We start from the raw sequence: 57671 nt of genomic DNA on the forward strand, positions 1-57671 counted from the left end.
CGTCAGCCCGAACGGCTGCAGATCCTTTTCGAGCTGGTACGTCAACAGCCTGTTGACCTCCAGGTGGGTGCGCCAGGCGCACTGCTCCGCATCGGTCAGCCAGCGCGTGGCCGTCTCGGTCTCCATGAATGAAGTCTACCTAAGAAGTTGAATGACGAACTACTTCGGGTGGTGTGACTGTGCGCACGCGTTCGATGTCACACTCCGCAGACTACCGCTCACAGCCCGAAGCGACGCTGGAGGTCCCCCAGCTGTCCGGGAAGGCGCGGTACCCCCGGGGACTGCGAAGCATGCCCGGTCGGGGCCGTTCCGCCGCCTCCCGGTACCCCCGGCTCGGCCGGGACCGCTCCCGTGGCCTGCTCGGCCATGAGGGTCTCGCTCGACTGCAGCAGGACCGTCCCGGCGCCCACGAACTCGAACTGGTGCTCCTCCCCGGAGGCGCCGCCCAGGCCCGTCATCGCACGTAGACCGCCCATCACGCCTGTCAGGTACCCGTGGTCGTAGTGATGACACGGCGACGGGCAGTCGGCCCATCCGACCAGGGCCTGGGGATCGACCCGGATCGGCGGTTCCATGAACACCACCGGCCCGTTGGATGCGGCCACGAACTTCCCGGTTCCGATCAGTGTCAGAAAGCCCGGCACGATCGACTGTTTGAGCGCGAGACTTGGCTGAAAAGCGAGGAGATTGCCCGAGCGAATGGTCAGGTTCCCGTCGTCCAGGTCGTACGAGTTCACGTCGAAGGCCCGGTCGGCGAGCAGCATCTTGCCCGAGCCCTCCGCCACGACCCAGTCGCTCGCGTGCAGTGGCGAATGGAACGACGTGCGGACAAGCCGGTCAAGTCGACCGTGCCCGACGCCGTTGAACTCGATCGCCCCGTAGTAGGCGATCATCTTCCCCTTCTGCAGGAACCACTGCCCGCCCTTGAGCTCGACGCAGAACGTGTACGAGTTCACGTTGTCGTCGACGGGCAGGGTCATCGGGTCGTGCACCACGGGGCCGCCGGGGGTTCCGTACGCGCTCACAGCTTCTCCTCCGACGCCTGGACGTACACCGTGCCGCTGCCGCTCAGCTCCAGCTGGAACGCCTCACCGGAGCCCCGGCCCACCATGTCGCGCCAGCCGAGCGCGGTGGACAGCTTGTTGCGGACGTCGCCGTGGTGGGCGACGTAGGCCTGCGGGTCGACGTGGACCGGGCGCTGCGGGGTGATCGGCAGCTCGAAGACGCCGCCGTGCGCCATCACGGCCACCGAGCCCTGGCCCTGGAGCGTGGTGGTGAACAGCCCCTGCCCGGTGGCCTGGCCCCGCACCAGGCCCATCACCCCGCCCTGCGAGCCCAGGAACATCGTGCCCTGGCGCAGGGTGCCCTCGAAGGCGAGCAGGCGGTCGGCCTCGACGTACAGGGTGTCGCCGGTGAGGGTGATGACGTGCACGTGGTGGCCGCCGTGCCCGAAGAAGACGGTGCCGCTGCCCTCGACGGACATCAGCGGGGTCGCCTCGCCCGCCACCCGGCGCCCGATCATGGACATCAGGCCGCCCTGGCCGCCCTGGAGGCTGGGGGTGAAGGACACGTCCCCCTTGTAGGCGAGCATCGCCCCGCGCTGGCTGAACAGCCGCTGCCCGGGCAGCACGGTGGCCTCGACCATCTTGGAGTTGATCTCCCGCAAGCTCATCTCACAGATCCCCCGCGATCGTGTTCCGCTCGCTGGGCTGCACGTACACCAGCCCGTCGCCCTCGAAGCGGATCTGGAAGGCCTCGCCGCCACCCTCCCCGAAGAGGGTGCGGAAGGTCACACCGGACTGGAAGGACTGCCGTACGTTCCCCTGGTGGGCGATGTAGGCGCCCGGGTCGACGGTCAGCGGGTACTGCGGGCTGACCCGGAGCACCACCGCCGGCCCGTCGGAGAGCAGCGCCGCCTGGCCGTGCCCCTCGACGGTCGTGGTGAACAGCCCGTTGCCCTGCGAGGCGCCGCGCAGCCCGGTGAACGTCGTGCCCGTTCTCAGGCCCGCGTCGGTCACGAGGAGGTTGCTCGACTCGACGTAGAGCTTGTCGCCCTGGAGTCCGACCAGGTTGATCTCGGACGCCCGGTCGGCGAACCAGCAGGTGCCATGCCCTCTCACCTCCATCACCGTCATCTGCTCGCCGGTGAGCCGCCGGGTCACCATCCCGCGCAGCCCCTCGCCACCGCCGCTCAGCTTCTTGAAGGTCATCTGCCCGTCGTACGCGACCATCGAGCCGTTCTTCGCCTTCACGGCGTCCCCGGTCATGTCGACGGCGAGCACCTTGCTGCCTTGGAGTCGGAACATCGCCACGCTGTGAAAGTAGCCGCCCGGCGGGTGGACGGAACAGGGCCCACGGGTGGAGAGCGACCCTGAGCGCACCCCTAGGGGGATGGTTTGCCACAATGGTCGACGCTTGTGCTTCCGTTCACAAAGCGGATCATGCAGCGCTCAGCGACTCTCCCACCGAAGGTGACCCGTGGACCTCAAGACAGCCTCCGCCATCCGCCGCCTGCGCCTGGTCTCCGTACCGGAGGGCATCTCCTGGATCATCCTGCTGGTCTGCACGATCATCAAGTACGGGGTCGACAAGGGATTCGACGCCGCCCCGGTGATGGGCCCGGTCCACGGCACGCTCTTCATCCTCTACGTGCTCTTCTGGCTCGACGCCTGGAACCGCACCAAGTGGAGCAAGGGGACGGCCGCCCTCTACTTCGCGTACTCGGTCATTCCCGGCGGCGGCTTCATCCTCGAGCGCCGGCTGAACCGTGAGGCCGAGGACGCGGTCATCGCCGCCCGCGCCCGCGAGGAAGGAACCGTGAACGCATGATCGTCGCCTTCTCCGTGACGCCCCTGGGTGTCGGCGAGGACGTGGGGGAGTACGTCGCCGACGCCGTCCGCGTGGTCCGCGAGTCGGGGCTGCCGAACCGCACCGACGCCATGTTCACCTCCGTCGAGGGCGAGTGGGACGAGGTCATGGACGTCGTCAAGCGCGCCGTGGCCGCCGTCGAGGCGCGGGCCCCGCGCGTGTCCCTCGTCCTGAAGGCCGACATCCGGCCGGCCGTGACCGACGGCCTCACCTCCAAGGTCGAGACCGTCGAACGGCACCTCGCGCGGTAGCGGGCCCCAACTGGCTTACACCCCGGTCCCTTTGGGGCCGGGGTTTTTCCGTCCCCACCCTTTGAGCGATCGCTCAAATGGGTGTACGTTCCCTCTCGGATGTCTTGAGCGGTTGCTCAAACATGACTCTGACGTGGGGGAACACGATGGGTCTCTACATAGAGACGCGTATCCGCGCCGACCTGGACGATCTCTGGGCGCGCACCCAGGACCCCGCCCAGCACCAGCGCTGGGACCTGCGGTTCACCGAGATCGACTACCTCCCGCGCGCGGAGGGCGAACCACAGCGCTTCCGCTACGCCACACGGGTACTGCCGTTCCTCACCCTGTCCGGCACCGGAGTCGCCGCGGGCGAGAAGGAGCGCCCCGACGGCACCCGCACCTCCGCCCTGCGCTTCGCCTCCCCGCACCCGCTCTCCCTGCTCGCCGAGGGCAGCGGCTACTGGCGCTACGTGCCCGACGCGCACGGCATCCAGTTCCTCACCGGCTACGACTACCGCCCCCGCTGGGGCACCTTCGGCGCCGTCACCGACCACCTGGTGGTGCGGCCGCTCATGGGCTGGGCGACCGCCTGGTCCTTCGACCGGCTGCGACTGTGGCTGGAGCGGGGCATCACTCCCGAGCGCGCCCTGGCCAACTGGCTGGCCGAGCTCGTGGTCCGGGCGCTGGTGCTCACCGTGTGCGTGACCGGACTGGGGTTGGGGCCCTTCCTCCGCGCGTTCGGGCCGTTCGAGGTCTTCGTGATCTACCTCTGCCCACTGCTGCTGGTGGTCGCCGCCTCGCTCGCTCTCCTCAAGTCGCCGCTCGCCTGCACGCCGGCCGCCCGCCGCTGCCTGCGCGCCCCCGTCGTCCAGGCCGGCACACCCCGCGTCCTGCGCACCCTGGAGAAGCACGGATGACCGCGCCGGCCTCGATGTTCCGCACGGTCATGGGCGACGCCTTCGACCGCCTCCACCCCCAGCTCCAGCGCCGCTTCTCGGTGGGCCTGGCGAGCGGAGAGGCCTGCACCGGCCGGGGCGTGATGCACCGCGTCTGGCACGGCCAGGCGTTCGTGAAGCCGTTCCTCGCCCTCGGCGCCACCCGCAACATCCTGGTGCCGCGGGCGGGCCGGAACATCCCCTTCGTCATCGAGAACGTTCCGTACACCGACACCTTCGGCCGTGAGACCGTGAGCTTCGTGCGCACCTTCGACCTGCCCGGCCGCCCCCGCCGCTTCGACGCCCAGATGGTGCTCAGCCCCAAGGGCGACCGCATCCTCGACTACCTGGGCACCCACCAGCACCTCGCCAGCGAACTGCACTTCGCCGCCGAGCCCGACGGCTCCCTCCTCGTCCGGTCCGGCGAGCACCGCTTCCGCGAGGGTCCGGTGGACGTCCGCGTCCCCGAACTCGTCGGCGCCGCGGCCGAGGTGCGCGAGTCCTACGACGACACGACCGGCCGCTTCCGCATCCAGGTCCGGGTCACCAACCGCTGGTTCGGCCCGCTCTTCGGCTACGAGGGATCCTTCACGGCGTCGTACACCCCAGGCGCCCGCCCGGTGCGTCCCGGGCTGCGACCCGTGCGGGAGGAGGTGCGCGCGTGACCGCTGAGCGCGGGAGGCCCGGCGCGGCGAAGGGCGAGCCGGTGCGGGCCGAGACCGCCAAGTCCCAGGAGACCAAGACCAAGCTGCTGGAGGGCGCCCTGCGCGTCCTGACCGAGCAGGGCATCGCCAAGACCTCCGCCCGTACGGTCGCCGCGGCCGCCGGCGTCAACCAGGCGCTCGTCTTCTACCACTTCGGCTCGGTGGACGAGCTTCTCGCCGCCGCCTGCCGGTACGGCGCCGAACAGGCCGTGGCCCGCCATCGCGCCCGGCTCGCCACCGTCGGCTCCCTGTCCGAACTCCTCGCCGCCGGGCGCGAGATCCACGAGCAGGAGCGTGCCGACGGCCATGTCGCCCTGCTCGGCCAGCTGCTCGCCGGCGCCTCCACCCACCCCGGCCTCGGCCCGGCCACGACGGCCGGCCTCGACCTGTGGATCGCCGAGATCGAGCGGGTGCTCCGCCGGGTGCTCGCGGGGACCCCGTTCGGCGAGTTCACCGACCCGTCCGGTCTCGCCCGCGCGGTCGCCGCGTCCTTCGTCGGCATCGAGCTGTACGAGGGCGTCGACCACGCGGGTGCCCACGCGGCCCTGGACGCCCTCGAACAGCTCGGCACCCTGGCCGCGGCCCTGGAGGAGCTGGGTCCAGTCGCCCAACGCGCGATCCGCCACCACCTCAAGCGCCGGCAGGACGGCCAGGGCCCCCGGTCCGGGCGTGAGCGGGGCGCCCCGCGGGAGGGCTGACCCCGGTCCACTCCCGGTCCCGTCCCGGCCGCTGCCCGGAGTCCGAGACGGGGCTGCCCGGCATATGACCGGCCGGTAGGGTCTGGAGACGTGCCCAAGCCTCTCGGACTTCCCTTCGACCCCATCGCCCGTGCCGACGAGCTCTGGAAGCGGCGCTGGGGAGGCGTGCCCTCGATGGCCGCCATCACCTCGATCATGCGCGCGCAGCAGATCCTGCTGGGCGAGGTGGACGCGGTGGTCAAGCCGTACGGACTGACGTTCGCGCGCTACGAGGCGCTGGTGCTGCTCACCTTCTCCAAGACCGGCGCGCTGCCGATGTCCAAGATCGGTGAACGGCTGATGGTGCACCCCACGTCGGTGACGAACACCGTGGACCGGCTGGTCAGGTCCGGTCTGGTGGCCAAGCAGCCCAACCCCAGGGACGGCCGCGGCACCCTCGCCGTGATCACCGACAAGGGGCGCGAGGTGGTCGACGCCGCCACCCGCGACCTGATGGCGATGGACTTCGGGCTCGGGGTGTACGACGCGGAGGAGTGCGCGGAGATCTTCGCGATGCTGAGACCGCTGCGGGTCGCGGCACACGACTTCGACGAGAAGTGACCCGGGGCAAGATCTCCCGGAACGGGTGGTTACGCTCGACGCCATGAAAAAGAGCGTGCTGACCCGCTACCGAGCCCTCGCCTACATCACCGGCGTGCTGCTGGTACTCCTGTGCCTGGGCATGATCGCGAAGTACGGGCTCCACCTGGACGGCGCCGACAGCTTCACGCGCGCCATCGCCATCGCGCACGGCTGGCTGTACGTCGTCTACCTGGTCTTCGCCTTCGACCTGGGCTCCAAGGCGAAGTGGAAGGTCAAGCGACAGCTCTGGGTGCTGCTGGCCGGGACCATCCCGACGGCCGCCTTCTTCGTGGAGCGCAAGATCACGCGCGAGCTGGAGGCCAAGGTCGCGGCCGGCCAGGCTCCCGCCGTCGCCAAGGTCTGAGGCGCGGGAAACCGCGGAATCCACCGCCGTACGGGTGCTGTGAAAGCACCGTACGGCGGTCAGCCATCGACATTTACTAGGACGTCCAAGTAAATTTGATGCCATGGACGCTCACGCCATCGAGGAAGGCCGCCGACGCTGGCAGGCCCGCTACGACACCGCGCGCAAGCGCGACGCCGACTTCACCACGCTCTCCGGCGACCCGGTGGAGCCGGTGTACGGGCCCCGGCCGGGTGACACGTACGAGGGATTCGAGCGGATCGGCTGGCCCGGGGAGTACCCCTTCACGCGGGGGCTCCACCCGACCGGCTACCGCGGCCGCACCTGGACGATCCGGCAGTTCGCCGGGTTCGGCAACGCCGAGCAGACCAACGAGCGGTACAAGATGATCCTCGCCGCCGGCGGCGGAGGCCTGTCCGTGGCCTTCGACATGCCGACGCTCATGGGGCGCGACTCCGACGACCCCCGCTCGCTCGGCGAGGTCGGCCACTGCGGTGTGGCCATCGACTCGGCCGCCGACATGGAGGTCCTGTTCAAGGACATCCCGCTGGGCGACGTCACCACCTCCATGACGATCAGCGGGCCCGCCGTCCCCGTCTTCTGCATGTACCTGGTCGCCGCCGAGCGCCAGGGCGTGGACCCGGCGGTCCTGAACGGCACGCTCCAGACGGACATCTTCAAGGAGTACATCGCCCAGAAGGAGTGGCTCTTCCAGCCCGAGCCGCACCTGCGCCTGATCGGCGACCTCATGGAGTACTGCGCGGCCGGCATCCCCGCCTACAAGCCGCTGTCGGTCTCCGGCTACCACATCCGCGAGGCGGGCTCGACGGCCGCGCAGGAGCTGGCGTACACGCTCGCGGACGGCTTCGGGTACGTCGAGCTGGGGCTCTCGCGCGGGCTCGACGTGGACGTCTTCGCGCCCGGACTCAGCTTCTTCTTCGACGCCCACCTCGACTTCTTCGAGGAGATCGCCAAGTTCCGCGCGGCCCGGCGCATCTGGGCCCGCTGGATGCGGGACGTGTACGGGGCGCAGAGCGACAAGGCGCAGTGGCTGCGCTTCCACACCCAGACCGCCGGTGTCTCGCTGACCGCGCAGCAGCCGTACAACAACGTGGTGCGTACGGCCGTGGAGGCGCTGGCCGCGGTGCTCGGCGGGACGAACTCGCTGCACACCAACGCGCTGGACGAGACGCTGGCCCTGCCCAGCGAGCAGGCCGCCGAGATCGCGCTGCGCACGCAGCAGGTGCTGATGGAGGAGACCGGGGTCGCCAACGTGGCCGACCCGCTGGGCGGCTCCTGGTTCGTCGAGCAGCTGACGGACCGGATCGAGGCGGACGCGGAGAAGATCTTCGAGCAGATCAGGGAGCGGGGCCTCAGGGCCCACCCGGACGGGCGTCATCCGATCGGGCCGATCACGTCCGGGATCCTGCGCGGGATCGAGGACGGCTGGTTCACCGGCGAGATCGCGGAGTCGGCCTTCCGCTACCAGCAGTCGCTGGAGAAGGGCGAGAAGCGGGTCGTGGGCGTCAACGTCCACACCGGGTCGGTCACCGGGGACCTGGAGATCCTGCGGGTCAGTCACGAGGTGGAGCGGGAGCAGGTCCGGGAGCTGGCCGGGCGGAAGGCGGCCCGGGACGAGGCCGCGGTGCGGGCGGGGCTGGACGCGATGCTGGCCGCCGCCCGGTCGGGGGCGAACATGATCGAGCCGATGCTGGACGCCGTACGCGCCGAGGCGACCCTCGGCGAGATCTGCGGGGTGCTGCGGGACGAGTGGGGCGTCTACACCGAGCCCGCCGGCTTCTGACCGCCGTAGGACCCGGCTGAACGGCCACAGGGGGCCGCCGGAACGGACATCCGTTCCGGCGGGCCCCTGCGTCACTCGGCGGTGACGGTGCCCGTCTGCGGCGGTGCCGCTGTCCGGCCCGGCCTCAGAACTGCGAGACCCAGTACGGCTCGACGGTCATCCAGCCGTTGCCGCGGGCGCCGTAGTAGGTGCCGTTGTTGTTCTGCGCCAGGGTGTACCAGGAGTCGACGTAGTCGGGGTCGTCGGTCCACCACGAGGTCGGGATGGCGTTGAGGACCGCGTCCACCAGCGGGATGTAGGCGCCCTGGTCGGTGATGGTGAGCAGGGCGTCGGCGATGGCCACGGCGAGGTCGTGGTAGTTGGTGCTGCCGTCCTCCTCCATCATCACGGCGTCGGCCAGGTTGTACTTGTAGTTCGACCAGTTCACGAGGATCTGGTTGGGCCGGTAGACCGTGCCGTCGTTGTCCAGGTACGGCATCTCGACGGGGTCGACGCGGACGGCGCCGTCCTGGCCGAAGCCGGTGACGAGGGTGTAGATCTCCGCGTCGCCCTTCACCCAGGGCTCCTCGTCGTCGGAGAGCTCGACCGCGTCGACCTTCGTGGTCCAGAAGCCTCCGCTCGCCGCCGCGGTCCGCTTGGCGGCCGTGGTGTTCACGGCGCCGGGCGTCGCGGAGCGAACGCCGTCCTTCACCAGTTCCTTGCGCAGGACGTCAAGACCGGCGGTGAGCGCCTTGGAGCTGTCGATGTCGACGACGTACACCGGGCGGCCGGGCGCCTTGCGGGAGTCCAGGGCGTGGGCGCGACCCTGGCTGTCGTACGCGGTGACCGTGTGGGTGGCGTCGTCCGAGGTGGCCGCGGCGACCCAGGGGGCGCTGCCGGCGCTCAGGGCGGCGCGCATGGAGCGGTCGCCGAGCCGCAGCCGGAGCAGCGGGCCGACCTTGCCGTCCAGGCCCTTGGCGGCGGCGATCGCGTGGTCGGCGGCGGCGAGCCCGGAGGCCAGGCCGGGGTTCGCCCGGGCGGCGAGCGGGGTGACGGCCACGTCGTCCGACTTCAGGGCGGCCGTGCGCAGCCGCGTGCGCCAGGCGTTGTCGCCGAGCGAGCGCGCTATCGCCCGCGCGGCCCGGTCCTGGGCGCCGGTGACCGCCGAGGCGGTGGCGGAGGGGGAGTGCGCTGAGCGGGCGGGGGCGGCGGGGGCGGCGCCGGCCGTGGGGGCGGCGGCCAGGGTCTGGGCCGCGGACAGGGCCAGCAGGGTGGCTGCGGTGGCGGTCAGCGTGACACGGCGACGGGGGTGGCGAGGTCTCACGGGGATCTATCCCTCCGAATGCGAGTGGTCATGGGGTCGGTGACGCACTGTCAGGGGAGTGGTGCCGGGTGGGACGGATGAATCCGGAAGCACATCTATGCGAGTAGATTCCGCTGCACATGGTGACCTGGACATGCCACGTGCGCAAGACCTCCGAACCCCCGACGTTCGCCGTGTGATCCCGTCAGCCTTCGGCCGCCGCCAGCCCGTTCAGCAGTACCGCGACGAAACGCCGTACCCAGTCCGCGTCCGCGGGCTCCGCGCTCACCAGCGTGCGGTGCACCACGGCCCCCGCCACGATGTCGAAGATGAGGTCGATGGCGCGGGCCGAGGCCTCCGGGTCGGACTCGGGGGGCAGTTCGCCGCGCTTCTGCGCCCGCCTGCGCCCCGCCACGACCAGACGCTTCTGCCGTTCGACGATGGAGTCGCGGATGCGCTCGCGCAGGGCGTCGTCGCGGGTGGACTCCGCGACCACCGCCATCAGGCCGCTCCTGGCCTCCGGGCGGGCCAGGATGGCCGCGAACTGGAGCACCACGCCCTCGACGTCGGCGCCCAGGCTGCCGCGGTCGGGGAGTTCCAGCTCGTCGAAGAGCTCGGCGACCGCGTCGACCACCAGCTCGTGCTTGCCGGCCCAGCGGCGGTACAGCGTCGTCTTCGCCACCCCGGCCCGCGTCGCCACGTCCCCCAGGGTCAGCCCCGACCACCCCAGCTCCACCAGCGCCTGGCGCGTGGCGGCCAGGATCGCGGCGTCCGCCGCGGCGCTGCGCGGGCGTCCGGTACGGCTGGCTGGGGTGCGGCTCTGCATCCCCCGACCTTAACCGGCGGGTCCGGTGGAGCCGTGAGGGAGATCACCGGAAACCGGTGTCCGCGGAACCCGTACTGCCATTACGCTACGACTCGTAGCGAAAGCTCGTGAGGGACGTACACGGGCGACGACCACCGGCGTGGGGTGGGGACCACACGCCATACGCACCGCCAGAACACATCGCTTTTTCATTCACGCGCGGGTACGGGGGAGGATAGACGTATGCAGCCACGGAACATGTCCATGAGCGGCGTCGTCGACCTCGCCGCGGTGAAGGCGGCCCAGGAGGCCAAGGCCAAGGCCGAGCAGGTGCGCGCCGAAGCCGCCCGACAGGGCGGCACGGGGGCGATCTCCCCGGCCGATCTCGTCATCGACGTCGATGAGGCGGACTTCGAGAAGGACGTCCTCCAGCGCTCCGCCGAAGTCCCCGTCGTCATCGACTTCTGGGCCGAGTGGTGTCAGCCCTGCAAGCAGCTGAGCCCGCTCCTGGAGCGGCTGGCCGTCGAGTACGACGGGCGCTTCCTCCTCGCCAAGATCGACGTCGACGCCAACCAGATGCTGATGCAGCAGTTCGGCGTCCAGGGAATTCCCGCCGTGTTCGCCGTCGTCGCGGGACAGGCCCTGCCCCTCTTCCAGGGCGCGGCCGGCGAACAGGAGATCCGGGAGATGCTGGACCAGCTGGTGCTGGTCGGCGAGGAGCGGTTCGGCCTGACCGGCCTGACCGTCGACCCGGACGCCGCCGCGGGCGGTGCCGCCCGCCGCGAGGTCCAGGAGGGCCCGTACGACGCCCTGCTGGAAGCCGCCGTACAGGCGCTCGACGCGGGTGACCTGGGCGGGGCCGTCCAGGCCTACAAGAACGTGCTGAGCGACGACCCGGCCAACACCGAGGCCAAACTGGGTCTCGCGCAGGCCGAGTTGCTTCAGCGGGTGCAGCACATGGACCCGCAGCGGGTGCGCCGGGACGCCGCCGACAAGCCGGGCGACGTGGACGCGCAGATCGCGGCGGCCGACCTGGACCTGGTGGGCGGTCATGTCGACGACGCCTTCGGGCGGTTGATCGAGACCGTGACGCGCACCGCGGGCGACGACCGGGACACCGTGCGGCGCCGGCTGCTGGAGATGTTCGAAGTCGTGGGTCCCGAGGACCCGCGTGTGGTCGGGGCGCGCCGGGCGCTGGCGCGGGCCCTGTTCTGACCAGTCGGTAAACGCCACGGCTTGTGACGCCGGGGTGAAAGATCTGCCGACAATGAGTCAGGGCGACTGCACTTTGCCAAATCTTGGCAATCGTGCGCGCTGTTACTCGGAGTAAGTCGGAGCCGTTGGTCTGTCTGGTTTCATCCAGGGATCAACGGCTTTGCTCCACCCCTGAGGGGTACCGAGCGTCGCACACCGAGACCGCTGAGTCGTTGTTCGGTTATCCCGCCGTTACTAGCCAGTAATGAACCCCCTTGTGTCTCGGCCGAGAATGCACCACGATCGGCGACGCTCGGTCCATTCCCGTCCCCCGGCATCCGGCCGGGTCGCGGAAACCTGGGTCCCCACCGAGCAGAGCCGGCGGCAGTGGCGCCGGCTCTAGGACAGGGGGGTCTTCGCCTTGCCGGCGAAGCCTGTCCAGAAGGTTGTGCGTGATGCGTGTCAGGCGCGACCAGTGGTTGTCGCTCGGGGGTGATCGCCGGTGATTCGGGCGCGGTTCGCGCCACCGAGCGCGGGCGCTCTCCTTCCCGAGGACGTAGCACTTCTCCCATCCCTGCCCGGCCGGGCCGCCGACTGGGGCCAGTCCGGGCCAGGAGATGTACGTCCGAGAAGGAGGAAATATGGAGTCCCAGGTGCGTGGCGGGACCAGATGGAAGCGCTTCGCTGTGGTCATGGTGCCCAGCGTCGCCGCAACGGCCGCGATAGGTGTCGCCCTCGCGCAGGGCGCTCTCGCCGCTTCGTTCAGTGTTTCGGGCCAGTCGTTCAAGGTGCGTGCCGACAAGCTCGTCGGTGACGGATTCGAACAGTACGGTGCCATCGACAGCGGCTACACCATGGACGGAAAGAAGACCGCTCACCCGGTCGCCGTCTCGGCGTTCAGCCATGCCGAGATCACCAACCTGTGCCAGTCCGTGGTCACCCCGAACGTGCCGGTCTTCGGTTCCGTCAGCCTGATCCTGAGGGCCGGCGGGGCGGGGCACGACGCGGTCGAGGCCGACCGTATCTACATCGACGTCGCCGACCTCCAGGCCGACGCGACCTTCGACAACATCGACATCGGTGTGGCCGCCAAGGACGCGAGCAAGGGGCCGGGCATGAAGGGCGGCGGCGAGCAGGCCAACCCCTTCGGGTTCGCCCAGCAGGCCGACAAGGCCACGCTGGTCAACGTGAAGCAGACGGCGTGGGCGACCACCGCCGGCACGTTCAAGCTGAGCGGGCTGCACATGTCGCTGTCGACCGATGGCGCGGAGTGCTACTAAGCACTCGTTGACGGGCGGGGGAGCCGATGGCGCCCCCGCCCGTCCCCTCTCCGGCCGCGCTTTCACGCGCGGCACACATCACCACCACAGCAACGCCGCACCAGGGAGCTGTTTTCCATGAGCGCCGAGACCCCTGCCGCCGACTCCGGCAAGTTCGACCACCGGAGGCAGCAGTTCCGCGCCTGGCGGGGCGACCGTCCCTTCTGGGCCGGCCTGTACGTCCTGCTCAGCGGCCTTCCGATCATGTACTTCCCGTACTTCCACCTCCAGCTCGGTCATCTGACGCTGGCGATGGCGACCACGGCTGGTGCCGGTTCCCTGATCATCGGTGTGCTGCTCATCGTCCTGGGCATCAGTCTCTGGTTCCAGAAGCACGTACGGACGTTCGCGGGTGTCGCGGCGATCCTGCTGGCGCTGGTGTCCCTCCCCGTGTCCAACTTCGGCGGCTTCATCGTGGGCTTCCTGCTCGCGCTCGTGGGCGGAGCGATGGCCGTGTCCTGGGCGCCGGGCAAGCCGCAGCAGCCGGAGCCGCCCACCGCGGTCGCCCCGGCCGCCGCCGCCCCGGCCGAAGGCGTCGCGCCCGGGGCCGTCGCGCTGTCCAAGCAGGACGGGGCGAGCGAGGGCATCCCCTCCCAGGCCTCCGAGGCGCTGGGGGAGAACGACCTGTCAGGAATGAACCCGGCCAACGGGGCGAACGGGAGGCACAGTGCCGGCTGACGAGGTGACCCACTGGAGCGATGTGGACGCGTCCGGTGGGAGAACCGGGGCCCGCCACGCGGCTCCCAAGAAGCCGCTGTTCACCAGGTTCCACATGCCCGCCGGCAAGGCGATAGCCACGGTGGCGATGCCGACGGCCGTTCTCATGGGCATGGGCTTCACGTCGACGCTCGCGCTCGCCGCGGGCGGCGGCACCGGAACGTCGAACAGCCAGAAGGCCGCGGAGTACAAGGACTGCGTCGACGTGCTGGACGGCGACAACGCCTCGGCCTCGCCGACCGCGGGCGAGTCCACCGCCCCGGCCACGCCGGATCCTTCGGCGTCCGACGACGGCAAGAGCGCCGACCCGGGCCAGACCTCTTCGCCGGATTCAGGTTCCGGCGGCAAGGCCGAGCCCAAGCCGACGCAGACGTCCGGGCCTTCGGGCTCCTCCGGGTCCTCGGACCAGGGCACCGGTTCCGGCACGGCGCCGGACGCCGGTGGCGCGGGTGCGGCCACGCCGGCTCCGTCGACCCCGTCGGCGAGCCAGAAGGACGCCGGCGATCTGATCGACACGATCGGCACCACCCTCGGTGACGTGCTCGGCGGCGGCAAGGACTCGGGCTCGGGCACGTCCGCGAGCCCGGCACCGGCCGCGTCCCAGTCGTCCTCGGGTACGCCGTCCGCGCCGTCCTCGGCGGGTACGTCGTCCCCGGCCGGCTCGACGGGTACGGCCGGCACCGGTGGCGTCGCCGATACCGTCGGCGACGTGGCCAAGAAGGCCGCGGACACCGTCAAGGACACCACCGGCACTATCGACAGGACCGTCAAGGACACCACCGACACGGTGGGGGACACGGCCGCCTCGGCCACGCCCGACCCGTCCGCCAGTGCCACCCCGTCCGCCGACGACTGCCCGGCCGCCACCGACGACGTGAGCGGCGTCGACAACAAGGTGCCGGTGGCGGACGACCCCTGGTACCTGAACGCCAGCTCGCTGCTGCTGAAGGGTGCCGACTACAAGGGCGTCGTCGAGGTGAAGACGGCGAACGGCACCACGAAGAAGGTGCTGAAGTACGTCATCTCCGGCGGCACGGACATCGGTGACCTGCACCAGACGGTGAACGACAAGATCTCGGGCAAGACCTACCACGTGCAGGCCGCCTCGGGTTCGACGTCCACCATCACCGGCGGCGACACCGTGATGTACACCGAGAGCATCTCGGGCAACCTGTTCGGCCTGGTCCCGATCACGTTCAGCCCGGACAGCCCGCCCCCGCTGAACATCCCGCTGATCTACTTCACCGACGCCAAGGTCAAGCAGGCGGCGCAGTTCGGCGGCAACCTGCACGTACCCGGGATGCACGTCTACACCACCGGCTGACCGTCCGCGCAAAGCCGTTCCGGGAGCCGCGAAAGCGCTGTGGCCCGGCCCTCCGTCACGGAGGGCCGGGCCACAGCGCTTTGTCACGCGGGGAGCGCTCCGCTGGGAACCGCCCCTGCGAAGCCGTCAGTCGAGGTCTTCGCCGCCCAGGTGGTGGACCCGGACCATGTTGGTGGTGCCGGGGACGCCGGGGGGCGAGCCGGCGGTGATGACCACGGTGTCGCCGGCGTTGAAGCGGTTCAGCTTGCCCAGCTCCTGGTCGACCATGTCGACCATCTCGTCGGTGCTGTTCACGAACGGCACCACGTGCGACTCCACGCCCCAGCTGAGCGTCAGCTGGTTGCGGGTGCCCTCGTCGGTGGTGAAGGCGAGGATCGGCTGGGCGGCGCGGTAGCGCGACAGACGCCGGGCGGTGTCGCCGGACTTGGTGAAGGCGATCAGACCCTTGGCGCCGAGGAAGTCCGCGATCTCGCAGGCGGCACGGGCGACCGAACCACCCTGCGTGCGCGGCTTCTTGCCGGGGACCAGCGGCTGCAGGCCCTTGGAGAGCAGCTCCTCCTCGGCCGCGGTGACGATCTTCGACATCGTCTTGACCGTCTCGACCGGGTAGGCGCCCACGCTCGACTCGGCGGACAGCATGACCGCGTCGGCGCCGTCCAGGATCGCGTTGGCCACGTCGGAGGCCTCGGCGCGGGTCGGACGGGAGTTGGTGATCATCGACTCCATCATCTGGGTCGCCACGATCACCGGCTTGGCGTTGCGCCGGCACAGCTCGATGAGGCGCTTCTGCACCATCGGGACCTTCTCGAGCGGGTACTCGACGGCCAGGTCGCCACGGGCCACCATGACGGCGTCGAACGCCGCGACGACGTCCGCCATGTTCTCCACCGCCTGCGGCTTCTCCACCTTGGCGATGACCGGGACGCGGCGGCCCTCCTCGTCCATGACCTTGTGGACGTCCTGGACGTCCTTGGCGTCACGGACGAAGGACAGCGCGACCATGTCGCAGCCCATGCGCAGCGCGAACCGCAGGTCCTCGACGTCCTTCTCGCTCAGCGCGGGCACGTTCACGGCCGCGCCGGGCAGGTTGATGCCCTTGTGGTCGGAGACGACACCGCCCTCGATGACGATCGTCTTCACCCGCGGGCCCTCGACGTCCGTGACCTTCAGCTCGACGTTGCCGTCGTTGATCAGGATCTGGTCGCCGCGCGAGACGTCGCCCGGCAGGCCCTTGTACGTCGTACCGCAGATCCGCTTGTCGCCCGGCACGTCCTCGGTCGTGATGACGAACTCGTCACCGCGCTCCAGCTCGACCGGACCCTCGGCGAAGGTCTCCAGGCGGATCTTCGGGCCCTGCAGGTCGGCGAGGACACCGATGGCCTTGCCGGTCTCCTTGGAGGCGGCACGGACGCGGTCGTACCGCGCCTGGTGCTCGGCGTGGGAGCCATGGCTGAAGTTGAAGCGGGCCACGTTCATGCCCGCCTCGATCATGTCGACGAGCTTCTCGTGGGTGTCGACCGCGGGGCCGAGAGTACAAACGATTTTCGAACGGCGCATGAGTGCGATCCTATCGTTTTGTTTCGCTGCGGAATATTCCGGCTGGCGGAAGATACAAATGGGCGGACATGCGCTCAGGCGTGTTACTCCGGTGTATTGCTCAGCGGTTCTTTCCGACCAGCGCGTACGTCTGCGTGGCGATCTCCAGTTCCTCGTCGGTCGGCACCACCGCGACCGCCACCCGCGCGGACTCGGGCGAGATCAGCCGCGGTTCACCGCCGCGTACGGCGTTCAGCTCGCTGTCGACCGCGAGCCCCAGCCCCTCCAGGCCCGCGATCGCCGCCTCGCGCACCGGCGCCGCGTTCTCGCCGACACCGGCCGTGAACGCCACCGCGTCCACCTGGCCGAGCACCGCGTAATAGGCGCCGATGTACTTCTTCAGCCGGTGAATGTAAATGTCGAAGGCCAGCGCGGCCTCTTCGTCGCCCTCGTCGATCCGGCGGCGGATCTCGCGCATGTCATTGTCGCCGCACAGACCGAACAGACCGCTCCTCTTGTTGAGAAGAGTGTCGATCTCGTCCATGGACATTCCGGCAACGCGCGCCAAATGGAAGATGACCGCCGGGTCCAGATCACCGGAGCGCGTCCCCATCACGAGCCCCTCCAGCGGCGTCAGCCCCATGGAGGTGTCCACGCACCGGCCCTTCTCGACCGCCGACGCCGAGGCGCCGTTGCCCAGGTGCAGCACGATCACGTTGACCTCGGACGGGTCCTTGCCCAGCAGCCGCGCGGTCTCACGGGAGACGTACGCGTGCGAGGTGCCGTGGAAGCCGTAGCGGCGGACGCGGTACCGGTCGGCGATCCTCGGGTCGATCGCGTAGCGCGCCGCCGGCTCCGGCATCGTCGTGTGGAACGCCGTGTCGAAGATCGCGACCTGCGGCAGGTCCGGGCGCAGCGCCTGCGCGGTGCGGATGCCGGTCAGGTTGGCCGGGTTGTGCAGTGGCGCGACCGGGATCAGCCGCTCGATCTCCGTGAGCACCGACTCGTCGACGACGGTCGGCTCGGTGAAGAACATACCGCCGTGCACCACCCGGTGCCCGATCGCGGCCAGTTCGGGCGAGTCCAGGCCGAGACCGTCCCGGGTCAGCTCCTCGGCCACCGCCTTCAGAGCCGCGTCGTGGCCGGCGATCGGCCCGGTCTGCTCCCGGGTCTCGCCGGTGACCAGGCAGGTGTGCGTCAGCCGCGAGGTCTGCTCGCCGATGCGCTCGACCAGTCCCACCGCCAGGCGGCTGCTGTCCCGCATGTCCAGCAGCTGGTACTTCACCGACGAGGAGCCGGAGTTGAGGACGAGAACCCGGGTGGGGGTGTCAGGGGTGCCGGAGGTACCGGAGGTACTGGGGGTGCTCACTGCTGGGACGCCTTCCCGCTCGGGTGCTGGGCCTGGATCGCCGTGATGGCGACGGTGGTGACGATGTCCTGGACGAGCGCGCCCCGGGACAGGTCGTTGACCGGCTTGCGCAGACCCTGCAGGACCGGTCCGACGGCGATCGCGCCGGCCGAGCGCTGCACGGCCTTGTAGGTGTTGTTGCCGGTGTTGAGGTCGGGGAAGATCAGCACGCTGGCCTGCCCGGCGACCTCCGAACCGGGCAGCTTGGTCGCGGCCACGGAGGGCTCCACGGCGGCGTCGTACTGGATCGGCCCCTCGGTCTTCAGGTCGGGCCGCCGCTCGCGCACCAGCTTGGTCGCCTCGCGCACCTTGTCGACGTCGGCGCCCGAACCGGACGTGCCGGTGGAGTACGACAGCATCGCGATCCTCGGCTCCACGCCGAACTGCGCGGCCGTGCCCGCCGACTGCACGGCGATGTCCGCCAGTTGCTCGGCGTCGGGGTCGGGGTTGACCGCGCAGTCGCCGTACACGAGCACCTTGTCGGCCAGGCACATGAAGAACACCGACGAGACGATCGACGCCTCGGGCCTGGTCTTGATGATCTCGAAGGCGGGCCGGATGGTGGCGGCCGTGGAGTGCACGGACCCCGACACCATGCCGTCGGCGAGCCCCTCCTGGACCATCAGCGTCCCGAAGTAGTTCACGTCGCTGACGACGTCGTACGCCAGCTCCACCGTCACGCCCTTGTGGGCGCGCAGCGCCGCGTACTTCTCCGCGAACGTGTCGCGCAGCTCGGAGGTGGCCGGGTCGATCAGCTGAGTGTCGCCCAGGTCGATGCCCAGGTCGGCGGCCTTCTTGCGGATCTGGTCGACCGGGCCGAGCAGCGTCAGGTCGCACACGTCCCGGCGCAGCAGCACCTCCGCCGCGTGCAGCACCCGCTCCTCGGTGCCCTCCGGCAGCACGACCCGGCGCTTGTCCGCGCGGGCCCGCTCCAGAAGCTTGTGCTCGAACATCATTGGGGTGACCCGGTCGCTGCTGGGGGCGCTCACGCGCGAGGCCAGCTCGCCGGTGTCGACGTACCGCTCGAACAGGCCGAGCGCGGTCTCCGCCTTGCGTGGAGTGGCCGCCGTCATCTTCCCCTCCAGCGAGAACAGCTGCTCGGCGGTGGGGAAGCTGGTGCCGGCGACCGAGAGCACCGGGGTGCCGGGGGCGAGGCGGGCGGCCAGGGTGAGGATTCCCTCGCTCGGCACCTCGTTCAGGGTCAGCAGCACGCCGGCGATCGGCGGGGTGCCGGCGCTGTGCGCGGCCAGCGAGCCGACGACGAGGTCGGCGCGGTCCCCCGGGGTCACGACCAGGCAGCCCGGGGTCAGGGCGGACAGGAAGTTCGGCAGCATCGCGCCGCCGAAGACGAAGCCCAGCGCGTCCCGGGCGAGCCCGGCGTCGTCGCCGAGCAGCACCTTGGCGTCGAGGTACCGGGCGATCTGCGCGACCGTCGGCGCGGACAGCGCGGGCTCGTCCGGCAGCACGTAAGCGGGCACCGGCAGCCGGTTGGCCAGCCGCTCGGCGATCTCGTCCCGGTCCTCGCGGGCCACCCGGTTGGCCACCACGGCCAGCACGTCGCAGCCCAGCACCTCGTAGGCCCGGTAGGCGTTGCGGGTCTCGGCCAGCACGGACTCGGCCGACTGGTCCAGGCCGCCGACCACCGGCACGACGGAGGCGCCGAACTCGTTGGCCAGACGCGCGTTCAGCGCCAGCTCGTCCGGCAGCTGGGTGTCGGCGAAGTCGGTGCCGAGGACCAGGACGACGTCGTAGTCGCGGGCCACCCGGTGGAAGCGGTCGACCAGTGTGGAGACCAGCTCGTCCGTGCCCTGTTCGGCCTGGATCGCGGCGGCCTCGTGGTAGTCCATGCCGTAGACCGTGTCGGGGGCCTGGGACAGCCGGTAGCGCGCCCGCAGCAGTTCGAACATACGGTCGGGCCGGTCATGGAACAGGGGCCGGAAGACACCGACCCGGTCGACCTGGCGGGTCAGGAGTTCCATGATCCCCAGCTCGACGACCTGGCGGCCGTCGCTGCGGTCGATGCCGGTCACGTACACGCTGCGCGTCACGCGTGCTCTCCGATCCTTGTCGTCGCGGTGTCATCGTCGTCGGCCATCGTCGCCGGTCGTCGCGGTCGCCGGTCCGTCGCTGCATAAAAATCGCCCACCGGGGTGAGCGCAACCTTCTTGACAATACCTCCGGCGACAGATAAGGCGCCCGTCAAGCCCGGGCGCCCCCCCCGGCCCGGGTTCCCGGCGGGCGACCGTTCGTCGCCGCTCGCGGGAGCGTGATTGAATCGAAAGGGCTCACCGGTACCGACAGCGAGCAGGAGACACAGCACGATGCGCATCGGAGTTCTCACCGCAGGCGGCGACTGCCCGGGACTGAACGCCGTGATCCGGTCGGTCGTGCACCGCGCGGTGGCGCAGTACGGCGACGAGGTCATCGGCTTCGAGGACGGCTACCGGGGTCTGCTCGACCGTCACCACCGCACCCTCGACCTGGACGACGTCAGCGGCATCCTGGCCAGCGGCGGCACCATCCTCGGCTCCTCCCGCCTGGAGCGCGACCGGCTGCGCGAGGCCTGCGAGCGGGCCACCGACATGGCCGAGGAGTTCGGCATCGACGCGCTGATCCCGATCGGCGGCGAGGGCACCCTCACGGCGGCCCGCATGCTCTCCGACGCGGGCCTGCCGGTCGTCGGCGTCCCCAAGACCATCGACAACGACATCTCCGGCACCGACCGCACCTTCGGCTTCGACACCGCCGTCGGCGTCGCCACCGAGGCCATGGACCGCCTGAAGACCACGGCCGAGTCCCACCAGCGCGTGATGGTCGTCGAGGTCATGGGCCGGCACGCCGGCTGGATCGCCCTGGAGTCCGGCATGGCCGCCGGCGCCCACGGCATCTGCCTGCCCGAGCGCGCCTTCGACCCCGCCGACCTGGTCAAGATGGTCGAGGAGCGGTTCGCCCGCGGCAAGAAGTTCGCCGTCATCTGCGTCGCCGAGGGCGCCCACCCCGCCGAGGGCACGATGGACTACAGCAAGGGCGCCATCGACCAGTACGGTCACGAGCGCTTCCAGGGCATCGGCACCGCGCTCGCCTACGACCTCGAGCGCCGCCTCGGCAAGGAGGCCAAGCCGGTCATCCTCGGCCACGTCCAACGCGGCGGCGTGCCCACCGCCTACGACCGCGTCCTCGCCACCCGCTTCGGCTGGCACGCCGTCGAGGCCGCGCACCGGGGCGAGTTCGGCAAGATGACCGCGCTGCGCGGCACCGAGATCGAGATGGTGCCGCTCGCGGAGGCGGTCACCGAACTGAAGACGGTCCCGGCGTACCGGATGGAGGAGGCGGAGTCGGTCTTCTGACCGTCCCGCACCCACGCCCGCCCGCCCCGGCCGGGGGTCCCCTGGTGCGGGGCGGCCCCGCACGCCAGGATGATCACATGTATCACGTGGACCGTACGGGCAGACTGGACGAGGACATCCGCGCGCGCCTTCTGGCGCCGAACTTCTGGCACCTGGCCACCGTCGGACCCGACGGCGCGCCACAGATCTCCCCGATGTGGGCCGACATCGAGCGCGTCACCGACCCCGACGACGGCTCGGAGCGCGACTACGTCATGGTCAACACGTCCGTCGGACGCGTCAAGGAGCGGAACCTGCGGCGCGACCCGCATGTCTCCCTCTCCCACCACGACCCCGGCAACCCGTACGACCGCGCGGAGATCCGGGGCCGGGTCGCGGCGTTCGTGGAGGGTGAGCGGGCCGAGCACGCCATGGACCGGCTCACCCGGAAGTACATCGGCGAGGAACGCTACCCGTGGCTGCTCCCGGGGGAGCGGCGGGTGATGCTGCTCATCGAGCCGCTGACGGTGCGGCGGGTGGTGGGCGTGGAGCCGTTCCGCCCGGGAGTGCTCCCCGAGTGATCAGAGAAGGTGGTCGGTCTTCCCGTCCTTGATGTCCCGGATGAGGGTACGGAGGGCTTCGCGGGTGTCGGTGAGGTAGCGATCCTCTTGGCCGGCGAGGGCGATGTAGGCGTTGCCTTGGGGATCGGTGCCTATGCGGAAGCAGCTTGAACCTTCGGCGCAGAAGGGGTCTTCCCAGGTGATCTCGGGCATGGATGCTCCTGAGGGTGTCGGCGGGTTCTGGTCGCGCGGGGGATCACACGAGATGGTCGGCCTTGCCTGCCTTGATGTCCCGGATGAGGGTGCGGAGGGCTTCGCGGGTGTCGGTGAGGTAGAGATCCTCTTGGCCGGCGAGGGCGATGTAGGCGTTGCCTTGGGGATCGGTGCCTATGCGGAAGCAGTTGGCGCCCTCGCCGCAGAAGGGCTCTTCCCAGGCAATTCCGAGCATGGCGGCTCCTCAGGTTCGACGGGCGATGTCGTGGATGAAGTCGCGTGACGCGCCTGGGGGGAGCGATGCGCCCTCCATCCAGGTCAGGTGGCCTCGGTACTTGCTGAGCTGGGCTTCTCCGTGGGTGAACTCCGGGCCGTGGGCCGAGTCCAGTTCCACGGTGTCGAGCTGTGGGACGGGCCCTTCGGCGTAGGTCATCGCCTGCCCGGCGCCGGGGAACGCCCCCGCGCTGAACGGGATCACGCGTACGTCGACGTTGTCGAGCCGGGACACATCGCAGAGGTGGTCCAGTTGCGTGCGCATGACCCTGGCGCCGCCGAATTCCACGCGCAGGGCGGCCTCGTGGACGTAGCCGACATAGGTGATGGGCTGCTCGCGGTGCAGCACCTGCTGGCGCTGCATGCGCAGAGCTACGCGGAGTTCGACCTCCATGGCCGACAGGGGTGGGAGGGCTGCGGCGAACAGGGCACGCGCGTAACCGCCGGTCTGGAGCAGGCCGGGGAGGAGCATCGCGAGGCCCGCGTGGACGCTCTTCGCGTGCCATTCCAGCTCGGCGATATCCAGCAGTCCGGCGGGGAGTTGGCCTCGGTACACCTCCCACCAGCCTCGCCTGCGATCGCCGGCCATGCCGGCCAGGGCGTCGGTGTAGGCGGCGTCCTGGCAGTCATAGTTGCAGGCCAACATGCGTACACGTTCGGGGGAGATCGCGCGGATGCCCATCTCCATGTTGGACACCTTGGTGCGGTCCAGCCCCAGGAGCCCGGCGGCGTAGTCCGTTGTCACGTCTGCCGAGAGGCGCATCTTGCGCAGCTCTGCGCCCAGTCGCTTCTGGCGTTCGGTTGGTGTCGACCTAGGTGGCATGTGTCTCTTCCTCGGACGGCTCTGGCGTAAGTCTGCATGGGAGCTGTCCAGTTGGTCCACCGCATTGGTGGTAATTCCGGTGAGTGGGTGGCAAAAGGCCCCCTGAATCCTCTACGTTCAGTGATGGGTCGCTTACAGCCCGGCGCAGCCGGAAGCGCATCGCGTGAGCCTGCCCGTGTTCTCCTGCCCTGGGAGAGGCGGGTTCGCGGCAGGGAGACAGGCCACCGGGTGTGGTCGGCGCTGTTGTCGACACCATGCAGATTCGCCACGAAGAAACGGGAGTTGCCCCATGTCGCCTGCCGTCACCGTCTCCGCCTGCCCGGTCGCCGACGACCTGCCCCGGGAACCGGCCGACCCCTCGCCCGACACCCTCACCTACAGCCTGACCCTGCCCAGCGACTTCACCAGTCCTGGCGTCGCCCGGGCCGTGACCCGGTCGGTCCTGTACCGCCACGGACTGGCCGAACTGACGGACGCGGCCGTACAGACCGTCGCCGAACTGGTCGGCTGCGCCTGCCGGTTCAGCGGCTCGGCCGACGTGTACGTGTCGCTGCGCCACCGGGAGGGCGCGCTGCGGATCGTCTCCTACGACGGTCACCCCCGGCACAGTCATCCGCGCCTCGCCGAACACTGCGAGGCCCGGCGGCGGGCGGAGCTGCGGGTGCTGGCGTGCGTGGTGCGGGTGTGCGAGGGGGAGTGGGGGTTCGGGGACGCGCGGGAACCGGGGGGAGGGACGCGGATGTGGGCGGTGCTGCCGAGGGCGGGGGCTCGGGGGTACTGAGGGGCACCCGGGGTGCCACTCGCCCCCGGGTCTCCCCGCTCACCCCTTCACCGCCCCGCCCAGCGCGAACCCGCTCCCCAGTTTCCGTGCGACCAGGACGTACAGCAGGATCACCGGCGTCGAGTAGATGACGGAGAACGCGGCGAGCTGGCCGTAGGCCACCATGCCCCGGTTGCCGAAGAAGTCGTTGATGCTGACCGAGGCCGGCATCTGGTCCGGGGAGAGCAGGAGCATGAAGGGGACGAAGAAGTTCCCCCACATCAGCACGAACGAGAAGACGGTGACGACGGCGACCCCCGGCCCCATCAGGGGCAGCACGATCCGGACCAGGGACTGCAGGGCGGAGGCGCCGTCCGTCCAGGCCGCCTCCTCCAGCTCCTTGGGCACGCCGTCCATGAAGTTCTTCATCAGCCAGATGGCGAAGGGCAGTTGCGAGGCGGCGAAGAACAGGATCGTGCCCTGGAAGGTGTCGATCAGGTTCACCCGCACGAACAGCGCGTACACCGGAACCATGATCGCGGTGATCGGCAGGCTGGTCGCGAACAGGATCGTCAGCAGGAAGGGGCGGTTGAGGCGCGAGCGGAACCGGGAGAGCGGATAGGCCGCGAGGGCCGCGCAGACGACGGTCAGGGCGGTGGCCCCGCCGCACAGGATCAGGCTGTTGAGCAGCGGCGTGTAGGTGATGTCCGGGGTCAGGATCGTGTCGAAGTTGCCGAGCGTGAGCCCGTCGGGGATCTTCACCCGCAGATTCGCGTGCGGGTCCACACAGGACAGCAGCACCCAGACCAGGGGCAGCGCGAAGGCCGCGGCGGCGACGAGCAGTCCGGCGTCGGCGGCGAGCCGGCGGGAGGTGCGTTGGCGGGGCATGGCGGTTACTGCACCTCCGTCTTCAGCAGCCGCAGATAGACGGCGGAGAACAGGGAGCCGACGAGCAGCAGGAGCAGGGCGACGGCGGTGCCGTACCCGATCATGCTGTTCTGGAAGGCCTGTTCGTACATGAACAGCGGCAGCGTCTGGCTCCTGTCGCCCGGCCCGCCCCTGGTCATCACCCAGATCAGCCCGAAGACGGACAGCGTCTGGAGGGTGTTGAGCATGAGGTTGGTGGCGATGGAGCGCCGGATCATCGGCAGCGTGACGTGCCACAGCCGCCGCCACCCGCCGGCGCCGTCCACCTCGGCGGCCTCCGTGATCTCGCCCGGTATCTCGTCCAGGGCGGCGGAGTAGACGAGCATCGAGAAGGCGGTGCCCCGCCAGACGTTGGCGAACGACACGGCCAGGATGGGCAGGGTGAACAGCCAGTTCTGGCGCGGGAGATGGAGCCAGTCCAGGATGGCGTTCAACGTGCCCTCGCGCCGGAAGAAGGCGTAGAGCAGGAACCCGGCCACCACTTCGGGCAGCACCCAGGCGGTGACGACTATGCCGCCGGTGAGCGTACGGACCGGCTTGGAGGCACGCCTCATGAGTCCGGCCAGCGCCAGCCCCAGCGTGTTCTGCCCGATCAGCGAGGACACCACGGTGAACACCAGCGTCAGCCATACGGCGTTGACGAACGCCTCGTCGCGAAAGGCCCGGCGGAAGTTGGCGAGACCGACGAAGGAGGAGTGCGCCTGCCCGGTCAGCTGGAGGTCGGTGAAGGCGATGTAGACGCAGTAGGCGATGGGGCCCGCGAGGAAGAGCAGCAGGAGGACGAGGGCCGGGGTGAGGGGGAGGACACGGGTGAGGGGGCGGGTGAGGGCGCGGGGCAGTGCCCGCGCGCCCTGCTGCCGTGACGTCACCGCCGGGTGACCTGGCCGTCGGTGACGTCCTTCAGTGTGTCGTCGTAGCCGCTCGCCGCCTTGTCGACGGACGCGTCACCGGTCGTCACGCCCTCCATGGCCTCCTGGATCGCGGTCGACACCTTCGGGTACGCCGGATAGGCGGGGCGGTAGTGGGTGCTGGCGACCAGGTCGGTGAAGAACTTGATGCCGGGCTGGGCGGTCGCGTACGAGGGGTCGTCCGCGACGTCCTTGCGCACCGAGATGCCGGAGTTGGCGATGTACCACTTCTTGGCGTTCGCCTCGGTCTGCATCTCCTTGATGAAGTCGAAGGCGAGGTCCGGGTTGCCCGCCTTGGCCGGGACGGCCCACGTCCAGCCGCCGGACATGCTCACCTTGCCCGGGGCCTGGCCGTGCTGGGTGGGCATGGCGGCGAGCCCGAGCTTCTGGGACCACTCGGGCCACGCGTGTCCGCTGCCCGGTAGCCACGCCTGCGGGAGCCAGGAGCCGTCGAGGTCGATGCCGAGCTTGCCCTGGGGCAGCAGCTCGCCGTTGACCGCGGTGGCGTAGTTGGGGTCCAGGGCGTCGGCGACGTCGGGTCCGAGCTTCTCCTTGTAGACGGTCTCCACGAAGGAGAGGGCGTCCTTGAAGGGCCGGCCGGCCGTGATCCACTTCTTCGCCGTGCTGTCGTAGAGCAGATCGGAGCTGCCGTCGCCCGTGCCGTAGAGCAGCATCTCGAAGCCCTGCATGGTGGACCGCTCACCGGCCGGCTTGCCGGTGTACACGTTGAGCGGAGTGACCCCCGGCACCTTCTCCTTGATGGTCCGGGCGGCCGCCAGCACGTCGTCCCAGCTCTTCGGCTGCCAGTCCGCGGGAAGCCCGGCCTTCCTGAACACCCCCTTGTCGAACCAGAGTCCGCGTGTGTCCGTGCCGTCCGGGACGCCGTACGTCTTCCCGTCCTGCCCCTTCGCCGCGCTCTTCGCGGTGTCGATGAACTGCCGCCAGTCCGGCCACTTGGCCAGATACGGGTCGAGAGGCTTCAGATATCCGCTCGTGATGTCCGAGTTGATGAGGAACGTGTCCTCGTAGACCAGGTCCGGGGCCGTCCGCGGGGAGCGGAGCATCTGCTGGAGCTTGGTGTAGTACTCCGAGTCCGGGGCCTTGATCGGTACCAGCTCGACCTTCTTGCCGGGGTACCGCTTCTCGAACTGCTTCTTGACGTCGCCGAGATAGGTGTCCATCACCTTGAGGGAGTTGTCCGTCGACTGCTTGTAGGAGACCTTGATCGTGTCCGGACTGCTGCCGGACCCCGATCCGCACGCGGTGAGCGCGGTGGCGGCGAGAGCTGCGGAGAGGAGGGCGGTGAGGGCGGCGGTGGGACGCACGGGCATTACCTCCTGCGGGCGCACATCGGGATGGCGTTGCGTGGAGATGACTGCCGTGCGAACGTAAGAGGAGTGGTCTAGTCAGGTCAATGTGTCTGCCGGGATTGGCAGTTACCGCTTTCCATGCCGACTCGCGCCGACTCGCGCCGACTCGCGCCGACTCGCGCCGACTCGCGCCGACTCGCGCCGACTCGGGCCGCCTTGCGCCGACTCACCGCGCCCGCACCCAGCGGTACTGCAACTCCGGCCGCCCCACCGCCCCGTACTGCGGGCTCCGCGCCGCCCGCCCGGCGCCGACCAGGTGTTCCAGATAACGGCGCGCCGTGATGCGCGAGATGCCGACCGCCTCGGCGACACCGCTCGCCGTGAGACCGTCCGCACTGTCCCGCAGGACCCCGGTGACCCGCTCCAGCGTGGGCGCGCTCAACCCCTTCGGCAGCGCCGCCGGCGCGGGGGCCCGGAGCACGGCCAGCGCCCGGTCCACCTCGTCCTGGCCGCTCGCCTCGCCGGCCGCCGCGTGGAACTCGGCGTACCGGACCAGCCGGTCCCGCAGGGTCGCGAAGGTGAACGGCTTCAGCACGTACTGCACGACCCCCAGCGAGACCCCCTCGCGGACCACGGCCAGGTCCCGGGCGGACGTGACCGCGATGACGTCCGCGTGATGGCCGGCGGCCCGCAGCGACCGCGCGAACTGCAGGCCGTGGACGTCCGGCAGGTGCAGGTCCAGCAGGAGCAGGTCCACCTCCGTACGGTCCAGGATCCGCCGTGCCGCCGCCCCCGTGTGCGCCTTGCCGACCGTGACGAACCCCGGCACGCGCCCGACGTACAGCACATGCGCGTCGGCGGCCACCGGGTCGTCCTCGACCACGAGGACCCGGATGGGGCGGGTGCCGTCCGTCATGCGCCACCTCCCGGCACCGGGGCGGGAACGCCCGTCGTACGCAGCGGCAGCCGCGCCTCGAACACCGCCCCGCCCTCCTCGCCCGCGTCCACCGTCAGGGTCCCGCCGAGCCGGGTCACCGCCTGCCGGACCAGGGCCAGGCCCAGGCCCCGCCCGCCGGGCCGGGCCGGCTTCGTGGAGAACCCCGCCTGGAACACCAGGCCGACATGGGCGGGGTCGACCCCCGGACCGGTGTCCGACACGCGCAGCACCAGTTCCGCGGCCGAGGCGCACGCCGTCACCGTCACCCGGGCCCCGACGCTTCCCTGCGCCGCGTCCACCGCGTTGTCGATCAGGTTGCCGAGGACGGTGACCAGGTCACGGGCGGAGAGTCCGGCCGGGAGCAGACCGTCGTCCAGCCGGCTGTCCGGCGACACGATCAGCTCCACGCCCCGCTCGTTCGCCTGGGCCGTCTTCCCCAGCAGCAGCGCGGCCAGTACCGGTTCGCTCACCGCGGCCACCACCTGGTCGGTCAGCGCCTGCGCCAGCTCCAGTTCGGCCGTCGCGAACTCCACCGCCTCCGGTGCCCGGCCCAGTTCGATCAGGGAGACGACCGTGTGCAGCCGGTTGGCGGCCTCGTGCGCCTGGGAACGCAGGGCCTGGGTGAAACCGCGCTCCGAGTCCAGCTCGCCCATCAGGGACCGCAGTTCCGTCACATCGCGAAGCGTGACCACCGTGCCCCGGCGCTCCCCGCCCGAGACCGGTGAGGTGTTGACGACCAGCACCCGCGACGCCGTCAGGTGCACCTCGTCCACGCGCGGCTCGGACGACAGCAGAGCCCCCGTCAGCGGGGCCGGCAGACCGAGGCCGGCCACCGAACGTCCGACCACGTCGTCCTCGCCGCCCACACCGAGCAATTCCCGGCCGCCGTCGTTGATCAGCGCCACCCGGTACTGGCCGTCCAGCATCAGCAGCCCCTCGCGCACCGCGTGCAGAGCCGCCTGGTGGTAGTCGTACACGCGGCTCAGCTCGGTCGCGTTCATGCCGTGGGTGTGCCGGCGCAGCCGGGCGTTGGTGACGTACGTGCCGACCGCGCCCAGCAGCAGGGTGCCGCCGGCGAACAGCAGCAGGGTCGTGACCTGGTCCTGCACCCGTGCGCTGATCGCCTCCACCCTGATGCCCGCGCTGACCAGGCCGATGACCCGGCCGTTCTCCTTCACGGGCGTCACCGCGCGGACGGACGCGCCGAGGGTGCCGGTGTAGGTCTCGGTGAAGGTGTGCCCCTGCCGGGCGGGTGCGATGCGGCCGAGGAAGGGCCTGCCGATCTGCTCGCGGTCGGGGTGGGTCCAGCGGATGCCCCGCGGATCCATGATCGTGACGAAGTCGACGTCGGCGTCCCGGATGACCTGGAGCGCGTACGGTTCCAGCTCGGCCGTGGGGTCGGGGGTGTGGATCGCCGAGCGCACCGAGGGGGCGTCCGCGATCGAGCGGGCCACCGCCGTCACCTGGCGGACCGCGGCGTCCTCGGCCTGCCGCTCGTCGCTGACGTAGGTGAACAGCGCGTACCCGGCCACGACCACCGCTATGAGCACGGCCTGCATGGCGAACAGCTGGCCCGCGAGGCTGCGGGGTCCGGGGAGGGCGGGGAAACGCATGCCTGCAGTGTGCCTCTCCGTGTAAGCGTGAACTAAATGAACGGAAGGGTGACCGCCCTCACACGGCGGGAGATAGTCACGGCATTCCCCCGCATAACCCGGACGTGAGCCGCACGCCGGTGATGCCGACGAAGACGTCAAGGAGGGCAGCCGTGGCCGCCAGCACACCCGATCCGGCACCTGCCGCACCCGCTGTGAAGCGGGACCGGACCCACTACCTGTACATAGCCGTCATCGCGGCGGTCGCGCTCGGCATCGCCGTCGGGCTCATCTGGCCCGACGCCGGAGTCGAACTCAAGCCGCTGGGCACCGGCTTCGTGAACCTGATCAAGATGATGATCTCGCCGATCATCTTCTGCACGATCGTGCTGGGCATCGGGTCCGTGCGCAAGGCCGCGAAGGTCGGCGCCGTCGGCGGTATGGCGCTCGGCTACTTCACGGTGATGTCGATCGTGGCGCTCGCCATCGGCCTCGTCGTCGGCAACGTGCTGCACCCGGGCGAGGGGCTGCACCTGACCGCCGCGCTCAAGCAGACCGGGCACGCCCAGGTGTCCGCCGACGCGCTGCCGCCCGTCGACTTCGTGCTGTCGATCATCCCGGTCACCTTCGTGTCCGCCTTCACCGAGGGGCAGGTGCTCCAGACCCTGCTGATCGCCCTGCTCACCGGCTTCGCGCTGCAGGCGATGGGCCCGGCCGGACAGCCGGTGCTGCGCGGGGTCGAGCACATCCAGCGGCTCGTCTTCCGCATCCTGTCGATGGTCATGTGGGCGGCGCCGGTCGGTGCCTTCGGTGCCATCGCGGCCGTCGTCGGATCGGCCGGCCTGGACGCGCTCAAGAGCCTCGCCGTACTGATGCTCGGGTTCTACGTGACCTGCTTCCTCTTCGTCTTCGTCGTGCTCGGCACGCTGCTGCGGATCGTCTCCGGGGTGAACGTCTTCGCCCTGTTCAAGTACCTCGCCCGCGAGTTCCTGCTGATCCTGTCGACCTCCTCCTCCGAGTCGGCGCTGCCGCGGCTCATCGCGAAGATGGAGCACCTCGGCGTCAGCAAGGCCGTCGTGGGCATCACCGTGCCGACCGGCTACTCGTTCAACCTCGACGGCACGATGATCTACATGACCATGGCGTCGCTGTACATCGCCGACGCCCTGGGCACCCCGATGTCCGTGGGCGAGCAGATCCCGCTGCTGCTGTTCCTGCTCCTCGCCTCCAAGGGCGCGGCGGGCGTCAGCGGCGCGGGCCTGGCGACGCTGGCGGGCGGCCTGCAGTCGCACAAGCCCGCGCTGGTCGACGGCGTCGGCCTGATCGTCGGCATCGACCGCTTCATGAGCGAGGCGCGCGCCCTGACGAACTTCGCGGGCAACTCCGTCGCCACGGTGCTGATCGGCACGTGGACCAAGGAGATCGACCCCGAGCGCGTGAAGCGGGTGCTCGGCGGGGAATTGCCGTTCGACGAGACGACGTTGCCGGACGAGGAGGGCTCGGAGCCCGAGCCCAAGGAACTCGCCACGGCGTAGCACCCCCACGACTCCGTACGTCCGGACCCGCCTGAACCGGGGCCGGGCGTACGGCTGTTTCCACGTACGGCCGTTTCCGCGTCCTCCGAGTCCTCCGCGTCCTCCGAGTCCGCCGCGTCTCCTGGGCCGTCTACGGCCGTCTACGGCCGCCGCGGCCCTTACGCCCTCTGCGGCCCCTGCGCCCTCCGCGTCCGCTACGGTCGCGCGCTCACCGTCGCCACCAGGTCGCCGGCCGCCCGGACCGGCATGCCCGAGGCGGCCAGGAGGGTGACCGTGGCCGCGCGGCCCGCCTCCTGCGCGGGGATCAGGCCGTCGTTGACCGCCTCCATCACACCGAACAGCATCTGCTCCTGCGCGTACGCGAGGGCCGGCGCGGGCAACGGGGAGCTGAACACGCCCTCGTCCAGGCAGCGCTGAAGCAGCCTGACCTTGTCCGCGCGCAAGGGGGCGAGGCGTTCGCGGATGCCCTGCACGGTGACCGTGCGCTGGGCGAGGGCGACCAGCAGGCGGTAGCGGTCGGCGGCCGCCCACATCGCGAGCACCGACCGGACCAGGGCCTCTGCCGGGTCCGCGACCCCCTCGCGGGCGACCTTGTCCGCCTTCGTCAGCGCCTCCACCGCCTCGTCGGTGAGCGTGCTGATGAGCGCCTCCCGGCTGGGGAAGTGCCCGTACACCGTGCGGCGTACGACACCGGCGGCGCGCGCGATCTGGTCCATGGACGCGTCGGGGTCGCGCAGCAGCTCGGCGAGTGCGACGTCGAGGATGCGGCGCCTGTTGGCGTCGGCGCGGCTGGTGTTACCCGTGGTCATGTCAGCCATTCTGCACGCCCTCGCCCCACCCGTTCATTTGCACAGCGTTGTGCAGCGACGTATATTGCACATCGTTGCGCAATTGCACGCCACTGTGCAAATCGAGCGTCGCGTATCCGAGAAGGGCAACCCCTGCCATGCGACTCGTCATGTCCGAACCGGTAGAGCGGACGGACCGCCCCTACGCCCGGCGCTGGTGGGCACTCCTCGTGCTCTGCCTGAGCCTGCTGATCATCGTGATGGCGAACACCGCCCTCACGGTTGCCGCGCCCGACATGACCCGGGACCTCGGCCTGTCCAGCGCCGACCTCCAGTGGGTGATCGACGGCTACACCGTGCCGTACGCGGCGCTGATGCTGCTGCTCGGCGCGATCGGCGACAAGTACACCCGGCGCGGAGCACTCGTCCTCGGTCTCGTGGTCTTCGGCGGGGGCGCCGTCTTCGGCAGCCTCGCGGACAGCTCCACGACCGTCATCGCCGCCCGCGCGGTGATGGGCGTCGGCGCGGCGCTCATCATGCCCGCCACTCTCTCCCTGCTCGCCGCGACCTTCCCGCGCGCCGAGCGAGCCAAGGCCATCACCCTGTGGACCGCCACCGCCGGGCTCGCCATCGCCGCGGGCCCCGTCGTCGCGGGCGCGCTGCTGCGCGGCCACGACTGGTCCTCCACCTTCCTGATCAACGTGCCCATCGCCGCCGTGGCGATCGTCGGCACCCTCGTGCTCGTACCGCCGTCCAAGGCCGGCCACCAAAACCGGATCGACTACGTCGGCGGCGCGCTGTCGGTGATCTGGACCGGCTCGCTGGTCTACATGATCATCGAGGGTCCGCACTTCGGCTGGGGCGCGAAGGCCGTCACCGCGGCCGTCGTCGCGGGGCTGGGGCTGATCGCCTTCGTCCTGTGGGAGCTGCGCCACCCCCACCCGATCCTGGACGTGCGCCGCTTCGCCGACCGCCGCTTCGCGGGCTCCAACCTCGCCGTCGCCCTGTTCTTCCTCGCCGTCTTCGGCGCCTTCTACTACCTCACCCAGCACCTGCAGTTCGTCCTCGGCTACGACGCCCTGGAGACCGGCGTGCGCATGCTGCCGCTGGCCGGCGCCGTCTTCGTGGGCTCCGCCCTCACCGGCTGGCTCACCCCGCGCGTCGGCATGAAGTGGACGGTCACCGCGGGCATGGTCGGCGGCACCACCGCCCTCGCCCTGCTGACCCGGGTGGACGCGGCCTCGACGTACGCCGACTTCGTCGCGCCCCTCGTCGTCCTCGGCCTCGCCATCGGCCTCGCCCTCTCGCCCTGCACCGACGCGATCATGGGCTCCTTCCCGGAGTCCCAGCTCGGCGTCGGCGGCGCGGTCAACGACACCTCGCTGGAGCTGGGCGGCTCGCTCGGCATCGCGATCCTCGGCTCGCTGCTGTCGACGTCGTACGGCGACCACCTCACCGACGCCACCGCCGGCAGCAAGCTCCCGGCGAACGCCCTGGACACCGCGAAGGACTCGGTCGGCGCCGGGTACGCCGTCGCGCAGGGCATCGGCGACAAGGCGCACCAGCTGGCCGCCCAGGCCGCCCGGGCGAGCGACCCCCAGCAGGCCGCCCAGCTCAAGCAGCAGGCCGCCCAGCTCGGCGCCGGTGCCCGGCAGATGGCGGACGCGGTCGGCGCCTCCTTCTCCGACGCCGTCGCCCACACCAGCCTGATCGGCGCGGTGATCCTGGGCGCCGGAACCGTCCTGGTGGCCGTCCTGTTGCCACGCCGAGAGCCTGTTGAGACCGTCGAGGGCATCGAGCCCGCCGAGGAGGTGGCGGAGGTCGCCGGGGACGCCAAGGAGGTCAAGGCAGCCGACGCCGAGGGCTCCGAGGACGCCAGGGCGGCCGAGGGCACCGAGCCCGCCGAGCCCGCCGAGAAGGTCGCGGAGGCCGAGCCGAAGGAGCCGGCGGACAGCGCCGCCGGCTGACCCCTCGCACTCCCGCCTGCCGACCCGTCTTACCCCCGCCCCACCCGCATCCACTAGCGTGCCGAGCCGGAACACCGGAGCGGCACGTCGGTGCGTGCTCCAGAAAACGGTACGGAGGTACGGGGGATGAAGATCGACTGGGACAGGCGCACGTGCGCGCGCAAGGGGCATGTGACCTACGCGCCCGACGATCCCCGGCTGCGGGTGCGGCTGCACGCCGCGACCGGGCTCGGGGAGGCGTGGCGCTGCCTGCGCTGCGGGGACTTCGCGCTCGGCGAGCCCCACGGCTCGGGACCGGCCTCCGAGGCGCCGCTCGTCCCGCGAGGCAAGGTGCTGCGGGACCTGTTCATCCTGCGTTTCCTGGCCATCGAGCGGGCCGTGCGCGGGGTTTTCATCGTGCTGGTCGCGATCGCTGTGTGGAAATTTAGCAACAGCCAGGACGCGGTACGCCGGCTCTTCAACGAGTACCTGAACATCTTCCGTCCGGTGTTCGTGCACTTCCACTACGACCTCGACCACTCACCGGTCGTCGGCTCCATCCAGAAGGTCTTCGGCTACAAGCACTCCACCCTCCTGATCGTGGCCGGCCTGCTGCTGGCCTACGCCCTGATCGAACTCGTCGAGGCGGGCGGTCTCTGGTACGCCAAGCGCTGGGCGGAGTACCTGACCGTCGTCGCCACCGCCGCGTTCCTCCCCCTGGAGGTCTACGAGCTCACCGAGCACGTCAGCTGGTTCAAGATCGCCACCCTCGTCCTCAACATCCTCGCGGTCCTCTACATCGCCGTCGCCAAACGCCTCTTCGGCCTGCGGGGCGGGCGCAGGGCCTTCGACGAGGAGCGGCGGAGCGCGTCGCTGCTGGAGGTGGAGGAGTCGGCGGGGGTGGCCGCGGGTTGACGTACCCCAGGTCTCGGCCCACTCAACTCCGCCCACCCTGAATCCGACTATGTCACCGGGTCCAGCCGGCCCTCCACAAGGTCCGGGTAGCTGCGGTGCAGAGCCCCGAGTGCCTGAGGTGAGAAGTGCGGCCGTCAGCGTGGCGTTCGGCAGGAAGAGGGGTGGGTGGAGTTTTTCGTGTTCGAATGCGGTGCGCGTGGTGGCTGGGTAGCGTCGCGGTTGTGAAGCTGGTGGTACAGGTGAAGCTGCTGCCGACGCCAGATCAGGCGGCGGCACTCAAGGAGACCTTGCATGCCTGCAATGAGGCGGCGACCTGGGCCAGCAAGGTAGCGTTCGAAAAGAATGTGAAGAAGAACTTCGCGCTGCGCGATCACACCTACAGCGAGATCAAGGCGCGGTGGGGCCTGGGCGCGCAGGCTGCACAGCATGTGATCAAGAAAGCGTGCGACGCGTACGCCACCCTTACGGCGAAGCTGAAGGCCGGAAACCTCGGCAGGCCCGATTCGAAGCGTTACTGCCGGGCTGCCGAGAAGCCGATCGCCTTCCGCCCGGAAGGAGCGCAGCCCTACGACGACCGGATGCTGTCCTGGCAGATCGATCAGCGGCACATCTCAATCTGGACGACTGCCGGGCGACTGAAGGGGGTGACCTTCGCCGTCGGCCCGGAGCAGGTGGCCACCCTGGCTCGTTATCGTAGGGGCGAGTCCGACCTCATGCGTCGGGACGGCATGTGGTTCCTGAATGCCACCTGTGAGGTGCCCGAAGCCGAACTGAACACCGATCCGGTGGACTTCCTCGGCATCGACCTGGGTATCGTCAACATCGCCACCAGCTCGGACGGCGAAATCATGGCCGGACGCGAGCTGAACCGCGTCCGGGCGCGGGAGCGCAAGCTCCGCGCCAAGTTGCAGAAGAAGAACACCCCGTCTGCCAAACGCCGCCTGAAGAGGCGGCGGCGCAAGGAATCGCGGCGGGCGAAGGACATCAACCACAAGATCGCGAAACACGTGGTGGCCGAGGCTGAACGCACCGGTCGCGGGATCGCCTTGGAAGACCTCACAGGCATCCGCGAGCGGGTACGGCTTCGCAAGCCCCAACGGGCCACCCACTCCAGTTGGAGCTTCGCTCAGCTGGGGGCGTTCATCGCGTACAAGGCCCGCAAAGTGGGGGTGCCGGTGGTGTACGTCGATCCGGCGTACACCACCCGCACTTGCGCCGAATGCGGCTACATCGACAGGGCGAACCGGGTGAATCAGGCCTTGTTCGCATGCCGGTCCTGCGGATTCGTTGATCACGCGGACCGGAACGGCTCCCGCAACATCCGCGCTCGCGCGTGTGAGTTGCGGCGACGCGGGGCCCAGTCAACGGCCCCTGCCCCACCACCGCGACAGCGGGGTGGGGCTGGACGCAAACGCGGCATCATCGCCAGTGATGTCTGTTGTGCAAGCCCGTCGTTGTAGCGACGGGTAGTTGACCAACAGCCAGGACGTGGTACGGCGGCTCTTCAATGAGTATCGGGACGCGTTTGGCCGGCCAGCGACATGGAACGCACCTCGCGGCTGATCTTGTTGGCGAAGCCGCGCTGACTCGGGGCCGTCCAGCCTGCGGCAGTACAGGTCAGTGTTCCCTTCCGAGCGTCTCGGTGACCGTCCCCGGCAGCCACTCTCGTACGTCCCCGAAGGCAAAACCGAGCTTCGTGGCACGGGCGTTGTCCATGCCGTAGCGGCGACGGAAGGCGAAGGGGGAGGTTTCGCCGGACTCGGTCACTTCGAACACCGGCTTGCTCTCGGGTAGTTGTGCCACTACCGCGGTACACAGCTCATCCAGTGTGAGCAGGCCGTGGGAGGCGGCGTTCACGGGGCCGGTGAAGTCCTCGCCGGCCGCCCAGAACAGGAAGTCCGCGATCTCCTCGACATGGATGTAGGTCGCCGGCCGCGGGGTCGGCGGTACGGCCAGGGGAGTTCCGGTGCGGATGCACTCGGCGTAGCGGGCGAGACGGCCAGTGAAGTCGTCACTCCCACCCAGGACATGGGCCACTCGCACGGACACGAAGGAAAAACGGGGGGTCGGCCGAGAACACCGCCTCCGCCTGCCGCTTGCCCTCACCGTAGTGCGCCTCCAGGAACTCGGGCTCATGCCAGGGGAGTTCCAGGTCCACGGTGACTCCGGTCGGGTCCACCGCGCTCTCCCGGACCAGCGCCTCGGAGTCCTCGCGCTCGTACACCTCCACCGTCGAGGTCATCACATAGCGGCCCGTGCGCCCGGTGAAGACGCGGCGGGCGGTGGCCGCCTGGCGCGGGGTGTAACAGACCTGGTCGAGGACGACGTCGAAGGTGCGGGAGCCGATGGCCGCGACCAGGGCCTGCTCGTCGTCGCGGTCGGCCGGCAGATGGACGACCCCCGGCGGTGGTGCGGACGATCCCCGGTTCAGGACCGTGACCCGGTCGCCGGCCGCCAGGAGACGGTCGATGAGCCGCTTGCCGAAATAGCGGTTGCCGCCGATGACCAGTACCTCTCGCTGCTTCCCCATGCCCATAATTCTCCGGGCGCCACAGGGGCCTTATGAAGGGGGAGGCGTGGGAGATGCGGCCACCGCACCGAAAGAACCACGGCATCCGAGAGCCGTCGCCGCCGAAACGCTCGTGGCCTGCGACGCGGTGGACCGGCGGATCCTCGAACTGCTCCAGACCGACGGACGGATCAAGCTCAGCGAGCTGGGCCGCCGGGTCAGTCTGAGTCCGGCCGCCGTGGCCGAGCGGGTGCGCCGGCTGGAGGCGGGGGGAGCGGTCGAGGGATACGGTGCCCACGTCGTGCCCGCCCGGCTCGGCTACGGCATCCAGGCCTTCGTCCGGGTCGACCCGCACGGCGGCTACACCCTCAGGCACCCGAGGACCCGGGAGCTGATCGACCGCCCGGAGGTCACCGAGGTGCACCACGTGGTCGGCGAGGACTGCTGGATCCTCAAAGTCGCCGTCACCGACACCGCGCACCTGGAGGAGATCCTGGAGCAGACCTCGGCGCTGGGGCGTACGACGACCTCGATCGTGCTGTCCTCACCGGTGCGCCGCAAGCCTCCGCTGCCGCCCGTCTTGCCTTGACGCCGACGTCAACCTCTACGGTCACGGACATGCGAATCGGCGAGCTGGCCGCACGGGCCGGAACCACCACCCGCACCCTGCGCTACTACGAGGCGCGGGGGCTGCTGCCCGCCCGGCGCGACGACCAGGGCTACCGCACGTACGACGAGGGGGACGTCAGGCTGCTGCGGCAGATCCGGACGCTGCAGGACTTCGGGTTCGACCTGGAGGAGACGCGGCCGTTCGTGGACTGCCTGCGGTCCGGGCATCCGCAGGGCGACTCCTGCCCGGCCTCGCTCGCCGTGTACCGGCGCAAGCTGGACGAGCTGGACGCGCTCGTCGGGCAGCTGACGGCGGTGCGGGAGACGGTCGCGGGGCAGTTGCGGCGGGCCGAGGAGGCCCGGGACGGGCTGGCCGCCGACGCGCTGGTTCCGGGGGGTCCGGAGCCTGTGTGCGAGCTGGGAGGGCCGGCGTGAGCTTGGTGAGCGGACTGGACGAAGTGACGGACGCGGACTTCGAGGCGGAGGTGCTCGGTGCGGGACTGCCGGTGCTGGTGCAGTTCACCGCCGATTGGTGCGGGCCCTGCCGGCAGCTGGCGCCGGTGCTGAAGGACATCGCCTTCGAGGAGGGCGACCGGCTGAAGGTCGTCCAGCTGGACGTGGACCGCAACCCGGGAACGACGGTGGCCTACGGCGTGCTGTCGACGCCGACCCTCATGGTCTTCCGGGACGGTGAGCCGGTGCGCTCGATGGTGGGGGCACGCCCCAAGCGGCGGCTGCTGGAGGAGCTGGCCGACGTACTGCACGAGGCGCCGTAGCAGCGCGACCGCCCACCAGAAAATCCCCCGTGCAATTCCGCTCGGGGGATTTCTGTGCGTATACTCAATGATTCGCGACTTCCGTTTAAGAGGTCGCGGAGAAGTTCAACTGAGCACAGCATATCCGGGCGGGAGCGGAATTGTCAAACACCGAATTTCCGGACGATGAATTGCGGCACGAGCAGGAATTCATCGACGGACTGTACGCGCGAGTGGACGCGCTGCGCGGCGATGCCGAGACCTCGGTCACGGACGCGCTCGCACAGGGCAACACGCCCATGCAGGCCCGGCTGGAGCGGGACATCCTGGTCGCCGAGCGCTCGGGGCTGCTCGCCGCGCTGAACGCCGTCGACGGCTCGCTCTGCTTCGGCCGGATCGACCTGACCGACGGCAGGACCCACCACATCGGCAGGATCGGTCTGCGCGCGGACGACGCCGCGCGCACGCCCGTCCTCATCGACTGGCGGGCCGACGTCGCCCGCCCCTTCTACGTGGCCACCGGCCACACCCCGATGGGCCTGATCCGCCGCCGGCACATCACCACCGAGGACCGCACGGTCACGTCCCTGCACGACGAGATCCTCGACCTCGGCGACGCCACCCGCACCGGCCACGAGGACCCCACCGGGGACGCCGTGCTGCTGGCCGCGCTGAACTCGGCGCGCACCGGCCGCATGGGCGACATCGTGCGGACCATCCAGGCGGAGCAGGACGAGATCATCCGGGCGCCGCACCGCGGGGTGCTGGTCGTCGAGGGCGGCCCAGGCACCGGCAAGACGGCGGTGGCGCTGCACCGGGCGGCCTACCTCCTCTACGAGCACCGCGAGCTGCTGGCCCGCCGCGCCGTGCTCATCGTCGGCCCGAACCCCGCCTTCCTCGGCTACATCGGCGAGGTGCTGCCCTCGCTCGGCGAGACCGGAGTGCTGCTGGCCACGGTCGGCGAGCTGTTCCCCGGCGTGAAGGCCACCGCCACGGACACGCCCGCGGCGGCCGCCGTGAAGGGCCGCGCCCAGATGGCCGACGTGCTCGCCGCCGCCGTACGCGACCGGCAGGCGCTGCCCGACCCGGTCATCGCGGTCGAGCACGACCGCGAGGTCCTGATGCTCGACGAGGGCCTGGTCGGCGTCGCCCGCGAGCGCACCCGCGCCGCCGGACTGCCGCACAACGCCTCCCGCGAGCACTTCGAGGGCCACATCCTCAACGCGCTCACCGAGCTGTACGCCGAACGCGTGGGCACCGACCCCTACGACGGCAGCAGCCTGCTGGACGCCTCCGACGTCACCCAGATCCGTGACGAACTGGCCGAGAACCCCGAGGTCTGGTCCGCCATCGACCAGCTGTGGCCCCTGATCACCCCGCGGCGGCTGGTCGCCGACCTCCTCGCCGAGCCGGACGGCTTCCTGCCGCAGGAGGACGCCGACGCGATCCGCCGCCCGGTGACCCGGGCGTGGACCGTCGCCGACGTGCCCCTGCTGGACGAGGCGGCCGAACTCCTCGGCGAGGACGAGCGGGTGGCGAAGGCCCGCGCCGAACGCGAGCGGGAGACCCAGATCGCCTTCGCGCAGGGCGTGCTGGACGTGTCGTACGCCTCGCGCACCTACGAGTTCGAGGACAAGGAGGAGGACGACCCGGAGGGCTCCGAGGTCCTGTCCGCACACGACATCATCGACGCCGAGCGCTTCGCCGAGCGGCACGAGGAGAGCGACCACCGCAGCGCCGCCGAGCGCGCGGCGGCCGACCGTACCTGGGCGTTCGGGCACATCATCGTCGACGAGGCCCAGGAGCTGTCGCCGATGGCCTGGCGGCTGCTGATGCGGCGCAGCCCGACCCGCTCGATGACCCTGGTCGGCGACCCGGCGCAGACGGCGGAGGCCGCGGGCGTCGGCTCGTGGCAGGGCATCCTGGAGCCGTACGTCGAGGACCGCTGGGAGCACACCCGTCTCGGCGTCAACTACCGCACCCCCGCCGAGATCATGGATGTGGCGGCGGCCGTGGTCCGCGCCGAGGACCCCGGCTTCGAGCCACCGAGTTCGGTCCGCTCGACGGGCGTACGTCCCTGGGCGCGGCACGTGGCCGACGACCTGCCCGGCGCGGTGGCCCGGGCGGCCGCCGAACTTACCCCTGAGGAAGGCCGGTTGGCGGTGATCGCCCCGCGCGAGCTGCACCGCCCGCTGGCGGCGCGGCTCGACGGGGTCCCCGTCGGGGCCGAGCCCGACCTGACCCGGAACGTCGTCCTCCTCGACCCCCGCCAGTCCAAGGGGCTGGAGTTCGACTCGGTCCTGGTCGTCGAGCCGGGAGGCTACGGCACGAGCGACCTCTACGTGGCCCTGACCCGGGCCACCCAGCGGCTCGGCGTGCTGCACACCGAGGAGCTGCCGAAGGCGCTGGCGGAAGCCTTCGCGTAACGCGGGACCACCAGCGTGTGACAGTCCGCGCACCGGCCGGCGCGTGTGTACGGCCGGTGCGCGGCGCCCCCCCCACGGCTGGACTCGTGGGGCCACGGCGACGGGCGTACGGTGGAGAGGAACGAGCGCAGGAGCCGGGCACTTCTCCGAGGACCCGCCGGCGGCCCTGGGTTCGGCGGGCGCTCCCTGCACGTGTCCGTGCCCACCGCACGAACCCTTTGACGCGTCTCACGGAGGTCCGGGGGGACAACTCGCTGATACTCCCGATCGAAGGCATTTCCATGCGGACCACGACCACACGCATACGCTGTCTGTGCGCCGCCGCCTGTGCGACGCCGCTGCTGTTCGCCGGAGTGGCCGGCGCCGGCGCCGCGACGGCCCTCGCGCCCACCGCGTCGCCCTCCGAGATCCTGCAACTGGTCAACGCCGAACGGGCCAAGGCCGGTTGCCCCGCCCTGAACGAGAACGCGCAACTCACCAAGGCCGCACAGGTCTTCGCGGACGACGCGAGCAAGAACCACCTGACGAACCACACCGGCTCCGACGGCTCCAGCATCCAGAAGCGCATGCAGGACGCCGGCTACAACCCGGGCTCCGGCTCCGAGAACATGTCCTGGGGCACCACCGACGCCCAGAAGATCCTCGACGGCTGGAACAAGAGCCCGGCCCACCACGGCGCGATCGTCAACTGCTCGTTCAAGGACACCGGCGTCGCCGTCAGCGGCGACTACGCGATCCAGGTGTTCGCGACCCCCGCGTGAGCGACCGGTCCGACCTCCCGGGCAGCGCCTGGGCAGGAGAGCGGAAGAAGGGGGCCGAGGGGTGTCACCCCCGGCCCCCTTCCCCGCGCCTCAGGCGGGCCGCAGCCACACCGCCGCCAGCGGCGGCAGGGTCAGCCGGACGCTCGCCGCGCGGCCGTGCCACGGCTGGGGTTCCGACTTGGCGCCGTCCGGGTTGGTGACGTCGCCGCCGCCGTAGCCGGCGGCGTCGGTGTTGAGGACCTCCCGCCACGAGGGGACGTCCTCCGGGACGCCGAGCCGGTAGTCGTGGCGGACCACCGGGGAGAGGTTGAACACCGCGAGGAGCGGGTCGCCCTCGGCGTCCAGGCGCAGGAACGCGAGCACGTTGTCGTCGGCCTCGTCACCGGTGACCCACTGGAAACCCGCCGGGTCGGTGTCGCGTTGCCACAGGGCCGGGGTGGTGCGGTACAGGCCGTTCAGGTCGCGCACGAGGTCGCGGACGCCCCGGTGGTCGGCCGCGGCGCCGTAGGCCGGGTCCAGCAGCCACCAGTCCGGGCCGTGCGCCTCGGACCACTCGGCGCCCTGGGCGAACTCCTGCCCCATGAAGAGGAGTTGTTTGCCGGGGTGGGCCCACATGAAGCCCAGGTAGGCGCGGTGGTTCGCGCGCTGCTGCCACCAGTCGCCCGGCATCTTCGACACCAGTGACCGTTTGCCGTGCACGACCTCGTCGTGGGAGATGGGCAGGACGTAGTTCTCGCTGTAGGCGTACACCATCGAGAAGGTCATCTCGTGGTGGTGGTAGGCGCGGTGCACCGGCTCGTGGCTCATGTACTCCAGCGAGTCGTGCATCCAGCCCATGTTCCACTTCAGGCCGAAACCGAGGCCGCCGAAGCCGCTCGGGCCCTTGTGGTGGGTCGGCCGCGTGACGCCGTCCCAGGCGGTGGACTCCTCGGCGACGGTCACCACGCCCGGACAGCGCCGGTAGACGGTCGCGTTCATCTCCTGCAGGAAGGCCACCGCGTCCAGGTTCTCCCGGCCACCGAACCGGTTCGGCGACCACTGACCCGCCTCGCGCGAGTAGTCGAGGTAGAGCATCGAGGCGACCGCGTCCACGCGCAGGCCGTCGATGTGGAACTCCTCGCACCAGTACACGGCGTTCGCCACCAGGAAGTTGCGCACCTCGCGCCGGCCGAAGTCGAACTCCAGCGTGCCCCAGTCGGGATGGGCGGCCCGCAGCGGGTCGTGGTGCTCGTACAGCGGGCGCCCGTCGAACTCGGCCAGCGCCCACTCGTCGCGCGGGAAGTGCGCCGGCACCCAGTCCATCAGCACGCCGATGCCCGCCTGGTGCAGCCGGTCCACCAGGTACTTGAAGTCGTCCGGGGTGCCGAGCCGGGCCGTCGGGGCGTAGAAGCCGGTGACCTGGTAGCCCCAGGAGCCGCCGAAGGGGTGCTCGGCCACCGGCATCAGCTCCACGTGCGTGAAGCCCAGCTCCCTGACATAAGCGGGGAGTTGCTCGGCCAGCTGCCGGTAGGTCAGCCCCGGTCGCCAGGACGCCAGATGCACCTCGTACACCGAGAACGGCGCCTCGTGCACGGGAGTGTCGCCCCGATGGGCCATCCAGTCGGTGTCGCCCCACTCGTGGTGCGAGGCGTCCACGATCGAGGACGTGGCAGGCGGCACCTCCGTACGACGGGCCAGCGGGTCGGCGCGCAGGGTGCGCGTGCCGTCCGGGCGGGTGATCTCGTACTTGTACAGCTCGCCCTCGCCGATGCCGGGCACGAACAGCTCCCACACCCCGGAAGAGCCGAGCGAGCGCATCGGGAACCCGGCGGCGTCCCAGAAGTTGAATCCGCCCGCGACCCGCACGCCCAGCGCGTTCGGCGCCCACACCGAGAAGCGGGTACCGGTCACCCCCTGGTGGGTCAGCACCCGCGCCCCGAGCACCTGCCACAGCTGCTCGTGCCGGCCCTCGCCGATCAGGTGCAGGTCCAGCTCGCCCAGTGCCGGCAGGAACCGGTAGGCGTCCTCGGTCTCGTGCACGGTGGCGTCGTACGTCACGAGCAGCCGGTAGACCGGGACCTCGGCCAGCGGGAGCAGCCCCGAGAAGAAGCCGTCACCGTCGTCGTGCAGTTCGGCCCGCAGGGCGCCGGACACGACGGTGACCGCCCGCGCGTGGGGCCGGTAGGCGCGGAAGGCGACCCCGCCGGACACCGGATGCGCGCCGAGCACGGCGTGCGGGTCGTGGTGGGTGCCGCTCAGCAGCCGTTCACGGTCGTCCGCGTCGATCGCGGGGGAGACGGCGATCTCCGTCCCGGCGGCCTCCTGTCCGACTACCTCCGGCCCGGCGATCTCCGGTCCGGTCACCTCCGGTCCGGCCACCTGCTGTCCGGTGGTCTCCTGTCCGGCCGCCTCCCTTCCGGTGGCGGCCTTCGCCGCCGTCTCCTTCCCGGGCGGCTCCTTCCGCGCGGGCTCCGGGGTGCGGGCGTTCGGAATCGTGGCCGACCTGGTCGCGTCGTCCCGCCTTCCGGTGCCGCTCCCGCTCTCGCTTCCGCTCCTGCTCCTGTTCTTGTTCTTGGTGGACTTGTTCTTCGAGGTGGCTCGCTTCTTGGACGTCACGGACGGGTCTCCCGGGCGGGTCGGGTCAGGTCGGGCCAAGTCGGCTGGGACGCGGCGAGGCGGCGCACCGCGGAGAGGGGGACGGGGAGCCAGTCGGGGCGGTGGCGGGCCTCGTAGACGACCTCGTAGACCGCCTTGTCGGTCTCGTAGGCGCGCAGCAGTACCGGATCGGTGCGCGGATCGCGTCCGGCGACCTCGGCGTACCCGGAGCAGTAGGCGGCCCGGCAGGTGTGCGCCCAGTCCGGCGCGGGCGGCTGCGCGGAATGGGCCGCGTAGTCGAAGGAGCGCAGCATCCCGGCGATGTCCCGTACCGGGGGCTGCGGCATGCGCCGCTCCGCCAGGGGCCGGGCCGGCTCGCCCTCGAAGTCGATCAGCGACCACGTTCCCCCGCCGCCCGGCGCGTCGGCGGTGTCCTCGGACGGGGAGCGCAGGCACTGGCCGAGGTGCAGGTCACCGTGGATGCGCTGGGCGGTCCAGGTCTGCCCCTCGGCGGCGAGTCCGGCCAGCGCGTCGAACGCCGAACGCAGACCGCTCTCGTAGGGCACCAGCGCGGGCACCGCCGTGACCGCCGCCGCGAGCCGCTCGTGCATGCCGTCCACCAGCGGCCCCAGCTGGGCCTGTCCCAGGGTGGCCGTCGGCAGGGCGCGGGCGAGGGCGGTGTGCACCTCGGCGGTGGCCCGGCCGAGCGCCCGCGCCTCGGCGACGAAGTCCTCGCCCTTGGCCAGCTCGCGCAGCGCCAGCTCCCAGCCGTCCGCCGCGCCGCTCACGAACGGCTGGAGGACGGCCAGGACGTACGACTCCTCGCCCAGTTCGGCATGGAGCCACGCCGTCGGCGCGGGCACTCGGGCGCACCCCTCGCGGGCCAGCGCGAGAGGCAGCTCCAGATCGGGGTTGACGCCGGCCACGACCCGGCGCAGCAGCTTCAGGATGAACGTATCTCCATAGACCACCGAGGAGTTGGACTGCTCGGCGGTCATCAGCCGGGCGACGAGGCCGTCCCGGATCTCCTGGCGCGGGTCCCGCTCGAAGCGGAGGGCGCCGACGCGGGCCCGGGTGCGCAGGGCCTCCAGGAGAACCTCGGCCGGCCGGGGGTCGTAGAGGGCGTCGTACACCGTGCGTCCGGCGAGGGGACCGCCCTCCACGTGTCCGATGAGCGCGGGCGCCAGCCGGGGCGGCAGCGCCTCGCGCACGCCTATCAGCAGCTGGTAGCAGTCGCCGGGGGGTGGCGCGGTGCCGGGCACGGGTGGCTGGTGGACGCGCAGGAGCAGGTGGTACAGGCCCAGCCGGCCGATGGGGGCGCCTCCCTGTTCGGGCGGAGCCGAGGGCTTGGGGGAGGGCAGGAGTTCGGTGACGGCCACGGGAGTGAACCCGGTGACCTGACGTCCCTTGCCCGCGAACCAGCGCTGCCTGGGCAGCCATTGGCGCAGCAGGGGGTCGAGTGAGCTGAGGAGGTGCCCGGTCGGGCTGGGGGTGGTGTCGGAGGGGGTGACCGTTTCCGCCATGGGCGTCATGTCCTTTCCCCGGATCGTCGGGGGTGTCACTGTTGCGTGCCCCGGGCGGGACGGGGGAAACCGCCCCGCCCGAGGGCCGCTACGCCGTCTCGCGGCGCAGCCGGAACCAGTAGAAGCCGTGGCCCGCGAGGGTGAGCAGGTACGGCAGTTCGCCGATCGCGGGGAATCGCACCCCGCCGATCAGTTCGACGGGGTGCCGCCCGTCGTAGGGCCGCAGGTCGAGTTCGGTGGGCTGCGCGAACCGCGAGAAGTTGTGCACGCACAGCACGAGGTCGTCCTCGTACTCCCGTAGGAAGGCGATCACCGCCGGGTTCGAGGACTGCAACTCGGTGTAGGACCCCAGTCCGAAGGCGGGATTCTGCTTGCGGATCTCGATCATGCGGCGGGTCCAGTGCAGCAGGCTGGACGGCGAGGACATGGCGGCCTCGACGTTGGTGACCTGGTAGCCGTGGACGGGGTCCATGATCGTGGGCAGGAACAGCCGGCCGGGGTCGCAGGACGAGAAGCCCGCGTTGCGGTCGGGGGTCCACTGCATCGGGGTGCGGACCGCGTCACGGTCGCCGAGCCAGATGTTGTCCCCCATGCCGATCTCGTCGCCGTAGTAGAGGATCGGCGATCCGGGCAGCGAGAGCAGCAGGGCGGTGAACAGCTCGATCTGGTTGCGGTCGTTGTCGAGCAGGGGCGCGAGGCGGCGGCGGATGCCGATGTTGGCGCGCATCCGCGGGTCCTTGGCGTACTCGGCCCACATGTAGTCGCGTTCCTCGTCGGTGACCATTTCGAGGGTCAGCTCGTCGTGGTTGCGCAGGAAGATGCCCCACTGACAACTGGTGGGAATGGAGGGCGTCTTGGCGAGGATCTCCGAGACCGGATGGCCCGATTCCCGGCGCACCGCCATGAAGATGCGCGGCATGACGGGGAAGTGGAACGCCATGTGGCACTCGTCGCCGCCGGAGGAGTAGTCGCCGAAGTAGTCGACCACGTCCTCGGGCCACTGGTTGGCCTCCGCCAGCAGCACCTTGTCGGGGTACTGGTCGTCGATCTCCTTGCGCACCCGCTTCAGGAACTCGTGGGTCTCCGACAGGTTCTCGCAGTTGGTGCCCTCCCGCTGGTACAGGTACGGCACCGCGTCGAGCCGGAAGCCGTCGATGCCGAGGTCCAGCCAGAACCGCAGCGCGGAGATGATCTCCTCCTGCACGGCCGGGTTCTCGTAGTTCAGATCCGGCTGGTGCGAGAAGAAGCGGTGCCAGTAGTACTGCTTGCGTACGGGGTCGTACGTCCAGTTGGAGGCCTCGGTGTCGACGAAGATGATCCGGGCGTCCTGGAACTGCTTGTCGTCGTCGGCCCAGACGTAGTAGTCGCCGTACGGTCCGTCCGGATCGCGCCTGGACTCCTGGAACCACGGATGCTGGTCGCTGGTGTGGTTCATGACGAAGTCGACGATGACGCGCATGCCGCGCTGGTGGGCGGCGTCGACGAACTCCACGAAGTCGGCGAGGTCACCGAACTCGGGGAGTACGGCCGTGTAGTCCGAGACGTCGTAACCGCCGTCGCGCAGCGGGGACTTGAAGAACGGTGGCAGCCACAGGCAGTCGACCCCGAGCCATTGCAGGTAGTCGAGCCGGGAGGTCAGGCCCTTGAGGTCGCCGACGCCGTCACCGTTGCTGTCCTGGAAGGAGCGGACCAGCACCTCGTAGAAGACGGCGCGTTTGAACCACTCCGGGTCCCGGTCCTTGGCGGGGGTGTCTCCGAAGGTGTCCGGGACAGGCTCGTTGACGATCATATGGTGGGTGACCCCCCGATCTGCGGGTTGGACGGTCGCAGGACCGAGAGGACATGCGCGGGTCGACGACCCGGTTCGAGTCGCACATAGTTGGCCCTGCCCCAGTGATAGGACTCGCCGGTGAGCAGGTCGCGCACCGGCATCGACTCGTGCCATTCCAGGCCGAGTTGCGGCATGTCCAACGACACCGTGGCCTCCTGGGTGACGTGGGGGTCGAGGTTGACGACCACCAGAAGCGTGTTCGAACCGCTGCGTTTCGAGTAGACGATCACCTGTTCCTTGTCGGCGTGGTGGAAGTGGAGGTCGCGCAGCTGACGCAGTGCCGGGTTCTCCCGGCGGATGGTGTTGAGCCGGGTGATCAGGGGTGCGATGGTGCGGCCCTCGCGTGCGGCGGTTTCCCAGTCGCGGTGGACGAGCTGGTACTTCTCCGAGTCGAGGTAGTCCTCGCCGCCCTCGCGCTGGGGGGTGTTCTCGCAGAGTTCGTAGCCGCTGTAGATGCCCCAGGAGGGGGAGAGGGTCGCGGCGAGGACGGCGCGGATCTCGAAGGCGGGCCGGCCTCCGTGCTGGAGGTAGGCGTGCAGGATGTCGGGGGTGTTGGCGAAGAAGTTCGGCCGCATCCAGGCCGCCGCCTCACCCGACAGCTCGGTCAGGTAGTCCGTCAGCTCCTGCTTGCTGTTGCGCCAGGTGAAGTACGTGTACGACTGCTGGAAACCGACCTGCGCCAGCGTGTGCATCATCGCCGGACGGGTGAACGCCTCCGCCAGGAAGATCACGTCCGGGTCGGCCGAGTTGACCTCACCGATCACCCGCTCCCAGAAGACCACCGGCTTGGTGTGCGGGTTGTCGACGCGGAAGATCCGCACCCCGTGCTCCATCCAGTGCCGCAGCACCCGCACGGTCTCCGCGACCAGGCCGTCCATGTCGGCGTCGAAGGCGACGGGGTAGATGTCCTGGTACTTCTTCGGCGGATTCTCCGCGTACGCGATCGAGCCGTCCGGCCGGTGATGGAACCACTCCGGGTACTTGTGCACCCAAGGGTGGTCCGGGGAGCACTGGAGGGCGAAGTCCAACGCCACCTCCAGACCCAACTCCCGCGCCCGGCCCACGAAGTGGTCGAAGTCGTCGAGCGTGCCCAGGTCGGGATGGACGGCGTCGTGACCGCCCTCGGGCGAACCGATCGCCCACGGCACACCGACGTCGTCGGGACCCGCGGTCAGCGTGTTGTTGCGGCCCTTGCGAAACGTCGTCCCGATCGGATGCACCGGCGGCAGATAGACCACGTCGAAGCCCATCTCCGCGATCGCCTCCAGCCGCCGGGCGGCAGTGCGGAAGGTACCGTGCGCACCCTCCGCCGCACCCTCCGAACGCGGGAAGAACTCGTACCAGGAGCCGTACAGCGCCCGCTCCCGCTCCACCAGCAGCGGCATCGGATCCGACGCCGTGACCAGCTCCCGCAGCGGATACCGGGTGAGCAGCTCGGTCACTTCCGGAGTCAGCGCCGCTGCCAGCCGCCAGGCGGCCGGACGGCTGTCGTCACGCAGGGCCGCCGCGGCCTCCCGGACGGCGCCCCGCTGCCGCTCGGGGATCCCGGCGGCCGCGCGCTCGTACAGCCGCGCGCCCTCCTCCAGGACCAGGCCGGTGTCGATGCCCGCCGGTATCTTGATCCCCGCGGTGTGCCGCCAGGTGCCGACCGGGTCCGACCAGGCCTCCACGGTGTAGGTCCAGCGGCCGGGCTCGTCCGCGCTGACGGTGGCGCCCCAGCGGTCGGTGCCCGGGGCGAGTTCCCGCATCGGGGTCCAGGGGCCGGGGCGCCCGTCGGGGCCGCGCAGGACGACATTGGCGGCGACGGCGTCGTGTCCCTCCCGGAACACGGTGGCCGACACCTCGAACGACTCACCGGCCACCGCTTTGGCGGGCCTGCGCCCGTGCTGGACCACGGGGCGGACGTCGAGGACGGGTATACGACCGAGAACCGGGTCCCCGGCGCGCGGCGCGGACGTCGGGCCCGTCACGTCCGTCACGCTCGCCAGGCCGGTCATGTCCGTCACGTCCGTCACCCGTGTCACCGGCGTCGCCGAGGTCACTGGCTCGGCCGGTTTGCTCGGTTCGGTAGGGGAGACCGGCGCCGTCGGCGCGGCCGGTTCGGCCCGTTTCCCCCGCGTCACCGGCGCGCCTGGCTTCACCGGCTCGCCCGGCGTCCCCTCCGTCACCGGCCCGGGATGTTTCCCCCGGGACGCCGGGCGGGCCGGTCGGGCCGGGGCCGCCTGGCGCTCCGGGGCCGTCCGGCCCCGGCCCGGTGGCGCCGCGGCGGAGTCGGCGGAGTCGGCTGTGTCGGCGGAGTCCGGCTCCGCCGGATTCCCGCTTGCCTTCCTGCTCGTGGTCGGGCGTGCTGACGAGTGGTGCGTGGCGGGCATGACCGCTCCTGTCCGCGTCAACGTGGGTGTGGGCGGATGGATGTGGCGAGGTGGGTCCTGCGGCTGTGCTGGACTGCGCCTGCGGGGTCGTACCGGAGGAGCCTTCCCAAGTGATTCGGGTGGGCAATCCGGCACTTTGTTAACTACTCGCGCGTATGTCTACGTACAAGACCGGCCCCTTTTTCCGGTTTCCCGCCAACACGGCATCAACTCCCCCTCCGTGTACCCCGCGGCCGATGGCCGGGGGCGGATACCGGACAGCGTGGCCGGACCCGGCGGAGAGGGAGCGGCGGGCTCCCGGGAGGGCGCCGCGGTGCCCTGCTCCGCCCCGTCCTGACCGCTTCACCCGGATGCGTCCCCACCGACGCCCCGGTAACCACTACCGTCGATGCTGACGACGAGACGTACAGCGCCGTGCGTCTCACCCCGCGAAAATGCGTCCGAGGTGGAAGTGTGAAGGCGATCCGTCGGTTCACCGTCCGTCCCGTTCTCCCCGAACCCCTCCGGCCGCTGAGCGACCTGGCGCGTAACCTGCGCTGGTCCTGGCATGCGGAGACGCGCGACCTGTTCCAGTCCGTCGATCCCGAGCACTGGGCCGCCGCCGAGGGCGACCCGGTCCGCCTGCTGGGCCGGGTGGGGCCGGCACGCCTCGCCGAACTGGCCGAGGACCGGCGGTTCCTGCGCCGGCTGGCCGCGGTCGCCGACGACCTGAACGACTATGTGACCGGCGACCGCTGGTACCAGCGCCAGGGCGACGGGCTGCCTGCGGCCGTCGCCTACTTCTCGCCCGAGTTCGGCATCACGGCCGCCCTGCCCCAGTACTCCGGCGGCCTCGGCATCCTCGCCGGCGACCATCTGAAGGCGGCCGGCGACCTCGGGGTACCGCTGATCGGGGTCGGGCTGCTGTACCGGCACGGCTACTTCCGCCAGAGCCTGTCCCGGGACGGCTGGCAGCAGGAGCACTACCCGGTGCTCGACCCCAACGAGCTGCCCGTCACCCAGCTGAAGGAGGCCGACGGCACCCCCGCGGCGGTGTCCCTCGCGCTGCCCGGCGGCAGGGCGCTGCACGCCCGGATCTGGGTGGCGCAGGTGGGCCGGGTGCCGCTGCTGATGCTCGACTCGGACGTGGAGGAGAACGACCTCGGCGAACGCGGGGTCACCGACCGGCTCTACGGCGGCGGCAGCGAGCACCGGCTGCTGCAGGAGATGCTCCTCGGCATAGGGGGAGTGCGGGCCGTGCGGACGTACTGCCGGCTCACCGGGCACGCCGAGCCCGAGGTGTTCCACACCAACGAGGGGCACGCCGGCTTCCTCGGGCTGGAGCGGATCGCCGAGCTGTGCGAGGGCGGCCTGGACTTCGACGCGGCGCTGGAGGCCGTACGCGCCGGGACCGTGTTCACCACGCACACCCCCGTGCCGGCCGGCATCGACCGGTTCGACCGGGAGCTGGTGGCCCGGCACTTCGGGCCCGACACCGAGCTGCCGGGCATCGACGTGCGGCGGATCCTGGCACTCGGCATGGAGACGTACCCGGGCGGCGAGCCGAACCTGTTCAACATGGCCGTGATGGGGCTGCGGCTCGCCCAGCGGGCCAACGGCGTGTCGCTGCTGCACGGGCAGGTCAGCCGGGAGATGTTCGCCGGGCTGTGGCCGGGATTCGACGCCGAGGAGGTGCCGATCACCTCCGTCACCAACGGGGTGCACGCGCCCACCTGGGTCGCGCCCGAGGTGCTGCGCCTCGGCGCCCGGCAGATCGGCGCGCACCGCGCAGAGGACGCGCTGACCGTCGGCGGCTCCGAACGCTGGGACCTGGTCGCGGACATCCCGGACCAGGAGATCTGGGAGCTGCGCCGCACCCTGCGCGAACAGCTCGTGCTGGAGGTGCGGGAGCGGCTGCGCGCCTCCTGGCGGCAGCGGGGCGCGGGGAACGCGGAGCTGGGCTGGATCGACGGCGTCCTCGACCCCGACGTGCTCACCATCGGCTTCGCCCGGCGGGTGCCGTCGTACAAACGGCTGACGCTGATGCTCCGGGACCCCGACCGGCTGATGCGGCTGCTGCTGCACCCGGAGCGGCCGCTGCAGATCGTCGTCGCGGGCAAGGCGCACCCGGCGGACGACGGCGGAAAGCGGCTGGTGCAGGAGCTGGTGCGGTTCGCGGACGATCCGCGGGTACGGCACCGGATCGTGTTCCTGCCCGACTACGGCATGGCGATGGCGCAGAAGCTCTACCCGGGCTGCGACATCTGGCTGAACAACCCGCTGCGTCCGCTGGAGGCCTGCGGCACCTCGGGGATGAAGGCCGCCCTCAACGGCTGTCTCAACCTCTCGGTGCTGGACGGCTGGTGGGACGAGTGGTTCCAGCCGGACTTCGGCTGGGCGATCCCGACCGCGGACGGCTCCGGCATGGACACCGACCGCCGGGACGACATCGAGGCGGGCGCCCTGTACGACCTGCTCGAACAGCGGATCACGCCGCGTTTCTACGAGCGCGGCCGGGTGGGGCTGCCCGACCGCTGGATCGAGATGGTCCGCCAGACCCTGACCCTGCTCGGCCCGAAGGTGCTGGCGGGCCGGATGGTCCGCGAGTACGTCGACCGGCTCTACACGCCCGCCGCCCAGGCCCATCGCGCGCTGACCGCGGACCCGGCCCGTGAACTGGCCGCCTGGAAGGCGCGGGTGCGGGCCGCCTGGCCCGGGGTGAGTGTCGACCATGTGGAGGCCACCGCGACGACGTCCACCGCGGAGCTCGGTACCAGCGTGGGTCTGCGGGTGCGCGTGGGGCTCGGCGACCTGACCCCGGACGACGTCGAGGTGCAGGCCGTGTCGGGCCGGGTCGACTCCGCCGACCGCATCACGGACGCCGGCACCGTCCCCCTCAAGCCGGTCGGCAACCCCGACCTGGAGGGCCGCTGGCTCTACGAGGGCCCCCTCTTCCTCGACCGCACCGGCCCCTACGGCTACACGGTCCGCATCCTTCCCTCCCACCGCCTGCTGGCCTCCGGCGCGGAACTGGGCCTGGTGGCGGCGCCGTCGGGAGAGGCGGGTCAAGGAGCGGGGGTGCTGCTGCGGTAGGGGCGGGGGTGCTGTCGCGGTGAGGCGGTGCGGGCGGTGAGGTGGTGCTGGGCGGCCGAGGCCGGTGGTCAGTCCTCCCCGAGGTGCGCGGTCAGGCGCTTCAGCACGGTGCCGCAGCGGCGCGCGTACGCGTGCTGCAGGCCCCGCGTCGCCGCTCCGCCCGCGCGGGCGTACCACTTGTGGGCGCGGCTGAAGGCGGCCACCGTCAGCCAGACCGTGCCGTCGCCGGTGCGGTCGACCACGAAGGCCTCCTCGCCGCACTCGGGGTGGCCGTCGAGAGTGCCGTAGGCCCAGCCCGCGCGGCGGTTCTCCTCGACGGTCCAGACGATGCGGCAGGGGGCTCTGACGACGCCGGCCAGGGTGACGGTGACGTCGACGTCGGGGGCCGCGCGGTCGGCGCTGCTGTCGATGCCGACGCCGAGCGCGCGGTGCATCTCCCAGGTGAGGACCGCTTCCGCGGCCCGCCGGAAGACCTCGTGGCCTTCGCCTATGCGGGTGCGGACGAACAGGGGTCGGAAGCCGGGCGGGCAGAACGTCAGGTCACCGTGGGTCGCGCCGACCGGCTCGTAGGTGAAGGGCGCCGAGGACATGGGTCACAAGAGTAGGGCGGTACCCGAAGCAGCTTCCTGCCGGGTACCGCCCTGCCACAACTACTCAGCCATTAGGAGACGTTGACCGCCGACCAGGCCGCCGCCACCGCGTTGTACTCGGCGCTGCCGGAGCCGTACAGCGCGGCCGCCGCGGACAGGGTGCCGGTGCGGGCCGACTTGTAGTTGGTGGTCGACGTGAAGTACGTCGTCAGCGCCTTGTACCAGATCTGCAGCGCCTTGGCGCGGCCGATGCCGGTGACCGTGGAGCCGTTGGAGGTCGGGGAGTTGTAGGAGACCCCGTTGATCGTCTTCGCGCCGCTGCCCTCGGACAGCAGGTAGAAGAAGTGGTTGGCGACGCCCGACGAGTAGTGCACGTCGAGGTTGCCGACGGAGGAGGACCAGGAGTCGGCGGAGCCGCCGTCCTTGCTGGGCTTGTCCATGTAGCGCAGCGGGGTGCCGTCGCCGTTGATGTTGATCTTCTCGCCGATGAGGTAGTCGCCGACGTCGGAGGAGTTCGCGGCGTAGAACTCCACGCCGGTGCCGAAGATGTCGGAGGTGGCCTCGTTCAGGCCGCCGGACTCGCCCGAGTAGTTCAGGCCGGCGGTGTTGGAGGTGACGCCGTGGCTCATCTCGTGGCCGGCGACGTCGAGCGAGGTCAGCGGGTGGTTGTTGCCGCTGCCGTCGCCGTAGGTCATGCAGAAGCAGCTGTCGTCCCAGAACGCGTTCACGTACTGGTTGCCGTAGTGCACGCGGGAGTAGGCGCCCACTCCGTTGTTCTTGATGCCGCTGCGGCCGAAGGTGTTCTTGTAGAAGTCCCAGGTCTCCTGGGCGCCGTAGGCGGCGTCGGCGGCGGCCGTCTGGTCCGTGGTCGAGCTGGAGGCGGTGCCGGTGCCCCAGACGTCGTCCGCGTCGGTGAACAGGGTGCCGGTGGTGGAGGAACTGGTGTGCGACTTGTTGTACGTCTTGTGTCCGCCGCGCGTGCCGTCGGTCAGCTGGTAGGTCGAGCCCGACAGCGTGGTGTTCAGGCCGACCGTGCCCGAGTAGAGGGTCTTGCCGGTACCGGTCTCGATGCCCTGGTACTCGTAGAGCTTCTTGCCGGTGGCGGCGTCGGTGATGACGTGCAGCTGGTTCGGGGTGCCGTCGTCCTGGAAGCCGCCGACGATCGTCTCGTAGGCGAGGACGGGCTTGCCGGAGCCGGCCCAGATCACCTTGCGCGCGCCGTCCGCGGCGGACTTGGCGGAACCCAGCGTCCTGGCGGCGCTCACCGCCTGCTTCTCCGCCTTGGCCGCGGTGATCTGCGGCTTGAGCGTGGCCACCTTGATGGCCGACCTGGCCGCCTTGGTGACGCCCTCGGTGGTGCCCGACTTGGCGGTGTGGACGACGAGGTCGCCGCCGAGGACCGGCAGGCCCGCGTAGGTGCGCTCGTAGCGGGTGTGCAGGGTGCCGTCGGCGTCCTTGACGACGTCCTTGACGACCAGCTTCTCCTTGGCGCCGAGGCCTATGGTCCGGGCGGTCTCGGTCGCGCCGGACTGCGCCTTCTGGATCAGGGTGGTGCGCGCCGAGGCGGACAGGGCGGTCGGGGCGGCCGCGAGGGGCTTGGCGGCGGCGGCCGTGGGCTGGGCGGTGGCGCTGGTGGCCAGCCCGGTGGAGAGCAGGGCGCCGGCGGCGACAGCGGTGGCGATGGCCAGCGTGGTGCGCTTGTGACGCGCGTAGAGGGGGCTCACGGAAGCTCCTTCAAGTGGGGGAGACCGGTCAGCGTGGGGTTACTGGCCGGCGGGTGGGGTGGTGAAGTTGCTGTGCTACTGCGGCGGGTGGAGAGAGAGTGACATCAGGGCCGCGTACATGTCATGACCCTGAAGTGATGTTGGCCGAAAGTGAACTGTCGATGAATGTTGCGGGCCTGTGAACGGGCGCCGCCCGGGGAATCGCACCTCCCGGACGGCGCCCTGGTTCGGCCCCGCGACAGGCGGTCTACGGGAAGGTGAGGGTCCAGCCGTTGATCGTGCCGACGTCCTGCGAGGCCACGTCCTGAACCTTCAACTTCCAGGTCCCGTTGGCCGGTTCGGACGCGGCGTTCACCGTGTAGGTGTCGGTGACGTCGTCCGCCGAGTCACCGGAGCTGGAGTTCTTCAGGCGGTACGAGGCGCCCGACGGGCCGACCAGATCGACCACCAGGTCGCCACGCCACGTGTGGCTGATATTCGGCGTCACCAGAAGGTTGGCCGGCGCGTTCCCGGTCCTGCCGGAGACCGTGATCGACGAGGTGACCGCGGGCCCGTTGTCCGGGATCGAGACCGGGGTGGTGCTCGAGTACGACGTCCCGGTGCTGCCGCCCGAGCGGGTGCCGACCCCGACGGCCGCCCAGGCGTCCTGCACCGCCTTGTACTCGGCGCTCGTGGTGCCGTACAGCTCACCGGTCGCCGCGAGCGTGCCGGTGCGGGCTGCCGCGTAGTTGGTGGTGGACGTGAACTTGGTGGTCAGCGCCCGGTACCAGATCTGCAGCGCCTTGTCCCGGCCGATGCCGGTGACCGGAAGACCGTCCTTCGTGGGCGAGTTGTAGCTGACGCCGTTGATGACCTTGGCGCCGCTGCCCTCGCTCAGCAGGTAGAAGAAGTGGTTGGCGACGCCCGAGGAGTAGTGCACGTCCAGGCCGCCGACGCTGGAGGACCAGTAGTCGGCGGAGCCGCCGTCCTTGCTGGGCTTGTCCATGTAACGCAGCGGCGTGCCGTTGCCGTTGATGTCGATCTTCTCGCCGATGAGGTAGTCACCGACGTCGGAGGAGTTCGCGGCGTAGAACTCCACACCGGTGCCGAAGATGTCCGAAGTCGCCTCGTTCAGGCCGCCGGACTCACCGCTGTAGTTGAGGCCCGCGGTGTTGGAGGTGACACCGTGGCTCATCTCGTGGCCGGCCACGTCGAGCGAGGTCAGCGGGTCGGCGTTGCCGGAGCCGTCGCCGTACGTCATGCAGAAGCAGCTGTCGTCCCAGAACGCGTTCACGTACGAGTTGCCGTAGTGCACGCGGGAGTAGGCACCCACTCCGTTGTTCTTGATGCCGCTGCGGCCGAACGTGTTCTTGTAGAAGTCCCACGTCTCCTGGGCGCCGTAGTGGGCGTCCGCGCCCGCGGTGGCCGCGTTGGACGTGGTGCCGTTGCCCCAGGTGTCGTTGGTCTGGGAGAACAGCGTGCCGGTGCCCGAGGTGCCGTGGTTCAGGTTGTACGTCTTGTGGCCGCCGCGCGCGCCGTCGGTGAGCGTGAAGTTCGACCCCGACTGGGTCGTCGTCAGCGTCACCTGGCCGCTGTACTCGGTGTTGCCGATGCCGGTCTTGATGCCCTGGTACTCGAAGAGCTTCTTGCCGGTGGCGGCGTCGGTGATGACGTGCAGCTGGTTCGGGGTGCCGTCGTCCTGGAGACCGCCGACGACCGTCTCGTAGGCGAGGACGGGCTTGCCGGAGCCGGCCCAGATCACCTTGCGCACGGTGTCCGCGGCGGACTTGGTGCCGCCAAGGGTCTTCGCCGCCGCCACGGCCTGCTTCTCGACCGCGCTCTTCGCCACGGCCGGGGTCAGGTCGGCGACCTTCAGGGTGGCGTTGTTGGCCTTGACGACCTTCTGGGTCGTGCCCGACTTGGCGGTGTCGACGACGAGGTCGCCGCCGAGGACCGGCAGGCCCGCGTAGGTGCGCTCGTAGCGGGTGTGCAGGGTGCCGTCGGCGTCCTTGACGACGTCCTTGACGGCCAGCTGCTCCTTGGCGCCGAGGCCGATCGACCGCGCCGTGGCGGCCTTGGCGGCATCGGCGTCGCGTATCAGCTCCGCGCGCTGCGAGGCGGTGAGCTTGAGGGCCACGTGGGCCGGGTTGATCTTGCCGGCGTGCGGCGCGGCCGGGGCGGCGCTCGCGGCGCCGGACTGCACGGCGGCGGCGATCAGCGCGGCGACACCGGCCAGGGCGACGGTGGCGGTGCGGCGGTGCGTGGTGTGGGAGGTGCGTCTGCGAGAACTGCTGCTCAACACTGACTCCTTCTGCGTGACC

The 57671-nt window shown here is 70.5% G+C and carries 50 protein-coding genes and 1 pseudogene (1 of these 51 cut by a window edge); 25 read left to right on the forward strand and 26 right to left on the reverse strand.

The features are described 5' to 3' along the window. The 4 genes from OIB37_RS25075 to OIB37_RS25090 form a co-directional block, all read right to left on the reverse strand. On the reverse strand, positions 1-126 hold the 5' end (the start) of the coding sequence (locus tag OIB37_RS25075) for a MarR family winged helix-turn-helix transcriptional regulator (protein WP_330459855.1). The gene continues 351 nt to the left of window position 1, outside the view; only the first 126 of its 477 coding nucleotides appear in the window; its start codon is at positions 124-126; the stop codon falls past the left edge of the window. Positions 127-218: 92 nt separating this feature from the next. After that, a complete protein-coding gene (locus OIB37_RS25080; RefSeq protein WP_330459856.1) occupies positions 219-1025 on the reverse strand; it encodes an AIM24 family protein in 807 nt (268 codons plus the stop codon). Next, a complete protein-coding gene (locus OIB37_RS25085) occupies positions 1022-1672 on the reverse strand; it encodes an AIM24 family protein (protein WP_330459857.1) in 651 nt (216 codons plus the stop codon). The genes OIB37_RS25080 and OIB37_RS25085 overlap by 4 nt, the downstream gene beginning before the upstream one ends. A gap of 1 nt (position 1673) precedes the next feature. Continuing rightward, positions 1674-2306 carry an AIM24 family protein gene (locus tag OIB37_RS25090; RefSeq protein ID WP_330461966.1) on the reverse strand — a complete coding sequence of 211 codons (633 nt, stop codon included), beginning with the start codon at positions 2304-2306 and terminating at the stop codon, positions 1674-1676. A 172-nt stretch (positions 2307-2478) separates the two neighbouring features. Here OIB37_RS25090 and OIB37_RS25095 point away from each other — a divergent pair, with 172 nt between their 5' ends. The 8 genes from OIB37_RS25095 (at position 2479) to OIB37_RS25130 (ending at position 8227) form a co-directional block, all read left to right on the forward strand. Further along, on the forward strand, positions 2479-2829 hold the full coding sequence (locus tag OIB37_RS25095; protein ID WP_330459858.1) for a DUF3817 domain-containing protein: 351 nt from the start codon (positions 2479-2481) through the stop codon (positions 2827-2829). After that, positions 2826-3119, forward strand: a complete 294-nt coding sequence (locus OIB37_RS25100) for an MTH1187 family thiamine-binding protein (RefSeq protein WP_330459859.1) — start codon at positions 2826-2828, stop codon at positions 3117-3119. Before OIB37_RS25095 ends, OIB37_RS25100 begins: the two co-directional genes overlap by 4 nt. Before the next feature lie 146 nt (positions 3120-3265). Beyond that, on the forward strand, positions 3266-4018 hold the full coding sequence (locus OIB37_RS25105; RefSeq protein WP_330459860.1) for a hypothetical protein: 753 nt from the start codon (positions 3266-3268) through the stop codon (positions 4016-4018). Next, positions 4015-4701 (forward strand): DUF4166 domain-containing protein, encoded by a 687-nt coding sequence (locus OIB37_RS25110; RefSeq protein ID WP_330459861.1) that lies wholly within the window; start codon positions 4015-4017, stop codon positions 4699-4701. Before OIB37_RS25105 ends, OIB37_RS25110 begins: the two co-directional genes overlap by 4 nt. Before the next feature lie 41 nt (positions 4702-4742). Then, positions 4743-5438: a TetR/AcrR family transcriptional regulator gene (locus tag OIB37_RS25115; protein WP_330461967.1), complete on the forward strand. Its 696-nt coding sequence runs from the start codon at positions 4743-4745 to the stop codon at positions 5436-5438. Positions 5439-5528: 90 nt separating this feature from the next. Beyond that, entirely contained in the window at positions 5529-6038 is a 510-nt protein-coding gene (locus tag OIB37_RS25120) for a MarR family winged helix-turn-helix transcriptional regulator (RefSeq protein WP_330459862.1), read from the forward strand. A gap of 43 nt (positions 6039-6081) precedes the next feature. Then, the gene (locus tag OIB37_RS25125; RefSeq protein WP_330459863.1) at positions 6082-6423 is read left to right on the forward strand and encodes a DUF3817 domain-containing protein; all 342 of its coding nucleotides are present in this window, start codon (positions 6082-6084) and stop codon (positions 6421-6423) included. Positions 6424-6526: 103 nt separating this feature from the next. After that, positions 6527-8227, forward strand: a complete 1701-nt coding sequence (locus OIB37_RS25130; RefSeq protein WP_330459864.1) for an acyl-CoA mutase large subunit family protein — start codon at positions 6527-6529, stop codon at positions 8225-8227. Between the two features lie 124 nt (positions 8228-8351). On the opposite strand, the gene OIB37_RS25135 is transcribed toward OIB37_RS25130, so the two are convergent. Next, positions 8352-9530: a DUF3103 family protein gene (locus OIB37_RS25135; RefSeq protein ID WP_330459865.1), complete on the reverse strand. Its 1179-nt coding sequence runs from the start codon at positions 9528-9530 to the stop codon at positions 8352-8354. A gap of 184 nt (positions 9531-9714) precedes the next feature. Then, positions 9715-10335 (reverse strand): TetR/AcrR family transcriptional regulator, encoded by a 621-nt coding sequence (locus OIB37_RS25140; protein ID WP_330459866.1) that lies wholly within the window; start codon positions 10333-10335, stop codon positions 9715-9717. Positions 10336-10557: 222 nt separating this feature from the next. On the opposite strand from OIB37_RS25140, the gene OIB37_RS25145 reads away from it, so the two are divergent. The 4 genes from OIB37_RS25145 (at position 10558) to OIB37_RS25160 (ending at position 14868) form a co-directional block, all read left to right on the forward strand. Beyond that, positions 10558-11529: a tetratricopeptide repeat protein gene (locus tag OIB37_RS25145; RefSeq protein ID WP_330459867.1), complete on the forward strand. Its 972-nt coding sequence runs from the start codon at positions 10558-10560 to the stop codon at positions 11527-11529. Between the two features lie 620 nt (positions 11530-12149). Next, positions 12150-12788 (forward strand): DUF6230 family protein, encoded by a 639-nt coding sequence (locus OIB37_RS25150; protein ID WP_330459868.1) that lies wholly within the window; start codon positions 12150-12152, stop codon positions 12786-12788. A gap of 117 nt (positions 12789-12905) precedes the next feature. Beyond that, positions 12906-13505, forward strand: coding sequence for a DUF6114 domain-containing protein (locus OIB37_RS25155; RefSeq protein WP_330459869.1), 600 nt, complete (start codon positions 12906-12908; stop codon positions 13503-13505). Beyond that, complete coding sequence (locus OIB37_RS25160; protein ID WP_330459870.1) at positions 13495-14868, forward strand: hypothetical protein; 1374 nt, start codon at positions 13495-13497, stop codon at positions 14866-14868. The genes OIB37_RS25155 and OIB37_RS25160 overlap by 11 nt, the downstream gene beginning before the upstream one ends. Before the next feature lie 126 nt (positions 14869-14994). Here OIB37_RS25160 and pyk read toward each other — a convergent pair whose 3' ends face one another. The 3 genes from pyk to pta form a co-directional block, all read right to left on the reverse strand. Continuing rightward, positions 14995-16425, reverse strand: a complete 1431-nt coding sequence (gene pyk, locus OIB37_RS25165; protein WP_330459871.1) for a pyruvate kinase — start codon at positions 16423-16425, stop codon at positions 14995-14997. A 100-nt stretch (positions 16426-16525) separates the two neighbouring features. Beyond that, complete coding sequence (locus tag OIB37_RS25170; RefSeq protein ID WP_330459872.1) at positions 16526-17773, reverse strand: acetate kinase; 1248 nt, start codon at positions 17771-17773, stop codon at positions 16526-16528. Beyond that, the gene (pta, locus tag OIB37_RS25175) at positions 17770-19860 is read right to left on the reverse strand and encodes a phosphate acetyltransferase (RefSeq protein ID WP_330459873.1); all 2091 of its coding nucleotides are present in this window, start codon (positions 19858-19860) and stop codon (positions 17770-17772) included. Before pta ends, OIB37_RS25170 begins: the two co-directional genes overlap by 4 nt. 273 nt (positions 19861-20133) lie before the next feature. Between pta and OIB37_RS25180 the strand changes: the two genes are divergently transcribed. Then, on the forward strand, positions 20134-21159 hold the full coding sequence (locus OIB37_RS25180) for an ATP-dependent 6-phosphofructokinase (RefSeq protein ID WP_330459874.1): 1026 nt from the start codon (positions 20134-20136) through the stop codon (positions 21157-21159). A 77-nt stretch (positions 21160-21236) separates the two neighbouring features. After that, on the forward strand, positions 21237-21719 hold the full coding sequence (locus OIB37_RS25185) for a PPOX class F420-dependent oxidoreductase (RefSeq protein ID WP_330459875.1): 483 nt from the start codon (positions 21237-21239) through the stop codon (positions 21717-21719). Here OIB37_RS25185 and OIB37_RS25190 read toward each other — a convergent pair whose 3' ends face one another. From OIB37_RS25190 to OIB37_RS25200, 3 genes are read right to left on the reverse strand one after another with little or no spacing between them, the layout of a single operon-like run. Continuing rightward, positions 21720-21911 carry a hypothetical protein gene (locus OIB37_RS25190; RefSeq protein ID WP_330459876.1) on the reverse strand — a complete coding sequence of 64 codons (192 nt, stop codon included), beginning with the start codon at positions 21909-21911 and terminating at the stop codon, positions 21720-21722. Between the two features lie 43 nt (positions 21912-21954). Next, positions 21955-22146, reverse strand: coding sequence for a hypothetical protein (locus tag OIB37_RS25195; RefSeq protein ID WP_330459877.1), 192 nt, complete (start codon positions 22144-22146; stop codon positions 21955-21957). Between the two features lie 9 nt (positions 22147-22155). Continuing rightward, the gene (locus tag OIB37_RS25200; RefSeq protein WP_330459878.1) at positions 22156-23007 is read right to left on the reverse strand and encodes a Scr1 family TA system antitoxin-like transcriptional regulator; all 852 of its coding nucleotides are present in this window, start codon (positions 23005-23007) and stop codon (positions 22156-22158) included. A gap of 289 nt (positions 23008-23296) precedes the next feature. Between OIB37_RS25200 and OIB37_RS25205 the strand changes: the two genes are divergently transcribed. Continuing rightward, complete coding sequence (locus OIB37_RS25205) at positions 23297-23788, forward strand: ATP-binding protein (protein WP_330459879.1); 492 nt, start codon at positions 23297-23299, stop codon at positions 23786-23788. 39 nt (positions 23789-23827) lie between these two features. On the opposite strand, the gene OIB37_RS25210 is transcribed toward OIB37_RS25205, so the two are convergent. The 5 genes from OIB37_RS25210 to OIB37_RS25230 form a co-directional block, all read right to left on the reverse strand. Beyond that, positions 23828-24655 (reverse strand): carbohydrate ABC transporter permease, encoded by an 828-nt coding sequence (locus tag OIB37_RS25210; protein WP_330459880.1) that lies wholly within the window; start codon positions 24653-24655, stop codon positions 23828-23830. Between the two features lie 5 nt (positions 24656-24660). Then, positions 24661-25563, reverse strand: coding sequence for a carbohydrate ABC transporter permease (locus OIB37_RS25215; RefSeq protein WP_330459881.1), 903 nt, complete (start codon positions 25561-25563; stop codon positions 24661-24663). Continuing rightward, positions 25560-26933: an extracellular solute-binding protein gene (locus tag OIB37_RS25220; protein WP_330459882.1), complete on the reverse strand. Its 1374-nt coding sequence runs from the start codon at positions 26931-26933 to the stop codon at positions 25560-25562. The genes OIB37_RS25215 and OIB37_RS25220 overlap by 4 nt, the downstream gene beginning before the upstream one ends. 205 nt (positions 26934-27138) lie before the next feature. Then, positions 27139-27828 (reverse strand): response regulator, encoded by a 690-nt coding sequence (locus tag OIB37_RS25225; RefSeq protein WP_330459883.1) that lies wholly within the window; start codon positions 27826-27828, stop codon positions 27139-27141. Further along, positions 27825-29462, reverse strand: coding sequence for a sensor histidine kinase (locus OIB37_RS25230; RefSeq protein ID WP_330459884.1), 1638 nt, complete (start codon positions 29460-29462; stop codon positions 27825-27827). The genes OIB37_RS25225 and OIB37_RS25230 overlap by 4 nt, the downstream gene beginning before the upstream one ends. A gap of 122 nt (positions 29463-29584) precedes the next feature. Here OIB37_RS25230 and OIB37_RS25235 point away from each other — a divergent pair, with 122 nt between their 5' ends. Beyond that, positions 29585-30976, forward strand: coding sequence for a cation:dicarboxylate symporter family transporter (locus tag OIB37_RS25235; RefSeq protein WP_330461968.1), 1392 nt, complete (start codon positions 29585-29587; stop codon positions 30974-30976). 194 nt (positions 30977-31170) lie between these two features. Here the strand turns inward: OIB37_RS25235 and OIB37_RS25240 are convergent, their stop codons facing one another. Continuing rightward, the gene (locus tag OIB37_RS25240) at positions 31171-31794 is read right to left on the reverse strand and encodes a TetR/AcrR family transcriptional regulator (protein ID WP_330459885.1); all 624 of its coding nucleotides are present in this window, start codon (positions 31792-31794) and stop codon (positions 31171-31173) included. Positions 31795-31922: 128 nt separating this feature from the next. Between OIB37_RS25240 and OIB37_RS25245 the strand changes: the two genes are divergently transcribed. The 3 genes from OIB37_RS25245 to OIB37_RS25255 all read left to right on the forward strand — a co-directional run bounded on the left by OIB37_RS25245 (position 31923) and on the right by OIB37_RS25255 (position 36085). Next, positions 31923-33731 carry an MFS transporter gene (locus OIB37_RS25245; RefSeq protein ID WP_330459886.1) on the forward strand — a complete coding sequence of 603 codons (1809 nt, stop codon included), beginning with the start codon at positions 31923-31925 and terminating at the stop codon, positions 33729-33731. 126 nt (positions 33732-33857) lie between these two features. Continuing rightward, positions 33858-34625 carry a DUF2127 domain-containing protein gene (locus OIB37_RS25250; protein WP_330459887.1) on the forward strand — a complete coding sequence of 256 codons (768 nt, stop codon included), beginning with the start codon at positions 33858-33860 and terminating at the stop codon, positions 34623-34625. 221 nt (positions 34626-34846) lie between these two features. Then, complete coding sequence (locus tag OIB37_RS25255; protein ID WP_330459888.1) at positions 34847-36085, forward strand: RNA-guided endonuclease InsQ/TnpB family protein; 1239 nt, start codon at positions 34847-34849, stop codon at positions 36083-36085. Between the two features lie 157 nt (positions 36086-36242). Here the strand turns inward: OIB37_RS25255 and OIB37_RS25260 are convergent. Next, a pseudogene (locus OIB37_RS25260) lies at positions 36243-37161 on the reverse strand (NAD-dependent epimerase/dehydratase family protein). Positions 37162-37267: 106 nt separating this feature from the next. Here OIB37_RS25260 and OIB37_RS25265 point away from each other — a divergent pair. From OIB37_RS25265 to OIB37_RS25285, 5 genes are all read left to right on the forward strand, one after another. Continuing rightward, a complete protein-coding gene (locus tag OIB37_RS25265) occupies positions 37268-37723 on the forward strand; it encodes an Lrp/AsnC family transcriptional regulator (protein WP_330461969.1) in 456 nt (151 codons plus the stop codon). 29 nt (positions 37724-37752) lie between these two features. Beyond that, a complete protein-coding gene (locus OIB37_RS25270; RefSeq protein WP_330459889.1) occupies positions 37753-38178 on the forward strand; it encodes a MerR family transcriptional regulator in 426 nt (141 codons plus the stop codon). Next, the gene (locus OIB37_RS25275) at positions 38175-38519 is read left to right on the forward strand and encodes a thioredoxin family protein (RefSeq protein WP_330459890.1); all 345 of its coding nucleotides are present in this window, start codon (positions 38175-38177) and stop codon (positions 38517-38519) included. Before OIB37_RS25270 ends, OIB37_RS25275 begins: the two co-directional genes overlap by 4 nt. 122 nt (positions 38520-38641) lie before the next feature. Beyond that, positions 38642-40924: a HelD family protein gene (locus OIB37_RS25280; protein ID WP_330461970.1), complete on the forward strand. Its 2283-nt coding sequence runs from the start codon at positions 38642-38644 to the stop codon at positions 40922-40924. A gap of 281 nt (positions 40925-41205) precedes the next feature. After that, entirely contained in the window at positions 41206-41685 is a 480-nt protein-coding gene (locus OIB37_RS25285; protein ID WP_330459891.1) for a CAP domain-containing protein, read from the forward strand. A 90-nt stretch (positions 41686-41775) separates the two neighbouring features. Here the strand turns inward: OIB37_RS25285 and glgB are convergent, their stop codons facing one another. The 4 genes from glgB to OIB37_RS25305 all read right to left on the reverse strand — a co-directional run bounded on the left by glgB (position 41776) and on the right by OIB37_RS25305 (position 49610). Beyond that, positions 41776-44028, reverse strand: a complete 2253-nt coding sequence (gene glgB / locus OIB37_RS25290; protein ID WP_443058284.1) for a 1,4-alpha-glucan branching enzyme — start codon at positions 44026-44028, stop codon at positions 41776-41778. A gap of 248 nt (positions 44029-44276) precedes the next feature. After that, positions 44277-45782: a maltokinase N-terminal cap-like domain-containing protein gene (locus OIB37_RS25295; RefSeq protein ID WP_330459893.1), complete on the reverse strand. Its 1506-nt coding sequence runs from the start codon at positions 45780-45782 to the stop codon at positions 44277-44279. Positions 45783-45870: 88 nt separating this feature from the next. Further along, on the reverse strand, positions 45871-47571 hold the full coding sequence (gene treS / locus OIB37_RS25300; RefSeq protein ID WP_330459894.1) for a maltose alpha-D-glucosyltransferase: 1701 nt from the start codon (positions 47569-47571) through the stop codon (positions 45871-45873). After that, positions 47568-49610 (reverse strand): alpha-1,4-glucan--maltose-1-phosphate maltosyltransferase, encoded by a 2043-nt coding sequence (locus tag OIB37_RS25305; RefSeq protein ID WP_330461971.1) that lies wholly within the window; start codon positions 49608-49610, stop codon positions 47568-47570. The genes treS and OIB37_RS25305 overlap by 4 nt, the downstream gene beginning before the upstream one ends. 828 nt (positions 49611-50438) lie before the next feature. Between OIB37_RS25305 and OIB37_RS25310 the strand changes: the two genes are divergently transcribed. Continuing rightward, a complete protein-coding gene (locus OIB37_RS25310; RefSeq protein WP_330459895.1) occupies positions 50439-53057 on the forward strand; it encodes a glycosyltransferase family 1 protein in 2619 nt (872 codons plus the stop codon). Positions 53058-53125: 68 nt separating this feature from the next. On the opposite strand, the gene OIB37_RS25315 is transcribed toward OIB37_RS25310, so the two are convergent. The 3 genes from OIB37_RS25315 to OIB37_RS25325 all read right to left on the reverse strand — a co-directional run bounded on the left by OIB37_RS25315 (position 53126) and on the right by OIB37_RS25325 (position 57652). Continuing rightward, positions 53126-53647: a DUF1990 domain-containing protein gene (locus OIB37_RS25315; protein ID WP_330459896.1), complete on the reverse strand. Its 522-nt coding sequence runs from the start codon at positions 53645-53647 to the stop codon at positions 53126-53128. Positions 53648-53718: 71 nt separating this feature from the next. Further along, entirely contained in the window at positions 53719-55371 is a 1653-nt protein-coding gene (locus OIB37_RS25320) for a M4 family metallopeptidase (protein ID WP_330459897.1), read from the reverse strand. Positions 55372-55618: 247 nt separating this feature from the next. Next, positions 55619-57652, reverse strand: a complete 2034-nt coding sequence (locus tag OIB37_RS25325) for a M4 family metallopeptidase (RefSeq protein ID WP_330459898.1) — start codon at positions 57650-57652, stop codon at positions 55619-55621. Positions 57653-57671: the final 19 nt, after the last annotated feature.

This window comes from Streptomyces sp. NBC_00820 (assembly GCF_036347055.1).
GTDB lineage: Bacteria > Actinomycetota > Actinomycetes > Streptomycetales > Streptomycetaceae > Streptomyces.

Excerpts from the sequence above, each read along its gene's own strand:
- OIB37_RS25200 (WP_330459878.1), bottom strand. The coding sequence starts at position 23,007 with ATGCCACCTAGGTCGACACCAACCGAACGCCAGAAGCGACTGGGCGCA.
- OIB37_RS25270 (WP_330459889.1), top strand. The coding sequence starts at position 37,753 with ATGCGAATCGGCGAGCTGGCCGCACGGGCCGGAACCACCACCCGCACC.
- OIB37_RS25190 (WP_330459876.1), bottom strand. The coding sequence starts at position 21,911 with ATGCCCGAGATCACCTGGGAAGACCCCTTCTGCGCCGAAGGTTCAAGC.
- OIB37_RS25210 (WP_330459880.1), bottom strand. The coding sequence starts at position 24,655 with ATGCCCCGCCAACGCACCTCCCGCCGGCTCGCCGCCGACGCCGGACTG.
- OIB37_RS25305 (WP_330461971.1), bottom strand. The coding sequence starts at position 49,610 with ATGACCGGCCTGGCGAGCGTGACGGACGTGACGGGCCCGACGTCCGCG.
- OIB37_RS25180 (WP_330459874.1), top strand. The coding sequence starts at position 20,134 with ATGCGCATCGGAGTTCTCACCGCAGGCGGCGACTGCCCGGGACTGAAC.
- OIB37_RS25145 (WP_330459867.1), top strand. The coding sequence starts at position 10,558 with ATGCAGCCACGGAACATGTCCATGAGCGGCGTCGTCGACCTCGCCGCG.
- OIB37_RS25090 (WP_330461966.1), bottom strand. The coding sequence starts at position 2,306 with ATGTTCCGACTCCAAGGCAGCAAGGTGCTCGCCGTCGACATGACCGGG.
- OIB37_RS25195 (WP_330459877.1), bottom strand. The coding sequence starts at position 22,146 with ATGCTCGGAATTGCCTGGGAAGAGCCCTTCTGCGGCGAGGGCGCCAAC.
- OIB37_RS25225 (WP_330459883.1), bottom strand. The coding sequence starts at position 27,828 with ATGACGGACGGCACCCGCCCCATCCGGGTCCTCGTGGTCGAGGACGAC.
- OIB37_RS25240 (WP_330459885.1), bottom strand. The coding sequence starts at position 31,794 with ATGGCTGACATGACCACGGGTAACACCAGCCGCGCCGACGCCAACAGG.
- OIB37_RS25250 (WP_330459887.1), top strand. The coding sequence starts at position 33,858 with ATGAAGATCGACTGGGACAGGCGCACGTGCGCGCGCAAGGGGCATGTG.
- OIB37_RS25150 (WP_330459868.1), top strand. The coding sequence starts at position 12,150 with ATGGAGTCCCAGGTGCGTGGCGGGACCAGATGGAAGCGCTTCGCTGTG.
- OIB37_RS25100 (WP_330459859.1), top strand. The coding sequence starts at position 2,826 with ATGATCGTCGCCTTCTCCGTGACGCCCCTGGGTGTCGGCGAGGACGTG.
- OIB37_RS25295 (WP_330459893.1), bottom strand. The coding sequence starts at position 45,782 with ATGGCGGAAACGGTCACCCCCTCCGACACCACCCCCAGCCCGACCGGG.
- OIB37_RS25140 (WP_330459866.1), bottom strand. The coding sequence starts at position 10,335 with ATGCAGAGCCGCACCCCAGCCAGCCGTACCGGACGCCCGCGCAGCGCC.
- OIB37_RS25315 (WP_330459896.1), bottom strand. The coding sequence starts at position 53,647 with ATGTCCTCGGCGCCCTTCACCTACGAGCCGGTCGGCGCGACCCACGGT.
- OIB37_RS25085 (WP_330459857.1), bottom strand. The coding sequence starts at position 1,672 with ATGAGCTTGCGGGAGATCAACTCCAAGATGGTCGAGGCCACCGTGCTG.
- OIB37_RS25205 (WP_330459879.1), top strand. The coding sequence starts at position 23,297 with ATGTCGCCTGCCGTCACCGTCTCCGCCTGCCCGGTCGCCGACGACCTG.
- OIB37_RS25125 (WP_330459863.1), top strand. The coding sequence starts at position 6,082 with ATGAAAAAGAGCGTGCTGACCCGCTACCGAGCCCTCGCCTACATCACC.
- OIB37_RS25185 (WP_330459875.1), top strand. The coding sequence starts at position 21,237 with ATGTATCACGTGGACCGTACGGGCAGACTGGACGAGGACATCCGCGCG.
- OIB37_RS25155 (WP_330459869.1), top strand. The coding sequence starts at position 12,906 with ATGAGCGCCGAGACCCCTGCCGCCGACTCCGGCAAGTTCGACCACCGG.
- OIB37_RS25110 (WP_330459861.1), top strand. The coding sequence starts at position 4,015 with ATGACCGCGCCGGCCTCGATGTTCCGCACGGTCATGGGCGACGCCTTC.
- OIB37_RS25230 (WP_330459884.1), bottom strand. The coding sequence starts at position 29,462 with ATGCGTTTCCCCGCCCTCCCCGGACCCCGCAGCCTCGCGGGCCAGCTG.
- OIB37_RS25235 (WP_330461968.1), top strand. The coding sequence starts at position 29,585 with ATGCCGACGAAGACGTCAAGGAGGGCAGCCGTGGCCGCCAGCACACCC.
- pyk (WP_330459871.1), bottom strand. The coding sequence starts at position 16,425 with ATGCGCCGTTCGAAAATCGTTTGTACTCTCGGCCCCGCGGTCGACACC.
- treS (WP_330459894.1), bottom strand. The coding sequence starts at position 47,571 with ATGATCGTCAACGAGCCTGTCCCGGACACCTTCGGAGACACCCCCGCC.
- OIB37_RS25130 (WP_330459864.1), top strand. The coding sequence starts at position 6,527 with ATGGACGCTCACGCCATCGAGGAAGGCCGCCGACGCTGGCAGGCCCGC.
- OIB37_RS25220 (WP_330459882.1), bottom strand. The coding sequence starts at position 26,933 with ATGCCCGTGCGTCCCACCGCCGCCCTCACCGCCCTCCTCTCCGCAGCT.
- OIB37_RS25285 (WP_330459891.1), top strand. The coding sequence starts at position 41,206 with ATGCGGACCACGACCACACGCATACGCTGTCTGTGCGCCGCCGCCTGT.
- OIB37_RS25245 (WP_330459886.1), top strand. The coding sequence starts at position 31,923 with ATGCGACTCGTCATGTCCGAACCGGTAGAGCGGACGGACCGCCCCTAC.
- OIB37_RS25105 (WP_330459860.1), top strand. The coding sequence starts at position 3,266 with ATGGGTCTCTACATAGAGACGCGTATCCGCGCCGACCTGGACGATCTC.